At 46.7% G+C, this 57,671-nt stretch carries 37 protein-coding genes, 1 tRNA gene and 1 pseudogene (1 of these 39 running past the window's edge); 18 read left to right on the forward strand and 21 right to left on the reverse strand.

The window, feature by feature from the left end; translation table 11 throughout:
* Positions 1-163 precede the first annotated feature (163 nt).
* On the forward strand, positions 164-382 hold the full coding sequence (locus QUA54_RS08545; protein ID WP_333414162.1) for a hypothetical protein: 219 nt from the start codon (positions 164-166) through the stop codon (positions 380-382).
* Here the strand turns inward: QUA54_RS08545 and dpdE are convergent.
* The 5 genes from dpdE to QUA54_RS08570 form a co-directional block, all read right to left on the reverse strand.
* A complete protein-coding gene (gene dpdE, locus QUA54_RS08550) occupies positions 333-3,668 on the reverse strand; it encodes a protein DpdE (protein ID WP_333414163.1) in 3,336 nt (1,111 codons plus the stop codon). The genes QUA54_RS08545 and dpdE overlap by 50 nt on opposite strands.
* 197 nt (positions 3,669-3,865) lie before the next feature.
* Positions 3,866-4,522: a glutathione S-transferase gene (locus tag QUA54_RS08555; RefSeq protein WP_333414164.1), complete on the reverse strand. Its 657-nt coding sequence runs from the start codon at positions 4,520-4,522 to the stop codon at positions 3,866-3,868.
* A gap of 173 nt (positions 4,523-4,695) precedes the next feature.
* Positions 4,696-5,643, reverse strand: a complete 948-nt coding sequence (gene trhO, locus QUA54_RS08560; RefSeq protein WP_333414165.1) for an oxygen-dependent tRNA uridine(34) hydroxylase TrhO — start codon at positions 5,641-5,643, stop codon at positions 4,696-4,698.
* Between the two features lie 54 nt (positions 5,644-5,697).
* A tRNA-Gly gene (locus QUA54_RS08565) sits at positions 5,698-5,769 on the reverse strand.
* A gap of 280 nt (positions 5,770-6,049) precedes the next feature.
* A complete protein-coding gene (locus tag QUA54_RS08570) occupies positions 6,050-8,575 on the reverse strand; it encodes a calcium-binding protein (protein WP_333414166.1) in 2,526 nt (841 codons plus the stop codon).
* A 325-nt stretch (positions 8,576-8,900) separates the two neighbouring features.
* Here QUA54_RS08570 and QUA54_RS08575 point away from each other — a divergent pair, with 325 nt between their 5' ends.
* Complete coding sequence (locus QUA54_RS08575; protein WP_333414167.1) at positions 8,901-11,627, forward strand: O-linked N-acetylglucosamine transferase family protein; 2,727 nt, start codon at positions 8,901-8,903, stop codon at positions 11,625-11,627.
* Positions 11,628-11,711: 84 nt separating this feature from the next.
* Here the strand turns inward: QUA54_RS08575 and QUA54_RS08580 are convergent, their stop codons facing one another.
* Positions 11,712-14,819, reverse strand: a complete 3,108-nt coding sequence (locus QUA54_RS08580) for an efflux RND transporter permease subunit (RefSeq protein ID WP_333414168.1) — start codon at positions 14,817-14,819, stop codon at positions 11,712-11,714.
* A 133-nt stretch (positions 14,820-14,952) separates the two neighbouring features.
* A complete protein-coding gene (locus tag QUA54_RS08585; protein ID WP_333414169.1) occupies positions 14,953-16,749 on the reverse strand; it encodes an efflux RND transporter periplasmic adaptor subunit in 1,797 nt (598 codons plus the stop codon).
* A 409-nt stretch (positions 16,750-17,158) separates the two neighbouring features.
* On the opposite strand from QUA54_RS08585, the gene QUA54_RS08590 reads away from it, so the two are divergent.
* Both QUA54_RS08590 and QUA54_RS08595 read left to right on the forward strand, forming a co-directional pair.
* On the forward strand, positions 17,159-18,292 hold the full coding sequence (locus QUA54_RS08590; RefSeq protein WP_172186842.1) for an AI-2E family transporter: 1,134 nt from the start codon (positions 17,159-17,161) through the stop codon (positions 18,290-18,292).
* Positions 18,293-18,454: 162 nt separating this feature from the next.
* Positions 18,455-19,522 carry an ABC transporter permease gene (locus QUA54_RS08595; protein WP_333300100.1) on the forward strand — a complete coding sequence of 356 codons (1,068 nt, stop codon included), beginning with the start codon at positions 18,455-18,457 and terminating at the stop codon, positions 19,520-19,522.
* 61 nt (positions 19,523-19,583) lie between these two features.
* Here QUA54_RS08595 and QUA54_RS08600 read toward each other — a convergent pair whose 3' ends face one another.
* Positions 19,584-23,303: a PAS domain S-box protein gene (locus QUA54_RS08600; protein WP_445301539.1), complete on the reverse strand. Its 3,720-nt coding sequence runs from the start codon at positions 23,301-23,303 to the stop codon at positions 19,584-19,586.
* 314 nt (positions 23,304-23,617) lie between these two features.
* Between QUA54_RS08600 and QUA54_RS08605 the strand changes: the two genes are divergently transcribed.
* The 7 genes from QUA54_RS08605 to QUA54_RS08635 all read left to right on the forward strand — a co-directional run bounded on the left by QUA54_RS08605 (position 23,618) and on the right by QUA54_RS08635 (position 31,585).
* Positions 23,618-23,962, forward strand: a complete 345-nt coding sequence (locus tag QUA54_RS08605) for a hypothetical protein (RefSeq protein WP_172186840.1) — start codon at positions 23,618-23,620, stop codon at positions 23,960-23,962.
* 212 nt (positions 23,963-24,174) lie between these two features.
* A complete protein-coding gene (locus QUA54_RS08610) occupies positions 24,175-25,200 on the forward strand; it encodes an ABC transporter permease (RefSeq protein WP_333185281.1) in 1,026 nt (341 codons plus the stop codon).
* 588 nt (positions 25,201-25,788) lie between these two features.
* Positions 25,789-27,399 (forward strand): ribosomal protection-like ABC-F family protein, encoded by a 1,611-nt coding sequence (abc-f, locus tag QUA54_RS08615; protein ID WP_333414170.1) that lies wholly within the window; start codon positions 25,789-25,791, stop codon positions 27,397-27,399.
* Positions 27,400-27,525: 126 nt separating this feature from the next.
* A complete protein-coding gene (locus QUA54_RS08620; protein WP_333414171.1) occupies positions 27,526-28,296 on the forward strand; it encodes a hypothetical protein in 771 nt (256 codons plus the stop codon).
* 62 nt (positions 28,297-28,358) lie between these two features.
* Positions 28,359-29,402, forward strand: a complete 1,044-nt coding sequence (locus QUA54_RS08625) for a hypothetical protein (RefSeq protein WP_333414172.1) — start codon at positions 28,359-28,361, stop codon at positions 29,400-29,402.
* A 384-nt stretch (positions 29,403-29,786) separates the two neighbouring features.
* Positions 29,787-30,560, forward strand: coding sequence for an ABC transporter permease (locus tag QUA54_RS08630; protein WP_172186836.1), 774 nt, complete (start codon positions 29,787-29,789; stop codon positions 30,558-30,560).
* Between the two features lie 125 nt (positions 30,561-30,685).
* Positions 30,686-31,585: an ABC transporter ATP-binding protein gene (locus QUA54_RS08635; RefSeq protein ID WP_333414173.1), complete on the forward strand. Its 900-nt coding sequence runs from the start codon at positions 30,686-30,688 to the stop codon at positions 31,583-31,585.
* A gap of 176 nt (positions 31,586-31,761) precedes the next feature.
* On the opposite strand, the pseudogene QUA54_RS08640 reads toward QUA54_RS08635, so the two are convergent.
* Positions 31,762-32,882 (reverse strand): annotated as a pseudogene (locus QUA54_RS08640) (IS630 family transposase).
* Positions 32,883-32,970: 88 nt separating this feature from the next.
* Here QUA54_RS08640 and QUA54_RS08645 point away from each other — a divergent pair.
* Positions 32,971-33,129 carry a hypothetical protein gene (locus tag QUA54_RS08645; protein ID WP_333414174.1) on the forward strand — a complete coding sequence of 53 codons (159 nt, stop codon included), beginning with the start codon at positions 32,971-32,973 and terminating at the stop codon, positions 33,127-33,129.
* A 124-nt stretch (positions 33,130-33,253) separates the two neighbouring features.
* Here the strand turns inward: QUA54_RS08645 and QUA54_RS08650 are convergent, their stop codons facing one another.
* On the reverse strand, positions 33,254-34,213 hold the full coding sequence (locus tag QUA54_RS08650; protein WP_333414175.1) for a GNAT family N-acetyltransferase: 960 nt from the start codon (positions 34,211-34,213) through the stop codon (positions 33,254-33,256).
* 708 nt (positions 34,214-34,921) lie between these two features.
* On the opposite strand from QUA54_RS08650, the gene pap reads away from it, so the two are divergent.
* Positions 34,922-36,409, forward strand: a complete 1,488-nt coding sequence (pap, locus tag QUA54_RS08655) for a polyphosphate:AMP phosphotransferase (protein WP_333414176.1) — start codon at positions 34,922-34,924, stop codon at positions 36,407-36,409.
* A gap of 352 nt (positions 36,410-36,761) precedes the next feature.
* Positions 36,762-37,748 carry a YdcF family protein gene (locus QUA54_RS08660; RefSeq protein ID WP_333185296.1) on the forward strand — a complete coding sequence of 329 codons (987 nt, stop codon included), beginning with the start codon at positions 36,762-36,764 and terminating at the stop codon, positions 37,746-37,748.
* On the opposite strand, the gene QUA54_RS08665 is transcribed toward QUA54_RS08660, so the two are convergent.
* Positions 37,745-38,107 (reverse strand): hypothetical protein, encoded by a 363-nt coding sequence (locus tag QUA54_RS08665; protein WP_333185298.1) that lies wholly within the window; start codon positions 38,105-38,107, stop codon positions 37,745-37,747. The two genes, QUA54_RS08660 and QUA54_RS08665, sit on opposite strands and share 4 nt — an antisense overlap.
* 347 nt (positions 38,108-38,454) lie before the next feature.
* Here QUA54_RS08665 and glsA point away from each other — a divergent pair, with 347 nt between their 5' ends.
* A complete protein-coding gene (glsA, locus tag QUA54_RS08670; RefSeq protein WP_333414177.1) occupies positions 38,455-39,381 on the forward strand; it encodes a glutaminase A in 927 nt (308 codons plus the stop codon).
* A gap of 106 nt (positions 39,382-39,487) precedes the next feature.
* Here glsA and QUA54_RS08675 read toward each other — a convergent pair whose 3' ends face one another.
* Both QUA54_RS08675 and QUA54_RS08680 read right to left on the reverse strand, forming a co-directional pair.
* Complete coding sequence (locus QUA54_RS08675) at positions 39,488-41,305, reverse strand: adenylate/guanylate cyclase domain-containing protein (protein WP_333414178.1); 1,818 nt, start codon at positions 41,303-41,305, stop codon at positions 39,488-39,490.
* A gap of 438 nt (positions 41,306-41,743) precedes the next feature.
* On the reverse strand, positions 41,744-42,853 hold the full coding sequence (locus QUA54_RS08680; protein ID WP_333414179.1) for a FecR domain-containing protein: 1,110 nt from the start codon (positions 42,851-42,853) through the stop codon (positions 41,744-41,746).
* Positions 42,854-43,523: 670 nt separating this feature from the next.
* On the opposite strand from QUA54_RS08680, the gene petP reads away from it, so the two are divergent.
* Together petP and QUA54_RS08690 are read left to right on the forward strand one after the other, a co-directional pair.
* Positions 43,524-43,724, forward strand: coding sequence for a cytochrome b6f subunit PetP (gene petP / locus QUA54_RS08685; RefSeq protein ID WP_333414180.1), 201 nt, complete (start codon positions 43,524-43,526; stop codon positions 43,722-43,724).
* A 237-nt stretch (positions 43,725-43,961) separates the two neighbouring features.
* Positions 43,962-45,056 carry a Get3/ArsA fold putative tail anchor-mediating ATPase NosAFP gene (locus QUA54_RS08690; protein ID WP_333414181.1) on the forward strand — a complete coding sequence of 365 codons (1,095 nt, stop codon included), beginning with the start codon at positions 43,962-43,964 and terminating at the stop codon, positions 45,054-45,056.
* Here the strand turns inward: QUA54_RS08690 and QUA54_RS08695 are convergent.
* The 3 genes from QUA54_RS08695 to QUA54_RS08705 form a co-directional block, all read right to left on the reverse strand.
* Positions 45,053-45,250, reverse strand: coding sequence for a hypothetical protein (locus QUA54_RS08695; protein WP_333414182.1), 198 nt, complete (start codon positions 45,248-45,250; stop codon positions 45,053-45,055). The two genes, QUA54_RS08690 and QUA54_RS08695, sit on opposite strands and share 4 nt — an antisense overlap.
* An 82-nt stretch (positions 45,251-45,332) precedes the next feature.
* Positions 45,333-47,393: an elongation factor G gene (locus tag QUA54_RS08700; protein ID WP_333414183.1), complete on the reverse strand. Its 2,061-nt coding sequence runs from the start codon at positions 47,391-47,393 to the stop codon at positions 45,333-45,335.
* A gap of 318 nt (positions 47,394-47,711) precedes the next feature.
* Positions 47,712-49,625, reverse strand: coding sequence for a heavy metal translocating P-type ATPase (locus QUA54_RS08705; RefSeq protein WP_333414184.1), 1,914 nt, complete (start codon positions 49,623-49,625; stop codon positions 47,712-47,714).
* A gap of 161 nt (positions 49,626-49,786) precedes the next feature.
* On the opposite strand from QUA54_RS08705, the gene QUA54_RS08710 reads away from it, so the two are divergent.
* Positions 49,787-50,887: a precorrin-8X methylmutase gene (locus QUA54_RS08710; protein ID WP_333414185.1), complete on the forward strand. Its 1,101-nt coding sequence runs from the start codon at positions 49,787-49,789 to the stop codon at positions 50,885-50,887.
* Positions 50,888-51,357: 470 nt separating this feature from the next.
* Here the strand turns inward: QUA54_RS08710 and QUA54_RS08715 are convergent, their stop codons facing one another.
* From QUA54_RS08715 to QUA54_RS08735, 5 genes are all read right to left on the reverse strand, one after another.
* Positions 51,358-51,897, reverse strand: a complete 540-nt coding sequence (locus QUA54_RS08715; protein WP_333414186.1) for an MgtC/SapB family protein — start codon at positions 51,895-51,897, stop codon at positions 51,358-51,360.
* A 268-nt stretch (positions 51,898-52,165) separates the two neighbouring features.
* A complete protein-coding gene (locus tag QUA54_RS08720; protein WP_333414187.1) occupies positions 52,166-54,283 on the reverse strand; it encodes a DNA-binding protein in 2,118 nt (705 codons plus the stop codon).
* Positions 54,284-54,547: 264 nt separating this feature from the next.
* Complete coding sequence (locus tag QUA54_RS08725) at positions 54,548-56,314, reverse strand: ribonuclease III domain-containing protein (protein ID WP_333414188.1); 1,767 nt, start codon at positions 56,312-56,314, stop codon at positions 54,548-54,550.
* Positions 56,315-56,671: 357 nt separating this feature from the next.
* Positions 56,672-57,364 carry a hypothetical protein gene (locus QUA54_RS08730; protein WP_333185320.1) on the reverse strand — a complete coding sequence of 231 codons (693 nt, stop codon included), beginning with the start codon at positions 57,362-57,364 and terminating at the stop codon, positions 56,672-56,674.
* A gap of 191 nt (positions 57,365-57,555) precedes the next feature.
* Positions 57,556-57,671, reverse strand: the final stretch of a protein-coding gene (locus QUA54_RS08735) for a PP2C family serine/threonine-protein phosphatase (RefSeq protein ID WP_333185322.1). The gene runs 670 nt beyond the window's last position; 116 of the gene's 786 nt are visible here — the last part of the coding sequence; the start codon falls outside the window, past its right edge; its stop codon occupies positions 57,556-57,558.

Below are 57,671 nucleotides of genomic sequence, written 5' to 3' on the forward strand. Positions count from 1 at the left end.
CTTTTATCAACAAGGTATGCGGGCAGCAACTCTTATACAGTCTATCTCGTAGACCTCTTTGTCACCCCCCCAGATCCGCAACATAACTTTTTCGGCGTTGCTGATCCGAAGTATGAAAACACAAACCCGATCCCCGACTTCTTTCTTGCCACTCGGATTTTCAGTGACTGAATTTGATTCAAAAGTGGCGGATCTGCCGGAAATGATACCGTTATTCAGCAACGCCGTCTACAGCGCGATCGCCCTTTTATCCATATCCGTCCATCGTGGCACGGGCGTCTCGCCTGTGCTTCCGAATCGGGTCAAAAAGAGCGATCGAACTTCCAAACAAATTATCCTTCATCCTCCGACTTTACAGGAGCACGCCCAGAAATTACAATAAATCCCACAGACTCAAGAGTCATGTGCGGGTGGCGAATTCCAGCTAAAACCGCTTGACTCAACAAACTTTCCGTACTGATTTCATCAGCCAAAACCGATTCTAAAGCTTGTTCGGATTTAGAAAGTCGATTCAAGCGCAATTGCAATTGATTTACCCGGTTTTCGAGTTGGATTGCAGCACTGACAGCGGAACTATTGCACATTTCCACAAAAGCCGATCGCCCGCGCAGCAATTCCTCCGATACCACCCGTCCCTTTTGACAAAAATCATCCCAATCTAGCGGATCGACAAAACTGTCAATCAGCGACGTGCGATTTTTTGACAAATTGTAATCCCGATTCGGCCCGCCTTTCCCCTTATAACCCCGCTGCAAAATCGCTAGAATTTCCCCATCTTCCACCAGAGAAATCTGCTCGCTGCGAGCATCTACAAACACAGTTTCAAAAGTTGGGATAAACAGAGCATCAGCGCGGCGCTGCAAAGCTTTCAAGTTGTAATTTTCGATGTTTTGTGCTTGCAAAACTTGCTCTGCCGGCTGCACATCAGTCTGGATTGAATAATTAAACTGAAAGCCGAACCACTCCTTCCCAGGCGCAGCATCCCAACTTTCATCATGCCGCCACATGGCAAAAGCTTGACCCCGATCGTCCCAGCGAATATAAGAGCCAAGTGCATCGATCAATCCCTCACCAATGCGGTAAAGAGCGACATCCGCATTCTGATAAGCAATACGGCGATTGTAACTGCCATATTGCTGGCAATAAGGAATCAATCTGGTTCTCAAATCGTTCGACGGAATCAACGTTTTTTGAGTAGGTTGATAGCGCAGCAACCCCGATACACTCGGATGTTCGATTTGTTTGAAGTGAAGAGCTTGACACAACCAACCTTCAGTAGCCCGCTGCATTTCTTTATGCTTAGCATCGCAGTTGTCGAGAGATTCAAAATACTGAGATGCACTGTCATCAAGAGTATCAATTTCATCGAGAACGTACTGTTCGTCAATTTTGATTTTCTCTTGTTCGATTTCAGTTTTAATCGCTTCAATTTCGCTGGATAAGCCCTTGCCTCCCTCAGCAAACAACTTTTCTTCAAGTTTGAAAAGTTTTTGCTCAGCATAAAACTGAAGGCTGGCAATAGATTTGTTGAAGATATCAAACCCATCTTTTAAAACTTGAAACCAAGCTTCGTGGGGACTCTCCGGCAAATCCGGGCCTGCAAACAAACAAAATTGCACTCCCATTTTGCTGCCAATGCGATCGACTCTGCCCAGTCTTTGTTCTAACTGGTTGGGAAACCACGGCAAATCGAAGTGAATTAACCAATCTGTCAATTGCAGGTTTACCCCTACTTCCGCCGATCGATCGCACACTAAGATAAAACAATGCGGCTCAGTCTTAAACCGCTTGAGACTAGCCTCAACATCATCAGCCGATTTGCTCGTGTCATGGCTGGCGATCGCATTTTTACCAAAGATTTTCGCTAAATTTTCCGCAATCTCTTTACAAGTTGCCGTAAAACTGGTAAAAATCACAATTTTCGGGAAACGCTCGCCTGGAATCGGTCGTTTAATTTGCTGTTGAATTCTCGACAGCAAATCGCGAGGATTGCTGTGATACTCGCGCGGCACCTTCAAAGCAACTGCCAAAAATCTGAGAATAGCGATTCTTAACAAACTCAGTCTGTCGGCACCTTCCTGGGGCTTTTCCAGCGTGTTGAGCAAGGTTTCCAGCATTTCCCTTTCTTCGAGAAACAGCGCAGTTTTGCTCAAAATCGCCGTGTCGTTTTGTCCAAATTCGCGATCGAGTTCTGGAGTCGATTTTTTCTGCAAGCGAGCTTTGACAACCCGTTCTAAAACATTCAGCCAAGTACCAGAAGCGCGGAAAAACAGCAGAAAAATTCTCTGATATTCGCTCGACTTGGGAGCGACTGTGCGCCATTTATCGAGTACGGTTTGAATTTCCGACCACTGTTCATCATTAAGATCGTACTCGGCTTTGGGGACAGCATCTCGGTCGAAAATCACATCCTCAACCGCATCCCGGCGGTTGCGAAGGATGCGACGATGCAGGCGGTAGGTATCGCTAACGTGAGTGCGAATAGTTCGGACAAGGCGGGCTTGTTCTGCGTTTTTTTCTGTTTTCAAACAACTTTCTAACTCTGTTGCTAATCCGATTAAATAATCATCTTTTGCAAAAAGAGTGCGGAGTTGAGCGAGTTTTGTTTGCAAAACAGCAGGCTTGGCATTTTCTCGGAAATCCAGCAAAGCGCGGCCGATTTCTTGACGGTTTTGCACCTGTTCTTTGAAGCTTTCCAGATCGTCTTGACGGTAAGTTGTGGGATCGAGCAAGTGCAGCATCGTTAGAAAATCTTGCTCGCTGCCGAGAACTGGCGTTGCAGATAATAACAATAAATTTTTGCTTTTGTGAGCGAGTTTCTGACAAAGTTCAAAGGACTGCTGCTGAGCGCGATCGCTCGAATTTGCCATTGCCGCCACATCATGCGCTTCATCAACAATCAGAAAATCCAGGTTAGCATTGCGGCTAATTTGATTGATTTCGCTAACAGCAACAAGCTGCACTCGGTCAGCAAAATGAGACAAATAGAATTTATTTTCCAACTCCTGCCGCCACTGTTCGAGCAAATATTTCGGAACCAGTACCACAGCGCGTCCGTTGGGTTCATCTAGCAGAAATTGGCGGAGAATTGTCCCGGCTTCTACTGTTTTTCCCAGTCCTGGTTCGTCGGCCAATAAATAGCGCACGATTGGGTCTTCTAGGACGCGCCGGACGACTTCAACTTGGTGCGGATAGAGGTCTATGTTAGCAGAAATTAAACCGGTCATGCCGCGGCTGACGGCCCGCTGTTCGATCGCAGATTGAACAAATGCCAATCGGCGATCGTGAAAATACGGCGTTTCTTGGCCTTTGACTGCTAAAATGTCGATCGGATCGGCGATCGGGATATTGCAGCGAACGTAAAGTTCGGTTTCGACAGCTTGCAAACTTTGGCTGTCGGGCAGGTCAATTTCGTACTCTAATTTATCTTCATCCCAGTCATAAACTCGCCCAATTATCCATCTTTCCTGAGTTGTACTCCAGAGGTAGCAGCGGGTTTGGCGCTGAAGTCTAGCTTCTTGCAGTAGACTTAAGAGCACAGTTTTGCGGATGCGGTTTTTAACTGAGCAAAAATATTCAACTACGGCATCGGTACGCGATACCTCGACAACTTTTCCGACTCCCAAATCGTTTCTGGGCGATCGAACTAACGAACCAACATCAATCATAGTTTTAGCCTGATAACATTTACTAGAATACAGCAAATCCTTTCACGTTTAAAAAATTAGCAAAAGGCGATTTTTGCATCCGTCACTTTTCTAGTCAAATGACAGTAAATCTAGTATTCTCAAAACAATAATTTTAGCATGGTAAATAACATTTTGGGAAGTTAATAAATCTGCTAGCAGCGAATAAGAATAAGTAATTACGAGGAAGGAAAAATAACGCCTGCATTTCCGGATTCCCATTTCGGATATTTCTGCATAACACTGCTATAAATTTCCGACTCTGTAAACCCTGCTAACCAAGCTTGTAACTGCGGCCAAGGCTGTTGGTTGAACCAATTTCGATCGGTATGAGCGAATTGACGAACAAAAGGTGCGATCGCCATATCGGCTAATGCTACATTGTTACCAAACAAATATTTAGTGGCGCTTAACTTTGCATTTAGTTTGTCCAGGAATAAAGAACCTTCATAGCGATGTACTTGAGCATCAACATCTGCATAACGATCGGGGTACTTATAACGGTCAAGATGATATTTAAACCTATCATCAAATACAGCGATTAGTTCCAGCATTTCTGCAACAGAACCTTGCTGTGGCATCAACCATTTTTCAGGATCGTGTTGTCTCAATCCCCACAACATGATATCGATACTTTGATCGAGTACGCGCCCGTCAACATCAATCAATATTGGTACCGTACCTTTGGCAGATACTTCCAACATCTCTGGTGGTTTGTCTCGCAAAACAACTTCCCGCAACTCACACACCCGATTGCTAACCATCAAGGCCAAGCGCGCGCGCATAGCATAGGGACAGCGGCGAAAGGAATACAAAATCGGATATGTTGCTGGCATATAATTAGTCGATCGCACGATCGGGTTTTTCGGGTCTCAAACCCGGTTTCTTTCTCTATTTCTCGTCGCCAAACAAGATTTTTCGCAGAAACCCGGTTTCTTGGTATATTTCTCGTCGCCAAACAAGATTTTTCGCAGAAACCCGGTTTCTTTGAGCTTAGTGAATAATCATATTAGTCGATCGCACCATCTACTTTTTCCTTCGCATCGTAGCGCGCGCCTATATGTACTTGGTTGCGACGCTTAGCAAGCTCAATCTGACGTTGACGTTCAGATAAGGCTTGTTTTTTGGTTTCAGTTTTTGAGTCATGACAATGAGGACAACTCACACCAAGTACAAATAATTCAGAAGCCTTATCTTCCTGACTAATCGGGTGACGACAACCGCGACAAAGTTCATAATTACCCGACTTTAACCCCTGACCAACTGAAACCCGTTCATCAAAGACAAAACATTCACCTTCCCAACGACTTTCTGCTTCCGGCACCGTTTCCAAATATTTTAAAATTCCGCCTTGGAGATGATAGACTTCATCAAAACCTTGACTGCGCAAAAAAGCAGTAGATTTTTCGCAGCGAATACCACCCGTGCAAAACATTGCCACCTTGGGTTTATTGCGTAAAGCAGTTTCCCGCAGCACCCATTCAGGTAATTCGGAAAAGCTTTTTGTTTTGGGATTAATAGCGCCTTCAAAAGTACCCATAGATACCTCGAAGTCGTTACGAACATCAACCACGACAACATCGGGATCGTCAAGCAGCTTATTCCACTCATCAGGCTTAACATATTTGCCAGCCATGAGGCGGGGATTAATGTCCGGTACTCCCATGGTGACGATTTCGCGCTTCAAGCGTATTTTCAAGCGATAAAAAGGTGCTTTTTCCGAGAAAGATTCCTTGTGCACTAGATCGGCAAAACGCGGGTCACTACGCAAGAATGCCAGCACTGCGTGTACGCCCTCGGACGAACCGGCAATAGTGCCATTGATGCCTTCTTGGGCCAGCAAGATAGTGCCTTTGACGTTGTTGTTGTTGCAACAATCGAGTAGCGGTGCTTTCAGCTCAGCAAAATCAGGTAGTTCAACGAACTTATATAAAGCAGCGGTTAAGAAATAAGCCATAGATTGAATTGATAGCACTAATTAATTTTCATAATTATATGAAAATTCAGTCAAAGCGGACGGTGGGACTCGAACCCACGACGTTCAGCATGGGAAGCTGACATTCTACCACTGAATTACGCCCGCGCTTAGTGTTTTTTACCTGCTTTCACCTTGTTTGATTTTTGAGGCGGATCGGTAAAAAACGACTAGAAAAACATTGTACAACTATTTTCTGATTTTGAGTATAACATTTTGACGGTCAATATTGGGCGGCAGCCGATCGCCCCTCCACCTAACAAAAAAAGCCCTGCACCAAAGGCAGGACTTAATCTAACTTAAATTTCTTAGTCTCTTAGAGAGGGACTTTGTTTGAGTCTTAAGCGGTTTCAACCGCCGATCGAGGGCGATCGTCGAGACTTTGCCGTTAGACGAAGCGCAAAGAGGTGCTGTCAATAGCCAGGAAAGAAACTGATTGGACGATCGCAATCAATTCCTCCGAGCTCCCAGTCTTCTTGAAAATAGCGGTACCAGCAGGCAACCCTGTCGGAGAAGCACCTAACTGGTAAGTGCTAGGAGCACCTTGAAGTTGGAGGATATCTTCACTCGGGTTGAAACCGACAATCAAAGCGTAGTCGCCTGCGCCAGTGCCGGTATCGACACCATCGTTGTAATACAACTTGGTGGCATCTCCCAGCAAGAAAGTATCATTGCCTTCAGCGCCAATCAGCGTATCGATTTCGCCTAGCCCTGGGTTAGCAGCAGTGCCGTCAACGCCACTCAGAATGTCGTTGCCTTCTTTGGCATAGAGGAAATCGTTGCCAGTACCGCCGAGCAAAGCATCATTATCTTTACCGCCGTAGAGGTTGTCGTTACCAGCGTCGCCGACTAAAGTATTGTTGCCTAGATCGCCGCTGATGGCATCGTTACCGTCGCCGCCATACAAAGCGTCGTCACCTTTTCCTCCTAACTCGGTATCGTTACCGTCGCCTCCAATCACGGTGTCATTGCCGTCGTTGCCAAATAGCAGATCGTTGCCGTCGTCGCCAAATAGCAGATCGTCACCTTTGCCTCCGAAGAATGTGTTGTTTTCGCTGTTGCCGATTAATGTGTCGTTGCCTTTGTTGCCGTAGACGGGACTGTTAGCGTCGATAGCAATAATCACGTCATTGCTGTTGCTGCCGATATTCCCTGACGCTGAGCCTGTCGGTGCGGGTGCGTTTGTGAGTGTCAGTGCGATCGGAAGTGCGATCGTTTGAGCCGGCGCGGGAGTGAAAACGGGTGTTGGTGTCGTAGCTGGTGTTGGTGTCGTAGCTGGTGTTGGTGTCGTAACTGGTGCTGTGACAGGTGTTGCCACAGGTGCTGTCACAGGTGTTGGTGTTGTGACAACAGGCGTTGGTGTTGTTACCGCAGGCGTTGGTGTTGTGACAACAGGCGTTGGTGTTGTTACCGCAGGCGTTGGTGTTGTTACCGCAGGCGTTGGTGCCTCTGGTAAATTGGCTGCGAGGATCGCGGTACCGGAGAGGTTGTTGATGGTTTCGATTAAGCCAGCACCTCCGACAGTGGGCGATGCACCGAAGAAGTCTAAAATCACCAAGTCATCAGCAGGGTTGGCGATTCCGTCTTTGTTGATGTCAACTACCAGACTGGTACCTTGCCGCCCCAGCCCCACAGTGTCCGCGGCCAAGGACAGGGACAGGTTTGTGCTGCCGCCGCCTACATTTATGCTCAGGTCATCGATACCCTCGGTATCCTGAATCTGAATAGCTTTGAGTGGTGAGAAGATTCCGTAGTTATCGTTAGCTGTACCGCCTCGCAGCACGTTGCCGGAATTTCCATACTGGGTAGTAAGAGTATCCTCACCCGTACCGCCTTCTAAGGTTTGATTATTGCCGTCTCCCCTGATGTAGTCATTGCCATCTCCCCCGATGAGAAGACCGTTGAGGGTGCTAAGCGAGAGCCTGTCATTTCCCGCACCGCCATTCAAAGTTGTAGAGTCGCCGCCGCCTCTGAGGGTGTCATCTCCATCGCCACCAGCCAGACTATCGCTGCCACTGACACCGAAAAGGTTATCCCCCAAAACGTCATTGCCTGCACCGCCATCGAGCGTGTCATTGCCGTCGCCGCCAAGGAGGGAGTCATTTCCTACACCCCCACTGACACTGTTGTTTCCTGTTCCACCAAGCAAAGTATCATTGCCATCTAACCCACTGATGGTGTCATTGCCATCAAGGCCTGAGATGTTGTCACTGCCAGGAGTGCCTGTAAGGTTATCGTTGCCTGCTGTGCCGATGAGTGCAGTGAGTCCGCCTGCTACGGTAGCCTCAGTGAGATTAGCAGCGAGGATTGCTGTACCGGAGAGGTTGTTGACGGTTTCGATTAAGCCAGCACCTCCGACAGTCGGCGATGCACCGAAAAAGTCTAAAACTACAACGTCATCGGCTGGCTTTGCTACCCCGTCTCCGTTAATGTCAATCAGCAGGCTCGTACCTTGTCGGGCAAATCCCACCTTTCCAGGCGACAAAGATAGAGAAACGTCTGTGCCCGCGAGCTGGAAATTCGCAACAAAGAGCTGATCTGTGCCACCGGTATCCTGAATCTGACTTGCTTTCCCCGCAGGGGCAGAATAGCGATCATTGCCCGTTCCCCCTCGCAGCACGTTGCCAGCATTCGCATACTGGGCATTGATCGTATCATCGCCAGCACCCCCATCTAAAGTGCTATTTGGGGAGCCATAAAAACCGCCATAAAGTAAGTCATTCCCATCGCCACCAAAGAGGCTATCGTTGCCGCTAACGCCTGGTGCGAGAGTATCATTGCCCGCACCGCCATCTAAGGTGTTACTGGAGCCAGAACCACTAAGAGAGTCATTGCCGTCTGCCCCAAAAAGGCTGTCGTTGCCTAATCCGCCCTTGAGAGTGTCATCTAAGGATGTACCGAGAAATATTGCCACGTTTTTTTCCTGCTTGCTATCAACAGGCAAGGGCGATTTTTACATCAGCACCAAGCCTTAATTAACTATCAGGTCTTTTTTCGCAAAATTATGCAAATTTCCCTAAAAAAAAAAATTAGGAAAATTTTGTTTTATTGGCAACCAAAAATGCTATGATTACCATCTCAAAACATCTGGCATTTAAAACCGATCCTACTACCCCTCAAAACCAAAGAAACCGGGTTTTTTCCCCGTTTCTGTGGGCTGTAACGCGTCTTCTCAGCAAAAAAACCCGGTTTCTGAGTTCCCATCCGTAAGTCCTATTTAATCCTAAATGAGGCAACAAATGCTAAATAGCGGCACAAATTCTCCCGTGCTAATTCTTACTGGAATGCACCGATCGGGAACTTCTCTCACTGCGGCATTCCTACAGAAAATAGGTCTTGACTTGGGAAATAATCTCCTGAAAGGCAACTATTGGAATCCCAAAGGTTACTTTGAAGACATTGATTTTGTAGAATTTCAACGAACAGTTTTGCAAACTTGCTCTCCGTCTGACGAAACAGGTTTTCCCGATTGGGGTTGGACAGAAAGCGAACGGCTAGACCTGCAAAAACTTAACACCAATATAGAGCCTGCGAAGCAATTAGTCAAATCTCGATCCAACCACTCAGAACTTTGGGGTTGGAAAGATCCGCGCACCAGTTTAATGTTAGATTTCTGGAATCAAATCATCCCGAATGCTCGCTATCTATTTGTCTACCGCTATCCTTGGGATGTCACTGATTCAATCTTGCGGTTGAACATCCCATTTTTCTCACAAAACCCAGAATCTTGCTTAAAGATATGGAAATTTTATAATAGCCACATTTTACAATTCTATAAACGGCATGACAATCAATGCCTACTCGTAAATTTGAATACCTTGCTAACATCTCCCGGCAAAGTGTTAGAATTATTAAAATCCAAGCTCAATCTGCCTCTGAAATTTCCAGATAACCAAGAATCAGATATCAAAAATACTTTGATGTCAGTTTATAACCCTCAACTGCTGAGCAGCTTGCAGCTCAACCATCCCCTAATTCAAGTGCTCAATCTGACATCGGGCGGATGTTTTCAAATGCTACATCAGCTAGATTTAGCAGCAGACTTGCCGAGTCCTTTTTCCAGATTATCCTTGCCGCGAAATGGCGGAACTCTAGAGCGTTTATCCCTCCGACTGCATCAGGAAACTATCAAAGTTCAGCTTAACCCAGAGTCGCCTCAATTTCTCACTTGGCTGTCCGGTTGTATCGATCGCTATCATAGCACATCCCATGAATCTGTCTTAACAGATTTGCGTCAAGCCCGGCAGAAACTAGCAGAATTTTGGCTGTCTGCACCACCTGATAAACTCCAAAATAGCTACTCTGGCATTGCGGGAAAAGCGCATAAAATGCTATTAGCAAGCGGCATGAGAGACGAGCCCCTGACTGATTCCGAACAGCGGGAAGTAGACAAGTTATCTCAATACGTGGCTAAAGGATTTGAAGCCCCAGAAGCCATCCAATATTTGCTAGCAGCGATGCTGTATCGGCGCGCCGATCGGTTGCCGTTGCAGTATGGCAGAACTGCTGTTCCCCAGTGGTTTTTTAATGATTTGCTGGAGTTTATGCTTTACTTCCCCAGTTATTTTCAAGAAGTTGGAGAAGTCGAGAACTATTGCAGCTATATGCAGCAATTAGTAGATTTAGTTCACAGTCGGGTTTTCGGCAATCCCAACTCCGAGATTTGGCAAAATCTGGCGCTGATCTTTGCAGACACCGTTAACTTTGTCCCCCTCTATTTTAGCACAAATAACTTAAAAGATGTCTATACCAAGCGCTCGGATATTCTCGAATTTATCCTGAAATCCAGGGGACATGAAATTGATTTCAGCTTTGACAAGCGCCCCGCTAACAGAGGCAAAATTCGCCTCGGCATTCTCAAAGCAAGTTTCGCGCCCATTTCAGAAACTTTTACGACTATCCCGGCTTTTGAGCATTTAGACAGAGAGAAATTTGAGATTATTTTATATGTTCTCAACGCGAGCGATCGCCCTTTGGATGTATACTGTCAAAGTCGGGCAGACAAACTGGTGAAGTTGCCGCAGGAATTGCACAGTCAAGTCGAGATAATTCGCGCCGATGACCTGGATATTTTGTTTGTAGGGTCGATCGTCACCAATGCCGCTCAAAACATCATTTTACTAGCTTTGCACCGCCTAGCGCGGTTGCAGACCACGTATTTTGCCTCTCCCGTCACTACAGGCATCCGCAACATCGATTACTACATTTCCGGCACTTTGACGGAACCTTTGCAAGAAGCGCAAGCACAATATCGCGAACGGTTAGTAATGTTAGATGGGACAGGATTTTGCTTCAATTATAGCATCCAAAAAGCAGAAGCAAGTATTAAGTTTGATAGAAAAAGCTTGGGGATTTCCGATCAAGCAGTTGTATTTATCTCCGGCGCTAATACATTCAAGATTATTCCCGAACTCAGGGAAACTTGGGCAAAGATTATCGCAACCCTGCCTACTTCAGTCCTGGTTTTATATCCCTTCGGCAATACCTGGTCTGGTGATTACGTCAAACAGCCGTTTATCAATAAAATGTCTGCTATTTTTGATAAATACAGTATCGATCGCACTCGTTTAATTTTATTAAATACCCTGGCGAACCGCGAAGATGTGAAAGCAGTGTTAAAACTGGCTGATGTCTATCTCGACTCTTATCCCTACGCAGGTGCAAATTCGACAGTCGATCCGTTAGAGGTGGGGTTGCCAACGGTGGTGATAGAGGGCAATAATTTGCGTTCCAGACAAGGGGCGGCAATTCTGCGAGACATCCAATTGTTTGATTTAATTGCTGACAGCGAAGAGGCTTATATTAACTTGAGTATCGCACTCGGAACTAATGCCCAATTGCGAAAGCAAAAGCGCGAAAAAATTGAGCAAAAAATGCAGCAAAAACCGAGGTTTATGGATAGTCGCGCTTATTCGGTAGCTTTGGGAGAGGTATTTGAAAAAATGCTAATAGTCAATGGGCTTTAGATCCTTCTGCGGTTGAAACCGGGTCAACCGCAGGGGGATTCCCCCTACTATACTTACTACAATTGATTTCGATCGCCCAATTATCTACAACCGAATCGATCGCCCTTCCCCTCTTTTCTTCCCCCGCATCAGATTAAAAATCCAGATTTGCAAACCGTCCATATAAGTAAAAACCACCGGAATCACCACCAGAGTCAGCAGCGTAGAAGTCATCAAACCGCCAATTACCGCCATTGCCATCGGGCTGCGAGTTTGCGAACCAGCGCCAATTCCCAGAGCAATTGGCACCATCCCAGCGATCATCGCGATCGTCGTCATCAAAATCGGCCGCAACCGCGCCACCCCCGAATCCAGCGTCGCCTCGTACATCGGTTTGCCTTCCTGCTGATTCATAATCGCGTAATCCACCAGCAAAATCGAATTTTTCGTCACAATTCCCATCAGCAAAACCACGCCAATCAAAGCGTACAGCCCCAAAGACTTTTGTCCCACCAGCAGTCCCAGCAGCGCCCCACCCAGAGACAAAGGCAAGGCGGCCATAATTGTCACCGGATGCAGGAAATTGGCAAACAGCAGCACCAACACAGCATAAATAAACAGTACCGCCGTTCCCAGAGCCCCCGCAAAACCGCTAAACACATCCTGCATCACCTTCGCATCACCCGAAGATTCCTGTTCCACGCCGGGGGGCAAAGGATTCATTGCAGGCAGTTTCTTCACCGCCACTGAAGCTTCTCCCAAAGTCGTACCCTGCAACAAATTCCCCTCTACAGATACTTGACGGGCTCTGTCGTAGCGATCGATCTGAGAAGGCCCGCTGCCCAAACCAATATCCGCCACCGCCCTCAACGGCACCAAAGTATTATTTTTCGCCGGTACTTGCAGATTCTTAATTGTTTCGATATCGCTGCGAAACTGCGGAGCCAACATTACATGAATCGGAATTTGTCTGTCCGGCAAATCAAATTTAGCAAGATTCGAGTCAATATCTCCAATCGTTGCCAGAGATGCAGTTCGAGCAATTTGCTGCACCGATACACCCTGATCCGCCGCCCGATTCGGGTCAGGTTTAACCAAAATTTCTGGCTTTACCAAACTCGCGCTAGACTGTACCTCAATCAGTCCCGGAACTTGCCTCATTTGTAGCGTGAGAGCTTCAGCAGTTTTAGTTAAAGCTTCGGCATTTTCGCTTTTTAGAACGATCGACATTTGCTTCCTACCGCCGACACGCCCTTGAGCAAAACTCAACCGCACACCGGGAACATCGCGAAGTTTCGGCCGCATTTCCTCTTCAAATCGCTGTTGTCCGATCCGCTTGTCGGCGGGTTTCAATTTCACGTAAAGACTGGCTGTATTCACCCCGCTAGCGCCGCCGCTGCCGCCTCCCGCACCCCCGGAAACTGTCGGAGCACCTTCAGTCTCCAAAACGCTATCTACGGCTGGATGAGCGAGCAATAATTGAGTTGCTTGCTGCACTGCTGAATCTGTCTGCTGTAAAGTCGAGCCCGGAGGCAATTCAATAGAGACAGTCGAAAGTCCGGTATCATCGCGATCGATAAACCCAGTCGGAATGTAAGGTATTAATTGAACGCTGCCGAAAAACAAAGCTACACTTAAAATTAAGACGATCGCCCGATGCTTCAGCGCCCAAGTCAAAAGCCTGCGGTACTGATAAGAAAGTTGGTCTTTTTTGAGTTCCTGATGGTGTCCTTTCTCCTTAAACAAATAAGCCGCCATCATCGGAGTAACGGTTCGGGCTACTAACAGCGAAAATAACACCGACGCCGAAACCGTCACCCCAAAAGGCCGAAAAAACTGACCGGGAATTCCCGGCATAAAAGCCACAGGCGCAAATACTGCAACAATCGTCATCGTAGTAGCAACAACAGCCAAACCAATTTCAGCCGAAGCATCCAAAGAAGCTTGATAGGGAGTTTTCCCCATCCCGACGTGACGTTCGATATTCTCAATTTCGACGATCGCATCATCTACTAATATTCCCACCACCAGCGACAGCGCCAACAAAGTCATACTGTTGAGGGTGTAGCCCAAAAGCCGGAGCACAGCAAAAGTAGGAATTGCCGACAGCGGTAAGGCAACAGAAGCAATTAAAGTTGCGCGCCAATCCCGCAAAAAGATTAAAATAGTTATTACCGCTAAAGCCGCTCCCAAAATTAAAGCATCTACAGAAGCTTCATAAGAATCTCGAATGTGGTCGGCTAAAGTATAAATAAGTTCCAGCTTGACATCAGGCGGCAAAGTTTTTTCCAGTTTTTTAACAGTTTCCCGCACCGCTTCTTCTACTGTTACCAGAGTGCTGCCGGTACTGCGGAGGATGGAAAAAGCCACTACAGGTTTGTTGTTGAGCCGTGCCGCCTGACGCGCTTCTGCATAGCCTTCACCAACTTCTCCCAAAGTCGAAAGCGGCACAAAACCGCCTTTAGGCAAGGTAATTTGATAAGTTTTCAACTGTTCGATTGTTTTGGCACTGCCGAGGGTGCGGACTGTTTGCTCGGAATTGCCAATTTCAGTTCTGCCGCCCGGTAAATTGATGTTAAAATTGCGAATTTGGTCGTTAACTTGAGTAGCTGTAATGCCGAGACTTTGCAGTTGTTCGGGGTTTAAATCGACTCGAATATCCCTGTCTCTGCCTCCGATTCGCTGCACTTGAGCGACACCTTTGACGGAGAGGAGGACGCGGCTGATGTTTTGGTCGATTAATTCGCTTAACTGTTCTACGGTTTGGCGATCGGAAACAACCGCGTAAGACATAATTGAACTGCCGGCAAATTCGACTCGCTTGACAACCGGGTCGTTAATGTCTTGGGGCAAGCTTTGGCGGATTTGGGCGATCGCGTTGCGGACATCGTTAGTAGCGCGATCGCTATTTGTTCCCAATAAAAAGTTAACTGTTGTATTAGAAGAACCATCATTAACTGTAGAGATAATGTGGTCGATATTGCCCAAACCAGCCACAGCATCTTCTACTTTTTTCGTAACTTGAGATTCAAGTTCTGCTGGATCTGCCCCCGGTTGGCTGACGGATATCGAAACTGAAGGCACATCAATATTCGGTGAATCATCAATGCCTAAAAGCGGAAATGATAGTAAACCCCCGATTGTCAGAACTAAGAATAAAACAATCGTGGGTACTGGCTGTTTTATCGACCAAGCCGAAATGTTGAAAGACATAATTTAGAATTGGGAACTCGTACTGAGCTTAGTCGAAGTATGAGGAATTGGTTATCTGCGTTCGTCGGCGTTTATCTGCTTTCATCTGCGGTAAAAAACACAAAAAAATCTAACAATAACCCATAACCAATAACTATTTAACAACCTTAACCCGATCGCCATCCTTCAGATAACCAGCTCCAGCAATAACCACCCGATCGCCCGCCTTCAAACCCTTTTTAACCTCCACCTTAGCAGCAGTCAAATCCCCTACAGCACCCCCGGAAATTTCCCCAACTTCCACTGGTTGAGCCTGTACCTTGTCCTCGCCGACAAGTTTGTAAACAATAGAACTGCCGTCAGATTGCGGCAAAATAGCTTTAGCGGGGACTTTCAAACCTTGAGCCGTTGCCGTCGAAAGGGATGCGCGCAAAAACATTCCCGATCGCAAAAACGCGCTTGCCGGCAAATCAATCTTCACCGTAGCTTGCCGATTTTGCGGGTCAACTAGCGGCGAAATATCTCGCACAGTTCCTGACAACTTAATCCGCTTGTCAGAGTCAGAAGTAATCTGCACCGCTGTTCCCGGTCGCACTTGCGCAACCTGAGTTTCCGGCACTTTCAATTGTAGTTCCAGCTTGTTTCCCCGAATAATTGAAAAGAGTTTTTGACTCCCCGAAGAAACATCCCCAACTCGACCAATTCTTTCAGCCACAGTGCCGCTATCCGGTGCTCGCACTATAGTTTGTTCTAGTTGAGTTTGTAACTGTTGGACTCGCGCATCATTGCTGCGGACAGTTGCTGCGTTATTTCCGACATTTGCTCTGGCACTGCTGACACTCGCTCCGGCCGTATTCACTTTAGCGCGAGCGCTGCTGAGGGCCGCTCTAGCCGTACTGATATTAGCTTCAGCAGTAGCTACTTTAGCAATAGCCGATCGCACTTCTTCCGCTGCTTTATTCTGTTCTTCCAAAGCTGTATTCAAGTCAGCTTTAGTTTTGTTCAAGTCTTGAACTGCCGTGTCTCGCTCCGTCTTGCGCTTTTCTAAATCTTGCTGACTAATTACTCCCTGAGTAGCCAAATTTTGGCTGCGGTTTACTTCTCTTTGAGCTTGAGCTAATTTAGCCTGGGCGGAAGCAATTCCCGCTCTAGCTTGAGTGACACCGGCTTTAGCTTGCTCCACACCGGCCCTGGCCTGGCCGACGCCTGTTTGGGCTTGCGCTGCGTCAGCGATGGCTTTTTCAACGCCAGCTTGAGCTTGAGCGACGCCGGCTTGGGCTTCTTGTTGGGCTGACTGAGCTTGCTGTACCTGAGCTTCGGCTTGTTCTACCGTAGAATTAGCCGATTGTACTCCAGCAAGCGCTTCGGCAATTTGCGATCGCAGCACCGAATCGTCCAAAACCGCCATCGTCTGACCTTTTTCTACCGCATCTCCCTCCGCCACCAAAACCTGCTTGATTTGCAAACCGTTAGCCTGCGGCAGCACCGGCAGCAAGTCGTAGGCCACCACGGTGCCCGTCGCTTCCAGAGTTTCACCCACCTCGGCAGATTCCACAGGCGCCACTGTCACAGTCTGAGCCGTCGCCTGCTGATTTGCCGGTGGAATTGGAACTGCGGGACGCGCGCTCTGCTTGCCCCCACCAGTCAACTCTACTGCTAGCAGCGTTGCAGCCACGCCAATGCCTGCGCCCGCCAACATGGTAGGCCACCTGAGTCCTTTGCTGGGCGAGGCTTCTGGCTCTTCTGGTTCCAAAACTTCAGATTCTTCCCCCTCCATTTCTGGAGGTTCTAGGGCAACTTCTCGTTCATCTTCCTCAGGAGAAAATTGCCAGCGAGAGCGGTCTGAGAGTCCACTTTCAGGTATGTCCACTGCTGAGTTGTTGTCGCGTCCGCTCTGCACGGGGGGAATGGGTTTCTTTTCTTCCGCTTCTGAAAAAACTTGATTGGTCACGGTAATTCCTCTCGCCGCTATTAGCCTGTGGTTTTTTTATTGTAAAGAAAGATTGCGGTTTTTATATCTGATTCATTTTAACGAAGGGCCTGAGCAGTTGCGCGTCCTCCTTTTGGGTGAGTGTAGCGCCATTTCACCTTACAATGGCGAATTGAGCCTTTGTACGATCGACATTTAATTCGATCTGGCTCCCGGGCATACTGAATATTAGGGTGATTTTGCAGCGTGGGGTCGATCGGGCTGGCATTGTCTGTCCCGGAGCGGTTTTGCCATCACCTAACGGATCGATGCTGAGAGAATTCAGTCTAATCTTGAACTGATTATTGCTAATCTATACTCTAATGTGTTTATTGTAGAATACGGCACATCGGCTAAAAAAGTTGTGCCAGTTTATTTAAAAAAAATCAAAATGAATAGTCTCTTTTCTCCCCTCCAACAGTTTCTAATTACTTGGCTGCTAGTGCTAGTGACGGGATGGTTTACCCTGACTGCTGTCAGTTATGTTGGGGAACTCGTCAGCATTTTAGTAACAGCGGGACTCATTGCATTTTTATTAAATTATGCAGTAAAAAGACTGCAAGTATTTTTGCCTCGGGGAGTAGCTGCGGGGCTGGTTTATTTAACTGCGGGTGTGATAGTAGTAGTAATCGGTTTAACTATTGTGCCGCCGGTGTTCAGCCAAGCTAGGCAGTTGGGGGTGAGGTTCCCGGAATTGCTGGAGTCGGGGCGGCTGCAGCTAGGTGAATTTCAAGCCTGGAGTGCCGAGCGCAATTTACCGTTTGACGTGCAAATATTGGAGCAGCAACTGTCAGCTAGAGTCCAGGGACAAGTACAGGCGATCGCCGGTACGGGTTTAGGCTTAGTTGTAGGTACTTTTAACTGGTTTTTGGACTTAATTTTTATTGTGGTGATTTCCTTTTATATGCTCCTAGACGGGAAAAGAGTGTGGCAGGGTTTGACCAGCATTTTTTCCCCAGACATTCGCTATGTTTTAACAGAGACTTTGGAGCGAAACCTCCAGCGATTTGTGTCGGGACAGTTATTGCTGGGACTATTTATGGCAATCTCGCTAACTCTGGCTTTTTGGTGGCTGCAAGTTCCGTTTTTTCTCTTGTTTGCCGTCTTTATAGGATTGACAGAAATAATTCCGTTCATCGGAGCAACGCTGGGGATTGGCACTGTTAGTATAATTGTAGCGTTTATTGATTGGTGGCTGGCGCTGCAAGTCTTGGTAGTGGCGATCGGTCTCCAGCAAATCAAGGATAATTTAGTAGCGCCCCGAATCATGGGCAATCTCACCGGATTGAGCCCGGTAATTATTTTCACAGCTTTGCTGTTAGGAGGTAGAGTGGGAGGGTTGTTAGGAGTTATCCTGGCAATTCCGCTAACAGGGGTAGTAAAAAGTATAGTAGAAATTGTACTCAATCCCAAATTGCCACCGCAAACAGGCTCGTTTTTCTACAATCCTTTTAGCGGCGAGGAATTGGGTAAAATATCCGAAGATGAAAGTAGAATCATTTTGGTTTCAGATGAACAAAAATAGTCTAATTTTTGTAGTAAGTATTTCAGTCATGAAAACTTGTCTAAGCCAGAAATTAACTTTTGGCTGCTGAGTCCATTAAGAAAAGGCTAAAGTCTTTACTAAGAACTTTAAGCACTTTAGTCTTTATTACTAACCCACTTAAAATCTCAAACCTAAAAACTTATGAATTGGTGGCAAAATCTTAGAAAAAATCCTCTAGCTCGGTTGGGAGCAGTGCTGCTGTTAATTTTTTATACAGTCGCACTTTTTGCCGAATTTGTGGCACCTTACGACCCCTACGACTCTCAATTAAACGGTTCATTGCTGCCGCCGACCCAGATTTATTTAAGCACCAAAGACGGGCGATTTATCGGGCCCCACGTTTATCCGACTACTCAGGGCCCGGTGGATGCGAATACGGGCGATCGCGAGGTAATTGTAGACTGGCAAAAACCCTCTGCTTTAGGTTTATTTGTCAAAGGTTCTCCCTATAAGTTTTTAGGAGTTTTGCCATTAGACAGGCACTTGTTTGGTACTACAGGAGAAGGCCAAATTAACATTTTAGGAACGGACGAACAAGCTCGCGATCAATTCAGTCGCTTAGTACAGGGCAGCAGAATTAGCCTCTGCATCGGTTTAGTAGGAATAGCAATTTCATTTCCCTTGGGATTGTTAATCGGAGGAATCTCGGGTTATTTCGGCAGTTGGATTGACAGTATTTTAATGCGCTTCGCCGAAGTATTGATGACGATTCCCGGTCTTTATTTATTAGTAGCGCTAGCAGCAGTGCTGCCCCCGGGATTGACAAGCGCTCAGCGATTTATATTGATTGTGCTGATTACTTCATTTATTAGTTGGGCGAGTTTAGCGCGGGTAATTCGCGGCCAGGTACTGTCAATTAAACAGCTAGAATTCGTGCAAGCGGCGCGGGCAATGGGCGCTAATCCAATTTATATTATTGTCCGCCACGTGTTGCCACAAACGGCAACTTACGTAATTATTTCTGCCACTTTGTCGGTTCCTGGTTTTATTGTGGCGGAGTCGGTTTTGAGTTTAATTGGGTTGGGAATTCAACAGCCAGATCCTTCTTGGGGAAATTTGCTATCCCTGTCTACCAATGCTTCCATTTTAGTGTTGCAGCCTTGGTTGGTTTGGCCTCCGGCGATACTGATTATTTTGACTGTTTTGGCGTTTAATTTATTGGGGGATGGGTTGCGGGATGCTCTCGATCCGAGAAGCATTCAAAGGTAATTGCAACTTAGTAATTTATCGTTCCCAGGCACAGCCGGGGCAGCAGTGACGCACCCTACTTTTAATTGTTAACAGGTAAGCGGATCGTAAAAGTAGAACCAACACCCTCCTGACTTGTTACTGAAATATTACCGCCCATCATTAGGCAAAAACGCTGGCTGATTGCTAATCCCAAACCGGTGCCGCCGTACTTGCGGGTGGTGGAAGCGTCTGCTTGGGTAAAGGGTTGGAAAATATGCTGCAACTGATCCGGATTCATCCCAATTCCTGTATCTGTACAATTAAAAACTAAAAATTCTTTACTGGCAATGGAAGATAGAGAATTTACCGCAGGTTCAGAAGTGTTTTCTTGTCTGGCTTCGCTGCTGTCGCCCGCGATTTTTTCTCGGGTGGCGGTGAGGGTAATTGTACCGTTTTGAGTGAATTTGGCGGCATTGCTCAGCAAATTTAATAAAATCTGCTGCACTTTGGTAATGTCACCGTGCATAGTGCCGATATTCGTAATTTTATCCAAGTTTAGAGTGTTGCCGTTTTTCTCAATTAGCGGCGCGGCGGTAGATGCAACTTCTTCAATCAAGGCGGCGATGTCGAAGGTTTCTAAGTAAAGATCCATGCGGCCGGCTTCGATTTTAGAAATGTCGAGAATGTCGTTAATTAGTGACAGCAAGTGTCTGCCGGAAGTGCGGATTTTGTCTAAATCTGGGGTGAGTTCATTGTAGCCCAATTCTTCGGTTTCTTCTTGGAGCATTTCGCTGTAGCCGATGATGGCATTCAGAGGTGTTCGCAGTTCGTGGCTCATGTTTGCCAAAAATGCGCTTTTTGCGGTGGAAGCGGCTTCGGCTGCTTCTGCGGCGAGTTGCAAGGCGGATTCAAAGACTTTTCGATCGCTAATATCCTCGACGCTGCCTTCATAGTAGAGTACCTCGCCGTCGGCGTCGCACACTGCACGCGCGCTTTCGGAAATCCAAATTATGCTGCCGTCAACGCGGTAAACTTCTGACTCAAACCCCGAAATTTCTCCGAATTCTTCCATCACCTGCATAAACTTGTCGCGCCGCTGAGGATCGACGTAAGCTTGCTGTCTGATATTTGTAAGGTTTGATATCAATTCTTCGGGAGTGGCGTAGCCGTAGATGCGGGCTAAAGCTGGATTTACACTCAAGAAGTGGCCTTCGGGGGTTCTTTGAAAAATGCCTTCGACGGCATTTTCAAAGATACTGCGGTATTTTTGTTCTGCTTGACGCAGAGCGATTTGTGTGCGCTCGCGCTCGCTAGCTTCTATGGCTAGGGACACTAAATCTGCCAGAGAAGCTGCAAAATTTTGTTCTTCTAATGTCCAGTTGCGATGAGTTCCCACTTGTTCGATAGAGATAACTCCGACTGTTTGTCCGCCAAGTCGAATCGGCGCACCTAGGATTGATTTGATGCCGGTGAGTCCAAAGTAAGATGCCACAAATTCTCTGGTTCTAATATCTGAGAAAGCATCGTCGGCTGCGATCGTCCGGTGTTCTTCCAAAGCTTTAAAATAAGCTGGATAGTCTGCTGCTGCGAGTTCTGCCCCTGCTTCATGCTGTTCGCTGCTGCGGTGAAATTGGTCGAGACATTGCAATTTCGAGCGAGTCTCATCATACAGCCACGCGCCGACTTTTTCTGTCTGTAGGGTATGAGCTGCTGCTTCGGTGATTTGCCTCAAAGCTACTTGCAAATCGCCTCGATACAGCGCTTTATTTCTTGCCAATTCTACCAAAACCGTATTTTGTGTGAGCAATTGTTTTTGCCTTTGGCGCCGCCCGGATTCCGCTCGCTTCTGTTCGGTAATGTCGCGGGCTACAAAAATGACGGATTCTTCTGAAAGTGGCGAAATGCTGGCGGCAAAACAAACTTCGCGGTCGTCAATAGTTAAATCGTACTCGATGCTGACAGTTTGCTTAGTATCTAAAGCTGCTCGGATGTGGTTGAGAAAATTGTCGGCTGTAGCTTGCGGAAACACCTCTCCGACTTTTTTGCCAACTAATTCTTCGGCTGGTTTGTAGAGTAGGGAAAGATTGGTGGGCGCAATTTTTAAATAGCGACCGCTGGCGTCCAAAACTAGAATTAATTCGTTCATGGCTGCAAACAAAGCCCGCAATTCTGCTTCGGCGGCTTCGAGTTCTGCCGTCCGCTCTGCTACTCGCTGTTCTAAACTAGAGTTGGTTTGTTCTAGGGCAACAAAAGACGATCGCAATTGTCGGGCCATTTCATTAAAAGACTGAGCTAGGAGGCCGAGTTCTTTGACGCCTTGGACTTCGACTTCGCCGTTTAATTCTGCGGAGGTGAAGTCGGATGACTCAGACATTTTTCTTAAAGCTTTGGAAGCTTCCAGCAATCGGGTAATCGGTTTGACAACCCAGCGAGTGGTAAAAATTCCGAGTCCGATCGCCAGTACGAAGGCAAAAAAGCACAATAAGATAGTTGTGCGAGTGTTGGCGTTAATTTGCCCCATGAAGTCTGCTTCTGGGATAGCGACTACAATCAGCCAATCAAGACCGCGGCCGTCTTGCAGGGGAGCAACTGTAATGAATTGACGTTTGCCGTCAATATCGAAGGTAAACTGTCCTTGGCTGTCAATTTGTTCAAAATTGCCAAATCGTTTTTGCAAGTATGTAGAGGCCGATCGAATTAGCAAATTTTTGCTCTGTGTCGCTAACAGCCGTTTTTGTCCGTCTTGGCCAGTGACAAAGGGCAGTTCGTCTGTGGAACTGGCGACTATTTCTCCGCTGCGTTCGATCGCAAAAACTTGTCCCGACGGGCTAATTTTGATGCTTTTGAGAAAATCACTGATTTGAGAAAGAGTTAGGTCAATTGCCAGTACCCCCTGCAGGCTACCCGTTTGGCTGTAGATGGGCCTCACCGGCGTAATCCCCAGAACTGGCGGGGCTGCGAAAACGTAGATAGGAGACCAAGTGGCTTTTCCTGACTGTTTGGCAGCTTTGTACCACGGTCTAGTACGGGGGTCATAAGCGACGGTTTTGATTAGCTCAGTGCGATTTCCTTGGCTGTCGAGGCGATAAATTTGGCGGTTTGGAGCGGTTGATTCGTCTCTGATGTATACTAAGCTTTCTGCTTCTCGCTTGAGCAAGAGGAATTTGCCCTGTTCGTCGCCGTAGTAGATGGTTGTAGTTCGATCGCTCAGCTTGGTCTGGTTCCACAAATAGCGCTCTAAATTGGAGAAGTCTTCCGGGTCTAAGTTTCCAGAGGCGATCGCAGCAGTATTCATTTGCAGGAATAAATGAGACACATCCCCAAAACTGCGGAAATTTTCTTTCGTCCTCGCTGCAACTTCCAAACTTAACCTAGTAGCAAGGTCATTGACGGCTTTCTGGCCGTTGCGAAACGACAGCCATCCAGTCACGCCGACTGCTACGGAGATTTGCACCACCAGCGGTATCAACAAAACTAGGCTCAGTGACATCTTGGGCGAGCTTTTCATCAGATAACTGCTCAGATTTTTCAATAACATCAATATTCTGACACCTACCGAGTTTGCGTATCGTTTGTCGTTTAAAAGATGCCCTTGATATAAGTTACAAAGTTGTACAGCAAGAGTGAAGTGCGGTGACCGGCCGCTCAAAACTTGGCGGAGGTTTCCACCGCTACTGTAAAAACTTGTAATATTAATGATGGCACTACTTGCCTGAATGTGGCGATCGCTCTGCGGACTCGCGGTCAAAACGTCACACCCAGTAAAAGAAGCAACTTTAGGCCCGTGCTCCACACCCTGGTTGTCATCAGTCCTTCCCAATTATTTAATTCTTTAATCTAAAATTGTTCATTTAAAATGGGATCGCTTTCTCCGGGTACGGAGGGTCTCCTTTACGGCTGCTTAATAAAAATTAGATTTAAATTTTTTCTACTGTGGCAGGACAAATGTAAATTATTTGACAATCGGGTATTAAATAATTTGCTATTAATAAGATAAGCGGCCTACATTCCGATCGACTGACTACAAAGAGGATAATTGAAGCATCTGCATTTCATCAAGGGCAGCAAAGTAAAGCGTTTTTGGCTTTTTTGGACGATCGATCTTTTGGCAAAATAATACTTCTGGAGGATGACATGAACTATACATTTGAAATCCTGGGCGTATCTCCAACTTTAACATTTTTTAACCAGCAGCAGGAATTGCTGCAACAACAGCAGCCGTCGGGTGTAGAATACTTGGCAAACCGGAAGTGTACTCTCGATGCGTTTGTGGCATCCGTGGAGACAGTTTCTCCCGATCGCGGCTGGGATGTCGATCGAGTTGTAGACACCGTGATTAGTTTCTGGATGAACAACTCGGATAGCATCCAGTATTGGAAGCACAGGCTGCAGGATGCAGGCAGCGAAAACTTGTTAGTAGCGAGAGTAGGCGATATCAAGTCTTTGCAAGCTGCATTTGAATCGCTGCTGGGCGAATAGGAAAATCGGGAAATGCGAAAAAGTCGATCGGCTTTTTCGCAAAAATCAACTTAACTGTCTATTCGCAATTCTCAATTCCCCTGATTCGCGGCACGGAAGTCGCAGATATAAAATATCTGTTTCTTTCTTTCAGCTTCTACCTTCCATCTGCCTGATGCCTTCCACATCTGGCTAATGATTAATGATTTCGCAATTGGCAATTCCCAAATATTATGTCTCGTTCCAAAGCCCTGCAATCTTATATTTTTCTCCGCTTGCTTCTCGCACCGCTAATGTTGTGGACAATCACCACAGCAGTATTTTTGTTGCTGCGGGCCACTCCGGGCGACCCCATAGATGCCATTCTCGGCTCGCGAGCTCCGGCAGCCACCAAAGCAGCAATGCGAACCCAACTCGGCCTCGACGCACCCCTGTGGGAGCAATATTTTAAGTACATGAAAGACTTATTCAGTCTGGACTTGGGAACCTCTATCACCACTCGCGGACAAACCGTGTGGCAAATTATCGGAGACTATTTCCCCGCTACAGTGGAATTAGCAGTTTGTAGCATGGCCATAGCTTTAATTGTCGGCATCAGTATCGGTTCCCTGGCAGCATCCCGCCCCAACACTATTTTCGATGCTGTCGGCCGTTTGTTTGGCATTATCACTTACTCGCTGCCCGCTTTTTGGGCCGGCATGGTTTTGCAGTTGATTTTCGCGGTGCAGTTGGGCTGGTTTCCCTTGGGAACTCGCTTTCCCGTGACATTCCCAGCCCCCCAAGGCTACACAGGACTGTACACGATTGACAGTCTCCTGAGCGCTAACCCCGGTCAGTTTCTCACATCTTTGCATTATTTGGCACTTCCGAGTTTGACGTTGGGGATTCTTTTGAGCGGCATTTTCGAGCGCATTGTCAGAGTGAATCTCAAGCAAACTTTGCAAGCAGATTATGTCGAAGCAGCTAGAGCTAGAGGCATTCCCGAATTGCAGATTTTATGGGCTCACGCTCTGAAAAATGCGCTAATTCCGGTGATTACTGTCTTAGGATTGACTTTTGCTGCACTGTTAGGCGGTGCTATTTTAACAGAGGTTACTTTTTCTTGGCCGGGGTTGGCAAATCGCCTTTACGAAGCGATTAGCTTGCGGGATTATCCAACTGTTCAAGGTATTGTGGTGTTTTTTGCAGCAATTGTTGTAATTGCCAGCATTGTAATTGATATTTTGAATGCTTACGTTGACCCGCGAATTCGGTACTAAAAAAAGTTAGTTGTTATGATATGATGTCCGGTAAATTACCCGTAATCAACAGGGTAATTTACCGGACATCATACACCATACTGGCTATTGCTTACTTGCTCTGCCAAACTATTAGTTTAAGTAGTTGAAAATTAACATATTTCTGAATAATAAAAACGGCTAAAATAAACTAAAACCAGACCATAAATCTTTGCTATATAAGAATTTGTGCCATTATTTTTAGATAAATTAGCACAGTAAGTAAGGAAGAGCCAGTATGGTGTACAGCGCGCGCCTTACAACTACAGATGGTGTCCAAATAGATTCCTTGCGTCCAAGACTGTATCCGTTGTACCGCAGAATTCAAAACATCTGTGGCTTGACAACGTAAAATTTGTGTATTATAGTGTAATTTATTGTAGTTTATTAATTCTTACTGCCATGAAGCTAACTGCTGGTTGCTAACCCATCCCGATCGATTTCCAACGCTCTGTGCTTTAAAAACTACGAAAGCCAAAGATTTGAATTGGGTAGCGACCTCTCGATCGTACTGCGATCGAGCGTCCAGCACTACGAGGACGGCTCAGCAAACCAAGATGGAGCAGAAATATGCAAAAGAAAGCAATACTCAACGCAGCTAATTTGACCTGCGAAGTCGCACCCACACGGACTTTGTTCGCAGATATCACTGTTGCGATTCATGAAGGCTCGCGCATTGGCTTAGTCGGCCGCAACGGCAGCGGTAAATCGACCTTGCTCAAGCTACTTGCCGGACAACTAATCCCGCAGAGTGGCACAGTCGCGAGGACAGGTAGTGTTTACTATCTGCCTCAAGTCAGTACCCTGAATCTGTCTGCATCGAATGAATTGGTACTGGACTGGATCGCTTCTCATTCGGATGAATGGTGGACGGTGACGACGTTGCTAGAGGAGAAGTTTCCCTCGGAAGTCTCGCTATCTCAGCCTCTGAGCACAGTGAGCGGCGGAGAACTGACGAAACTTTGGTTGGCGATCGCTCTATCGAAGCAGCCTGATATTCTGTTGTTAGATGAGCCAACAAATCATTTAGACCTGTTAACCCTGGAACAGTTGCAGACAGCACTGCAAGAATTTTCTGGTGCTTTCGTTATTGTCTCGCACAAGCCGTTTTTTCTCGATCGCACCGTCGATACGATTTGGGAATTAACGCCAGCGGAGTTAAAGATTTACGGTGGCAACTACTCCTTCTATCGATCGCAAAAAGAAACCGAACATCAAGCCGCATTACGCGCCCACGAAGTAGCGCGAAAAGAACTAAAGCGAGTGAAAACATCAGCAGCTCACGAACAACAACGAGCCGCCCAATCTCGCCAACAAGGTCGCAAACGTGCCGACAGCATTCCGAAAATTCTCGCTGGTGCGTTGAAGCGACAAGCTGAAGTAACGGCAGGAATAGCTAAGAAAAAACATGAACTAGCCGTAGAACAAGCAACTAATCAAGTTACCGCAACCAAAATCAGAACGACGAAAACAACCAGGGTTAAATTAGAAGAATGCAGTCACAAACATAAAAATTTAATCGATATCCAAGGTGCTGATTTGAGATTAGGAGCGCGCCGATTAATCAAAAACATTCAGCTTCATGTATCGTCAGAATCGCGCATTGCTATTGCTGGAAAGAACGGCTCAGGAAAATCCTGTTTAGCTCAAGCCATTCTAGGAATGGAGCGAACTCCAGCAATTTTAGAATCCGGTGAAATTGCCATAAAATCTGCCATAAAAGGGGTATATCTCGATCAAAGCTATGAAATGGTCGATCGCTCTCGGACAGTCCTCGAAAATATGCAAATGGCCAACCCAAACTTAGACTATCAATTGCTGCGACAGCAATTAGGAAATTTTCTATTTTTTAATGATGAGGTGAACAAGCCTGCATCTGCCTTAAGCGGCGGTGAGTTAGCGAGATTAGGGCTGGCTGCGATCGGCATTTCTCAAATTGATTGGCTCATTTTAGATGAACCAACAAATAATTTGGATTTGGAAACAGTGAATCAGATTGTTGATGGAGTCAATGAGTTTCAGAGCGCCCTCTGGGTCATTTCCCACGACCTCGACTTTCTCAGCCGCATTGGAATCACACAAGCCTACCAACTCCACAACGGCCAACTTCAGCCGCTGATCCATCAACCGCATGAGTTGGAACGTTATCATCAGGAATTACTTGAGATGCAAATGTCTTAATTCAGAAGCTCAGTGGCGCAGTCTACATCAGCAGGAGTAGCAAAAGCTCCTATTTTGGGAAGAAGACAATTTCTAGTTTCTGGGCAATACTGGATCAAACACAGTTCAATATTTGAGGAAACGCTGATGAGATTATTGCGAACAATCGCCGCTCTATCGGCGGCATTGACCCCACTGATGGCTGAAGCTGCCTTTAGCCGTCCCATGCCGGGAACAGCCGATTTTCCCAGAGCCTCAAACCCCCAAGTAAATGTGCCGGTTTGCTTCCTCGAAACTCCAGGCGGCACAACTTTTGATTTAGTAAGCTTGTGCGGCAGCAATGCAGCTCCCCAAAACACTGCTCCGGTTGCGGGCAACCCCGCCAATGCTCCTGCAAATAACCCCAATGGGGGCACTCCGGCTGCTGCCCCGAACCCCAACCCCATCACCAGAGATGCTGTCGGCACCCCGATAACTACTCCAACAGGCACGCCAAATCCCAACAATCAGAATAATCAGAATCCGGGAACTTCGCCCAATACCGATCAGAATAATCAGAATCCGGGAACTTCGCCCGCAGGTACTCCCAATAATGCCAATCCGGGAAGTTCGCCCTATACCAATCCCAATAATCTCAATCCGGGAAGTTCGCCCTATACCACTCCCAATAATGCCAATCCGGGAACTTCGCCGAGTACCACTCCGAATAATACCAATCCGGGAACTTCGCCGAATACCAATCAGAATAATCTCAATCCGGGAAGTTCGCCCTATACCACTCCGAATAATGCCAATCCGGGAACTTCGCCGAATACCACCAATCAGAATAATCTCAATCCGGGAACTTCGCCGAATACCACTCCCAGCAACAATTTGTCTCCGAATAATGGAACAGGCAACGGCACGGGCACTCTTTGAACTGCCGGGGATGAGTTATGCTAAGACATTGAAGTGGCGATCGCACTTGAGGAGGACATCTCGTGTCAAACTTAGTTCAACGCTTAGAAATAACCGCTCATCCGCAACTAGAAAAATCCCTCGGCTATCGAGGAGATAGTCGCTGGGTAGCTTGGCGCTGGGAACCGGATATCGACCAACTTATTTCCAGCGACGGCAAAACAGTCGGCACTGGCAATAATATGGCTTGGCTGGTGTTTTTGCAGCACGATTTAGTCGATCCTGCAGTACAAGAGTACAACCTCGGCGAGGGCGATCGCTACTGGCTGCTTTTAGACACTGAAACTAGAAATCTCTACGTCGGCGAAGGGAAAACTGTTCAAAGTCTGCTCGAACAGCCGGAAAGTTTAGCTTTATTGGCCTGTCTCGATGGCGGTAATGCCGATCGACAAACTGGTGAAACTTGGCAGGAAACGCTATCTCAACTAACAGCCAAACCAGTTGTTCGCCACCTTACAAATGCCCTTCCTTTCGGTATAGCGGCCGCTTTGATAGGTGCTTTAGGAGTGGGAACCGGATTGTGGGTAGTGCCGGCGGTGCAGCAGAAACTAGCCGAAAAAACAGCTTTTATTTCCCCAATTAGTTCTGCGGCCAACTGCGGGCTTGGCGGTTCAGACGATTTTTCAGCTTATATCGGTTCCTCAAGCGGAAATAAAGAACTTCATTTAATAGGCGTTTACGAAGCCAATGCGGATCACAAGAACCGAGATTTATCAAAAAGTGCGATCCAAATCAAAGTAGAACGCCGAAACAAGCCAATAATTCTCGCACTTTCAGCTTATGAACCGGTGCAATGGAACATTACCGCAGAACCGGGCGCAGTTATCGAAAAAATAATTGTTAACGGATACAACAACCAAACTGTTTCAGGAGTTTCGGGAATTCCAATTGAAGAGCACAGCTACGAAGAAACCGGAAACTATATCGGCGACTTTATCTACAAGTGGGGTGCTACGGCTGAAAGTACCAATACTTCTTCCCTCGTGACTAAATTGGAACAGATAAACCGCACCAGTTTAACTTCTTTTCAAGGATGTTACCGAGGTACGAATTTTGCGATTAAGTAAGAATTATTGATTATTTTGGGGTGGGGAAACGGCATTGCCGTCTCCTCAAGAGCGGTGTTGTCGATCGTTATATCGGAGAGTAATTTCATCATCCCATCCGTCCGATTGATTTTACCCATTAGCGGAAATCAGGAAACGGCACTGCAGTTTCCTACAATTAATCGGGCTATGGTTACATCTTCAATAAGGCGATTATTTTGGGCTAGGAAAACGACAGTGCCGTTTCCTCCTTTGCCTGCTGATTCTGTTTTTCACCAATCCGTTGATGTTAATTGAAGGGTGTACATTTTAAACAGTTATTTGACAAGCTTATGTCATGACTGTATCATAAAATATTAACTTTAATTTTTGATTTCAGACAATAACAATGCTAACAAACTTAAAATGAAATACTGGTATGAAACCCTCGCTGTAGCGCAGCGAATTTTAATAGAATTGGGAAGGCGAAGACGCAGTTTAATTTTTTGGGCTATCTTTCCGATTTCTATCTTGATTATTAACGCTTTAATTTTAGCAGAACGCGCGCAACTGACAACAGCAAAAGCTTTTGAAACAGCCGCCCCTGCAAGCTTAGTAGGAGCTGCTTTATTTTTTAGCTGTCTCGGCGGTAGCGTAGCAACCGTAGTAGCAGAGCGAGAACAGCATACTCTCAAACGCTTGTTTATTTCCCCCCTGAGCGGCACTTCCTACTTTTTAGGGATTTTTATTGCTCACAGTTGCATCGGTATCGGTCAGGTAATTTTAGTATACACGATCGCCTCTTTTTTAGGAGCACAATTTCAAGGCTCTATCCTGTTAGGATGCGCGATTATTCTGCTCAGTATTGTATCTTATGTAGGTGTAGGCTTTATTCTCGGCACCCAGTTTGCAAGGCGCACTGAAGATGTCAATTCGCTTGTAGCGGCTTTCGGCGTTCCTTTGTTGATTTTAGGAGGCGCATTTTTGCCAACTTCGCTGTTTCCCAAAAGTCTGCTGGAACTCGCCCAGTACAATCCAATTTATCACATGAACGAAGCCCTGATGGGCGTGTGGGCTGACGGCAAAGATTTGGCTGATATTTCGTCGCACTTCGAGTTTTTGTGTATTTTTGCTGTTTTAATGATAGTAGCCGGATGGCTCTCTTACCGACGGATGTTGAGAGTAGAAAGAAGACTTTAAAACTATCTCATTATGTCGTAAATATTTATCTTTCTCTTCTCTGACTCAGCGCCCTCTGCGCTCTCGGCGGTTTAATCGTTCAGAAACAACCGTAAATATATAAAATAATACGGAGAATTAAAGCAGTGCTGCAAATAGAAAAGCTAAATAAGTCCTATGGCGAGCGTTCAGTGCTTAAAGATTTAACACTGCACATTCAATCTGGAGAAGTTTACGGTTTGCTGGGACCAAACGGGGCGGGTAAAACTACAACTATCAATATTGTATGCAATTTGCTAAATGCCGACAGCGGCAAAGTTTCTATCAATGGTGAACCTGTTTCCGAAGCTACAAAATCCTTAATCGGTGTAGCGCCCCAAGAAAATTTGCTTTACAAAAGCCTTAGCTGCGAAGAAAATCTCAACTTTTTTGCTCAAATTTACGGCTTAGAGCGCAAACAGCGGCGCTATCAAGTAAGACACTGTTTGAAAGCAGTAAATTTGACAGATAGAGCTACAAGCCCGGTGGAAACTTTGAGCGGAGGAATGCAGCGCCGTTTGAATATTGCGGTGGCTTTAGTACACCAGCCTAAATTAGTAATTTTAGATGAACCGACAACGGGTTTAGATATTGAGGCTCGCTACGAAATTTGGGATTTAATTCAGCGCTTGCAATCCGAAGGAACTACAATTTTGCTGACAACTCACTTGTTGGATGAAGCTGAACGGCTGTGTCAGAGAATCGGGATTTTGAAAAATGGCAGTATTGTGGCTGAGGGCAGTTTGGAGGAGTTGCAAACACTGATTCCTGCTCAAGAAATTATCGTGGTAAAAACCGATGAAGAAGCTGAAGTCATCGCCCGCGCTAAACAATACAGTTTTATCCCCCGTCGCTACGGTAGCGATTTAGCTTTTTGGCTGCCGGAACGTTTAGAATTAAAAGAGATTATTTTGCTGTTCGATGGAATTTCTATTGATTCAATCGCTCGGTATCCGGTGCGATTAGAACATATTTATGTCGAAGTGACTAAACAAACTGTATCCTAAGCTGCGTTCATCCGCGTATATCCGCCACCATCTGCGGTTAAAGTTCCACAGTAATTAACTGATAAACAAAGTGCTAACAAAAAGGATTTGATTATTTTTAGCGACAGGGATATCATGAATGTCGATATCTCCTGTAGTATAGCCGATGCGCGGTATGTAGAGTATTTGATAAGCTGCTACGCAGCTAAACCGGATAAAATAGCATTGCCTTTATTTTTGATTTTTCGATCCCATTTAATAACCATTTCTCCTTCATTTAATAATCTATGTAGTAATTCTGACAATTCTTCTACTGACTTAAACAGTCGATGTGCTATATATTCTTTCGCTGAATGCCAGACCAATTCAATCAAATTATAATCGGGGCTGTAAGGTGGCAAAAATTCTAAAATAATATGAGGCATTTCGGCTGATATTTGGCTCCGAATATCTTTCTTTTTATGAAAACTAGCATTGTCTAAAATAATTACAATCTTCATTCCAGATTCGGCAAATTTTTCAGCTTGATTACCCATTTCTCTCCATTCTTGAACTATCGAATCATTTAAGGCATTAATTTGCTCGTAAAAGGTATTCGAGTCTCCTCTTTTTATCACAAAATTTAACCTTTTTTTGTCATGATATCTCAACCCACCCATGATATTTACTCTGCCTCTTTTTCTTTGACCTGTGATTTTTTTTCGACTGCCTTTTTTACCCCAACTTTTTCTTCTTATCACTCGTAAACTGAATCCACTTTCATCCCAAAACCATACTTGTAAAAGCTCTGGGGTTTCTTTTGTTATTCTTAAATACTCAGAGAGCTTCTGTTTAAATACTTCTCTTTCAATTGGATTTTGTTTGTCCTCTAAACTATATTTAGCCCAAATATAAACGTATTTTTTTTTATGTAGTATTCTGGATATTTGGGAACTACTCAATTTAATTCCTGTGACTTTTTCTAAATATGTTGCTAGTCGGGCTGCTGTCCATCTCCCAAATTCATATCCATATTCTTCCGGATTTTTGTCGATTGTATCTATCAATATTTTTTCATACTCTGGAGTGACTTTGCGAAAATTTCCTGGGCTTCTTTTATCTAAAAAACTATCCAAATTATCCGGTCGCCATGAACTGACCAATAAGCTACTGTTGTGTAAGCAATCTCCATAAATTCACTAATTTCTTGATAAGTTTTTCCGTCATTTATTAGCAATAAAATTAGAACTTTTTCCCTCACATAATTATCGTCCGACTCTTTTAGTATTTTAATGAGTCTCTGTTTTTGATTTTGAGATAGATGATTTTTGGCTGGCATACACTATAACTAATGATTGCTTATTTTTTTATATTATACAATCTAGCTGCGTCTCAGCTTATCATCGCTGATTTTACAGGGCAAAGATTTGATTGGATTAAGCGGATGTTTAAGATTTGGTCAGTTAGAAATAACTCAAAATACTCAGGGAACTCTCATCAAGAATCTCTTGACAGGGGAAGAATTAGGTGTGATGATTGGAGTGAGTGCCAATGCGATTACATCGGCTAATTTCCGGTTGATTTAGGAAATCAAGAAAAGCGCGATCGCCCATTCAATCCAAAAGGGATCTCGCACTTGACCCAAAATAGCACTTGAGAACCCCGACTTCTTTAAGCAGTCGGGATTCTCGCCTTCAGGGCCAACCTTTTCTACACAGTCTTAGCCCACTCGATCCAAGTTTCCATCGGGCGGAAACCGACTGATTTGTAAAGCTTTGTCGCCCCCGTCAAACTGTCAGCATCAACGCTGAGTTTAGCTGTGTTTGCACCCGCCGCTTTTAAGGAGTGCAAACCCGCCAGCAGCATCGCTTTTCCTAAACCCATTTTCCGAAAGTCGCGCCGTGTACCCAACAATTCAATCCAACCGTCTTTTGTGCCGCTGCGGGCGTTTTTTTGAGGTTTGATTTGACAGTCGCAGAAAGCAGCAAATTTGCGATCGCCCGAAACAGCAATCAAGTCTAATTCCGGCTGATAATTCGGATCTTGCATCCAGTAGCGCACGGTTTCCGCAGTTAAATCGTGGTGGTTCCAGTGATCGATAAATGACTGGTTGAACATTTCTACCCAAGGTTGGATGTCTTGTTCTCCCGATACGTGGGTTAGCGCAAAATCTGCGGGAAATTCCGGTGTGGGAATGGGTTCAGCAAGGGATCGGGCCATTGTCCAAAAATAGCGATCGACCTCAAAGCCCTGTTTCTCTAACAGTCGCATCTCATCTGTTTTATCCTCGCGGCTGTAGGTACGCAATTTCGCGGGCAAATTCCGTTCTTTTGCGACTTCGCGCAACCGCTTTTCGCCCCACTTAATTATCTCTTTTTCTAAACCTTCGCTACGCAGATTTGGATGCACGTAAAACCACAGACAAGCGTCTATTTCATCCTGGGAATCGGGCATATCTAGGAGTGACAAACCGATTAGTTTGTAATTACCATCTTCCCACAACTGCACGTCGCGGGCTTTGTCGAGTTTGGGTGCATCAAGTATTAGCTTGAGTTCAGTTGCTGAGACTTCTTCGCCGAGGCGATCGACTGCTTCGCAAGCATCGATTAAATTGGCGATCGCGCACCAGTCAGTTTGGCCCTTGTAGGAGCGTGTTGTTAAGATATTCATAGAAAACTTGCAATCCGTAATTTCGGACTGTTCCTCTTAATTGGTATTGGCAAACAAGTACAGTGAATTTCTGGCAAAAATCCGAGTTTTTGATTTTTAACCGCTTCGGAATGCGGATAAACGCGGATGTAATGCAGATTTATTGTGGTGTCGATAAAACTTAGAAACCTGTTTATATCACCCAGGCTTTCAGGTTTTATCTAATTAGGCAATCATAAAAATTGGTTTGCCCTTCCGGGCTAGTTTTATATGTGAGTTTATGGCTGGATGTCGATGAGTCGCGCTCTCTTTCGTTACCGAGCTTGGTGCTTAAGTAACTATTGTTTGAATAAAGTTTATACAGCTAAGTAAAGAAGTTGTCACCCCCACCGGGTAGTTGATTTTTACTTTTGCTCTCTTTTACACTAAATCCTTTTTCAGGGATTTTTGCCTCCTCCTGTTAACTCGCCCGATCGGGGGAGGGGAGAAGTTGAACTTATTTAAAAGTTACCTATTTCAACTATAACCTGAGCCGTTTTTTTTGGCAAGTTTGAAATTGAGGGAATCTTGCTAGTATTAACGAGGCTGCCATTTGAGGGCAGGAGCGATCGTGCTTTTAACCAGCCGTAACTGTAATTTTTATAACGTTTTTCCCGGAGTTGGGGATTTAATTTTATCCAAACGTTAAACTAACGTTAAACAGTTTTCTCAGATTTATATGAGGTAAATATGCTCGACAACCTCGATTTAGATATCTCCCTCGATAAAGAAACCTACGATGCCAAGATAGAAGTTTTAATGAAACAGTTGCGATCGCTCCAACTGGCCTGCTGGGAAAAAAAATTGCCCGCAATTATCGTCCTCGAAGGCTGGGCAGCCGCGGGCAAAGGCGCTTTAGTCAAACAAATGGTAGGGTACATGGACCCGCGGGGGTTTGCCGTCCACCCGATTTGGCCGCCGTCAGCCGCAGAAAAGGGCTATCCTTTTCTGTGGCGATTTTGGCAGCAACTCCCCGCCCGCGGCAAAATTGGTTTTTTCTACCACAGTTGGTACACTCATGTTTTAGAAGACCGATTGTTCGATCGAGTCTCCGACGCCCAAGTACCCACAGTCATCCGACAAATCAACGCCTTCGAGCGGCAGATGGTTGATGACGGCGCCGCAATTGCCAAATTTTGGATTCACCTGAGCAAAAAAGAACTCAAGCACCGGCTCAAAAAACTAGAAGACGATACCTTACAAGCTTGGCGAGTGCGGCCCGAAGATTGGAAACAAGCCAAAAAATACCAAGAATACACAACTTTAGCAGAAGAAATGGTAGCCCAAACCGGCACGGGCTCCGCACCTTGGACGCTAGTAGAAGGCGATTGTCAGCGGTGGGCGAGAGTCAAAGTTTTAACGCAAATGGCAGCGACAATTACAGAAGCCTTAGACAGACTGCCGATGCAATCTGCACCCGTGAAATTGCCACCTCAAGAAAGGTTGGAACCCACCGAACCCGACTTACTGGCCCAAGTAGATTTAACTCAATCGCTGTCGCCCGACGAATACAAAGAGCAACTTCGCGAGGAACAAACCCGTTTTGGTAAACTGCAACAAAGCATTTACGAAGATAAAATCCCCGTGTTAGTGATGTTTGAAGGTTGGGACGCCGCCGGTAAAGGAGGAGCGATCAAACGCTTGACGGACGTATTAGACCCCCGCAGTTACACTGTTAATGCCTTTGGGGCCCCGACAGACGAAGAAAAAGCGCATCACTACCTCTGGCGGTTCTGGCAGCGGCTGCCAACGGCTGGTAAAATCAGCATTTACGATCGCAGTTGGTATGGTAGAGTGCTGGTCGAGCGAGTCGAAGGATTTGCCGCCGAACCCGAATGGCGTCGAGCTTACCAGGAAATCAACGAATTTGAGGAGCAACTCACCAGTTTCGGTTGTGTGTTAGTTAAATTCTGGCTGCACATCAGTCCTGACGAAGAACTAAAGCGGTTTACAGAGCGGCAAAACAATCCATTTAAACAATACAAACTCACCGAGGAAGATTGGCGAAATCGGGAAAAGTGGAATTATTATGAAGTGGCGGTGAATCAAATGATTCAGCGCACCAGTGCCCCTGCTGCTCCCTGGACGCTAATTGCGGCCAATAACAAGTATTATGCTCGTGTTAAAGTAATTCAAACGGTAACGCAGGCAATTCGGAATCAACTGAAGCGCCGATAAATTGGGATTGGTAAATCGGTAACAGGTAATGGGGAAAAAAGTAGGCAGAAGAAAGCAGGCTTGAATTGTCTATTCAACCTGCCTGTGCTCGCTCCATTACCAATTACCAATCAACCATTACCAGTTATCAATTACCAATTAACTGTCAGCAATCTGTGACTGGAAGTAGCGGGCTTCACCCTGCAACCAATAGTTGATAGCTGACCGGAATCGAGCATTAGGATAAATGCGATCGGACTGCGTGATTCGCGAAAGTTAAAAACCCACCGATGCCCGTATTTCCTCCCGCAGCTAAATTCGCGCTCGTTTCCAAACTTCTGTACTAATTTATGAAGACACAGAATATTGCAAGATGCCAGAACTGTTAGCTCGCATTCTATTTCTATTCCTCCTGTTCTCACTGCTCAAATCGTGGTGGGATCAATCAGGAGGCAAAGACAATCCGTTATTAGACCGGCTGCGCGTTTTGCTGCTGATCAGCCTTTTGTTCCTGGCTTTTTTTGCGCCAGACACGCCAGTCGGAGCAGCGATTTTCGGCATAATAGCCTTCTTCTTTACGCCGTTAGGTTTTTCGATCACGCTGCTGGTGATTGCATCGGCGCTGATCACGAACGGGGGCATCCGCAACCCGGCGCCGAGAATGATCCTGGCAGCGCTGTTAGTTTTGATCCTTTCGAGTATGCCAGTTGTAGCTTACTGGTTCGCCGACCAAGCAGAACGGGACGCTGCTGCTCGCACAGTTTGCTGCGACGAAACAGCAGCGGCGATCGTCCTCCTCGGCAAGGGAACGACTAACAACCACACCGCCAACCGAGAAGCGATTCAACTGACAGATGCAGGCAATCGCCTGCCCTATGCTGCAGTTTTGTACAAAAAACAACTAGCACCTATGGTCATCGTTACCGCTGGCCCGAGACCCGAGTGGGAGGGTTATGTTGGCGAAGGTAAGGATATCGAAACGTTGCTGGCAAACAACATGGGCGTCCCGCGCAGCAGTATCGTTCTCGACAATAACGGCAGCAACATACGCACCAGTGCTGAAGAGGTGAGAAAGATACTCGACGGCCGCGGTGTCGGGCGCAAAGTAATTCTGGTAACATCTGCGATTCAGATGCGCCGAGCCAGCCTAGCATTTGCGAATATGGGAATTCAGGTGATTCCTAGAGCTACCGACTTCTACACTTATCAACCCACCGCAGGAGGGAAATCCAGACTCCGCTTAGACGCGGGAGATTTTTTGCCTCGTGCAGAAGCTTTGGTAACTACGACACGAGTATTCGAGGAATATTTCGGGTCTTTTTATTACTATTTGCGCGGCTGGCAGTCTCCCAGGGCCTAAAGCGGCGAGTTGTTGGTGTTTTTCTTAGGCAACAGCGACTGCTCCCCAGATTGGTTTAACATCTGATGAGAATCCGACCTTTGTGGGGAGTTGTATTTTTTTCTCATTCCGGCGGGGTCGCCGACAATCAAGTTTGCCATGAAAGCAAACAATACCCAAAAGATCACTGGCTCCCACTCGGATTTTTTGGGTGCCGGCGCCTCTTTAGCTTTGACGGACTCGACGTTGATTTTGATGTCTAGTTTGCCTTCAATTTCTTTGCCTTTTAGAACTCCGTCGCTGCACACACCCTTAAAAGTCAGCGGAGCTGGTTTTGGTGCTTCTGCTTTTGGTGCTTCTGCTTTTGGTGCTTCTGGCATTTTTTTATCCTGATTTTGGTAGATTCGGTTGCATGGTAAATTCTCAGAGGTTGGGGGGTATCCGGAAAGGATTGCGAATTTCTCCCTTGAGAATTAAGTTAGAGAAGCACCCTGCCCTGACAGCGGGGCAGGGAAATCACCATCGGTCGCCCTTTTGAGCTAGTGCTGGTTGTTGTCGGGAAACAACTTTGCCTTGAAGCTGCTACTTATTTATCTGGGCAAATAGCAGGTTTTTATGCAAAGTAATTTTCTTGGTCAGATTTATTTTAAAATCGGGCATGGAAAAGTTTGTGATCTCGATCGGGCGATCGCACTTTATTTTAGATTAAACCAATAAGTTATCTAATTTGACAATATCCACCAGCAAACTATCTTCCCTGCAACCAGAACAACTGACCGCATGGGCAAAAGAGGCAATAAATCGCAGTAAATCCGGTCAAATTCCCGCGTACATACCTCTCCTTGCACAAGCAGACAGACAAAGGTTTGCCGTGCAAATTCGGGCAACGGACGGTCAAATTTTGAGCTGGGGCAGCATCGATCAAACATTCCCGCTGATGAGTGCAGTCAAGCCCTTCGTCCTGCTTTATTTGCTGTGCGAATTGGGCGAAAAAATGGTATTTGACTGCGTTGGCTGGAAGCCTTCGGAACTGCCTTTCAATTCCTTAACTCAACTCGAAATAGACCAAGGAAAGCCGAGAAACCCGATGATTAATAGCGGCGCGATCGCCCTAGCGTCTTTGATTCCCGGTCAAAATGCTGTGGCGCGCTGTCAAAACTTGCGAACTTGGCTGAATCAACAGGCAAACAGTCAGTTATTTGTTGACGAGTTAATGCTCGATTCAGTGAATGCAATGCCGAATCAAAACAATTGGAATCTCGCCTTAAAAATCGTAGAATCGGGTTATATTCAAAATGCAGAAATTGCTTTAGAAACTTACAATCGCGTCTGCTGTTTGTCGGGAACTGTGGAGGATTTAGCTAAGCTGGGGATGGTTTTGGTAAATAGTGGCGATCGAGCAATGCGGGAAAACTGCCGCACTGTCAAAGCACTGATGGCAACTTGCGGTTTGTATGAAGCATCGGGCCGCTTTGCGCTGCAGGTGGGACTGCCGGCAAAGTCGGGAGTTAGCGGGGCTTTGCTGTCGGTAATTCCGGGTCAAGGTGCGATCGGCTTTTACAGTCCGCCCCTCGATAAAGAGGGAAATTCTGTCGGCGGCTTATTTCTGTTAGAACAAATAGCTAAAACTCTGCGGCTGAGCGTATTTGATTAGATTGGTCAGTAGTCAGTAGTCATTAGGAATTGGGAATGGGGAATTGGGAAAAAGGTAATTTTCCCTACTGACAACTGACAACTGACAACTGACAACTGACAACTGACTAATGCTTTTCGCCCATAATAGCATAAACCACAGTCAGTTCTTTTTTTCCGCGCAATTGAATCGATCCTACTTTTTGGCCTTCGTAGCGATCGCGCACGTAAGCAAAAGTCCTCCCCGTCACCAACAAATTAAAAGGACTGTCAGAAACAATTTCCTTATTCATCGCCTCCAATCTAGCAGCAACGTTGACAGCATCACCGATCACAGAATAATTCAAACGCCGGGAACCGCCCACGCTGCCAGCAACTAACTGTCCGGTATGCAAACCGATGCCAAACTTAATTAAAGGTTTGTGTTCGCTTCTAAGCTGCTGATTAAGTTGGTGTAGCCGTTCGTGCATCGCAATGCAAGCCGCAACTGCATTCAAAGCATCTTGTTGAATTTCTCTATATTCGGTATGGCAAAAAGGCACCCCAAAAACTGCCATAATTGCATCACCGATGTATTTATCTACAACGCCGCCGTGATCCATAATACAGTTAGTCATCGCTTCCAAATAATTGTTCAACCAGGTGAGTAAATCTCGCGGTCGCATTTTTTCTGAAATCGAAGTAAAACTACGAATATCCATAAATAGCACCGTTGCTGTAAGTTCTTGAGGTTCAAGTTCTCCCTGTTCAAATATCTCCGCTTTGCGTTGCCAAATAAGCTGAGCAGTCTCTGGATCGACGTGCTTTTCAAATAACCTCATCAACTGCTGCTTTTCGTACTGTTCCCGGAGTTGCAAAGCAGTGCCAGATAAAATGAGAGTGCCGATAGGTGCGGCAATCGGAACCCACCAAAAAAATAAGCCAAATAACAAAGCAGCAGCCGCAATCCAAACTATAGGCAAACCGAGAGCGATCGCAATTCTCTCTGTAACACCTCGGTTGCCCAGAACCAAAGCGGTAAGAGGGCCAATCCCCAACAATAACAAAATTTCTAGGAGTACCGGCAGCCGCCGCAGCAAGCGTTGATTGAGCAAATTGTCAACCAACGCTGCATATAAATAAACCCCAGCCGTAGTCTTATTGAGAGGTGAAGATATCGGGTCTAAACCGGTAGCAACTATGCCCACTAAAACTAACTTATTGGTCAGAGCATCTGCGGGAATTTTACCTTCTACGACATCAACAAAAGCATAGGTAGGTAGATTTTCAGTTTTCCCCGGCCAGTTAACCCAGACTTTTTTTTCCTGCTTATTTTTGGAATGTGGGAGCAATACTGGATCTTGGGGATTAGCAGCATTGTACCTGTGAGTCATTGCTAAACCGAAATTAGGAATCCCGTTGAGAAAGATTTTTGAGTTGCGGCTAATACCGTCACTATCGGCTTCCTGGCTGATGTGGCCGACACCTGCGGCGACTTCTTTTAAAGATGCTACTGGTTCTTCTTTAAGGGTTCTAGGGAGTACAACTTTGCCGTTGGCGGCGATCGCAGCAGCTAAAATATCATCTTTCGGACTCGGATCGAGGAAAAGAATGTCAAAACCAACGGCTGTGGGGGGAGATTTTTTCAGCGCTTCTAGCAGTTCGGCGTAGCGGTTTCGAGGCCAAGGAAATTGACCGTATTCCTGCAAGGAATGCCGTTCGATCGCAATTACGGCAATTCTAGAATCCCATCCGGGATTTGGCAAAATTCCTGCTTCTCGAATTTGAAATAGCGTTTTGTATCCCAAATATTCAAGGGGTTTCCACATTCCCAATTGCAGCATGGCTACAGACATTATACCTGCTATGGCACCTGTTATCCAGGGAGGATTTGTGATTATATATTGCCGCAGGCCGATCAGTTGATTGTCTTTGAGATGCTCGTCGATCCATTTTTTGAACTTCATGCAATTAATTTGACGCAAAAAGTAACATTCGAGTCCGATTTTCGAGAGGAGTGCGAGTCATTCGATTTTAGATTTTAGATTTTAGATTTTAGATTTTAGATTTTAGATTTTGGATTGATTCCACGAATAAATCCGAGGGCTTGTACCATCAAAAAATTTTTGGTCATGAAGTTTTACAATACCGTAAGGGCGAAGGGTAGCCGCAAAATTTATTGATTTTGACTAATCTGTTGGGAATCTAAATTGTATTTTGCGACTGGCGGGACACCCCCACAATAATTGCATCAAACTTAACTGTAAGATTTAGATGCACCTGGGCTGAGGGAGTTTCACCGCGAAATGCTTCGCACTTACACATGATAATCAACCCAGATAGGACTTACAATCTAACTCAGATCCTCAGAGACTGCCCGCGCACTTTACTCTTAAATAGGTTGTTTAGGGAACAGCGATGCTGTAATGCCGTTCTGTGGTTGACGGGCCTCGCACTACGATTTTGAGGCGGCGACTTGGAGGTAAAATTCCTTGGATTTTGAAGTTGCCATTTCGATCGATCTTAATCGCTTCGTTGTTGACATAAATTATGTTTATCGGGTTAATTTGACCGCTGAGGCGATAGATATTGCCGCTGAGTCTCCCCAAACTGCGGACTTTGAGTTGAGCTAGGCGAGGACTCGCTGAGGGCGCCACGGGCGAGGTTTGAGGGAAAATTGTCGTGGCGTTGCCGCCGTTGACAACTACTTCTGAGTCGCTGCTGCTGCCGGATACTGCGACTGCACCTTCAATAGTTTCGACTGCGGTTTTGCCTTCGCCGACGCTGACGCCAAAGGACGTGCCGCGAACTCCGGCAACGCCTTCTGGGGTTTCAACCCTGACTGGGGCGGTTTTGGCAGAACTTTTTTGTTGGGCAATTTGACTGGATTTGCCGAGTCCGCTGAAGGTATTTAGGGCGGCTATTTGGTTCGGCGGGATAATTGTTGAGGTGTTGGCTGCAGGAGTTGTCGCGGCAGTTTTGCCGATCGACAACCTGACTCGCCCCCTGCTGACAAAAATCGCTGTGTCTTTTTCGCCCCCTGCACGGCTTGACAAATCAGATATTCTGACTGTGGTTTTTTCGGCAACTTCCACGATGCCGGTGTAGTTGTCGATCGCTAAACGGGCTGTGGAATCGGGGCCGGTGATGATTTCGTCTCCGGGGGCAAGCAGCCGATCGCCCACAACCGCTGGCCGCCCTTTAAAGCTGACTGTACCGCGAATTTCTTGGATTTCGAGCGATCGTCCGACGGCTGTTCCCTGAGCCTTTATTGTCTCTGCTGGGGATGAATTCGCCGCCACTGTTGCCGGATTTTTTGGAGATTGTGAGTTTGTTGGCAATGCTGGCGGTCGATCGACCGAGACAATTTTAGTAGCGTGTGAGGGCTGTTTGGGGGATGGAGAGAGCGGACTGGCGATCGCCCCACGACCGAGCGGCAGACAGGCGAACACAGCTAACGATAAACTTAGGAGCGGAATTTGGGTCGATCGCCAGCACGTAAAAATTTTATTCATTATTTCAATTTTGTGATCTTGAAGTTCCTTGACTTCATTTGCTCTCTTGGACACCCTAAATCCGGCAAGCGTTCCATTTTTTATGCGGTAAGACAACAGCAAAAATAGACTTTCTCAACCTGAAATTTTAGCATTAAATCTTTTTTTTATTTTCAGATTTTAGTAAACTGTTACAAGATGGCAGTTTACTAAAATCTGACCTTCGGGAAATTTAGCCGACCAGACTCAAAGTGCTTTGCAGTATGGATTTTAGCCGAGGTCAACTTTAGAGAGCGCAGATTTATATATAGCAAACATAAAATTAATTAATGCTTCTGAATGCTTTTTGGCTTCTGCCGGAAGGATGACTAATTGGGGAGAAATTCTGTAGTTGTGGCAATTAATAAAAAGATTGTTTTTGCAAAGGGATAAAAAATAATTATCTTCGCGGTGCGCGAGAGTCTGGGAGTTGAGCTTGCTGCTGTGGAACCTGATGAGGCAAACCCAAGCGAATCAAGGTACACGATCGACCAACCCCGACTAGAAGAGGGTTTTTTAGGGAAAGTTGGTCGAAATTTCGATGGAAAATCCTAGCGAGCGATCGCCTGCTGGTGTTGCTGTTCCGAAGTAGACGCCAAACTGTAAAATGGACGGTTGTATATAGGTTATATAGAGCAGGAGAACAATTTCAGTGGCAATAGAAGTAGGTCAGAGAGTGAAGGTGCGCCGTCTCAGAGATCGGATACCTCCAAATATAGTGGGCAAGATAAAGCAGAATCCAGTAGGCACTGTTGACGGATTCAAAATGGTTGACGGTAGCGGAGTAGGTGTGGTTGTCAAGTTTGACGGTTTTGCGACTTGGTTCTTTGAAGATGAGCTAGAACCCGTTTAACAGATGTAGAAGGAAGAAGGAAGAAGGAAGTTCGGCAACGGATTCTGTAACGGATGTAACGGATGTAACGGATGTCAGTCCGATGGAAGAAGGAAGAGGAAAAATTTTCCCAATTCTTCCCCTCTCCCACTCTCCCACTCGCCGACTCTCCTCTTCCTCCACTCTCCCGCCTCCCCCACTCTGGCTGAAGGTTGCGCTTAAATGTTAAAGAGTAAGCTTTGGCAGTGAGAACAGAAAATGGCTTTGATTTTGACATTTTTGGGCAAAGGCGGCACTGGCCGCAGCACGATCGCGATCGCAACAGCTAAAAAATACGCGGCTCAAGGCAAGCGAGTTCTGCTGCTCGGCCAAGATCCGGGCCCTGCATTGGGTATCCTGCTAGGGACTCCCCTGACTCTCAACCCCCTGGAAATCGCCCCCAACCTCAAAGCAGTTCAGGTGCAAAGCGCGCCGCTGCTAGAACGCAGGTGGGACGAAGTTAAACAACTAGAAGCTCAATATGTCCGCACTCCGTTTTTCAAGCAGATTTACGGTCAAGAATTAGGAGTGTTACCGGGAATGGACAGCGCGCTGGCGTTGAACGAACTTCGGGAATACGAGGACAGCAAACAATACGATGTAATCGTTTATGACGGCAATGGCGGCATGGATACGCTGCGGATGCTGGGAATGCCGGAAATTCTGAGTTGGTACATCCGCAGGTTCCGTCAAGCTTTGGTAGATTCGGATTTGGGTAAAGCTTTGTCGCCTTTTATTCAACCGGTTGTCAGTACCGTGTTGACTGTCGATTTGTCGGGAGACAATGCTTTTCAATCTACTAAGCAAGTCGATAATCTTTTGGATAAGGGTAAGGAAGCGCTGGCAGATCCGAACCGCACGGCGGCTTTTTTGGTGACGACTGGAGATGCAAGCGCGATCGCAACTGCCCGCTATCTTTGGGGAAGTTCTCAACAAGTTGGTTTGACTGTGGGCGGTGTCATTGTTAATCAAGCACCGGTTACAGAAGCTATTACTGCCGATTTTGAGCCTTTGACGGCTGTTTCGGTTCCGGCGCACAGTGACAGTAACTGGCAGCCGCTAATTGATGCTTTGCCCGATTTTTCTGAGGCCGCAAAAGCTCCTAAACCGATTAACATAAACATTGCACAGCGTCAAGTTAGTTTGTTTTTGCCTGGGTTTGACAAAAAAGAAATTAAATTGATTCAATCGGGGCCGGAAGTGACGATCGAAGCGGGCGATCAGCGGCGCAATATTTTGCTGCCTCCGGCGCTAACTGGAAAGTCTGTTACTGGTGCTAAGTTCCTAAACGGTTACTTGATTATTTCTTTTTAGGGTAAGGAAGAAGGCACGACACGGATTTTGACACGGATACACGGATGAATTATCGAGTTCTCTAATATCATGTCTCGCTGATTCGCGATCGTATAATTTGTGCGATCGTAGTGGCGGGTTTCACAAACCAGAATCGCCGAAAAAAAACAATCTCGAAAACCCGCACCCACCCAACGAACAATCGAAATGTACATTCAGATTGGCCGTGGGGCGGGGGCGGGTTTATTTATCCTTTGAATTCTTCCCAAGAGGGTTGATGAAACCCGCCCTTACAGCTTAACTTTTACCGTTGCCGTTTCCATTGCCGCCAGTCGTTAGCAAAACCCGCTTAGCTAAAGGTTCCGGCACTTCTTGCAATCGATCGAACTCCCAATTAAAAAATCCGACTCCCATTGTCTGCGATCGCAATTCTACGATCAAATTCTGCATTTCTGCGATCGGCAAATAAGCAGAAACTGCATCCCATCCCTTCCAGTCTGGTTTACCTTCGTAGCCGAGAATTTGGCCGCGGTGTCCGCTGACCAACTGCAACACCTTTGATGTACACTCGTTCGGAGCACAAATTTCAACTTTGGCGATCGGCTCCAGCAATGCCGGTTCGCACTTCGCCATTCCCTCCTGCATCGCCAAACGCGCCGCTTGCTTGAAAGCTTGTTCGGAACTGTCCACAGAATGGTAGGAACCGTTCGTCAGCGTCACCGCTACGTCTACCACCGGGAAACCCAGCGGGCCGCGATCCAAATACTCGCGCACTCCCACTTCCACGCCGGGAATATACTGTTTTGGGACGACGCCGCCGACTATTTTGTCGGTGAAATTGAAGCCTTCTCCTCGTGGCTGCGGTTGAATGTCGAGGTACACGTCGCCGAATTGTCCGTGTCCGCCGCTTTGATGTTTGTAGCGCCCGTGGATGGAAGATGCAGGTTTGCGGATGGTTTCTTTGTACGGCACTTGCGGTAAGTGAGTTACCATCGGCAAATTATACTTGCGGCGCAACCTGTCTAAAGCTACTTTCAGGTGGATTTCGCCTTGACCCCAAAGTATAATTTCGTGAGTGTCGCCGTGCTGTTCCCAGACTAAAGATGGGTCTTCTTCTAGCAATTTAGCTAAAGCGGAGCTCAGCTTAACTTCATCGTTGCGCTTTTCTGGGACGATCGCCAGTGCGTAGACAGGGGAGATGATTTCGGCTTTTGGCAATAATTCCTCCGATCCCAACACATCGCCTGTTTTCAAGCCTTCTAGCCTTCCCAAAGCCACAATTTCCCCGGCGCTGACAGACTGCAAACTTTGCGTTTGCTGGCCGGTCAAGCGGTACAAACCGTTAACTCGAACGCCGTTCAAAATTGCTCCGTCTGCCAGCGTCCCCCGCCACATTCTCACTAACGATAGTTTGCCTCCCTGCGGCGTGTAATAGGTTTTGAGGATTTGAGCCAGAACTTTGTTTTCACTTTGTATAATACCGCGGCGATCGGCTGTAGTTTCCGGTGTCGGCGCTTCCCTCAGCAAAGCTTCCAGCAGAGGCCGCACGCCGAAATCTTGTTCGGCGATGCCGATGAATACTGGCACAATTAAATCTGCGCCTAATTCCATCTTTAAATCGCGGGTAATTTCCTCCGCGTCGGGATTGATTTCTTCGAGCAATTCTTCGAGTAAATGGTCGTCAAAATTCGCCAATTCTTCGAGCATTTCCTGCCGCGCTGCGCTTTCTTGTGATTTGAGGTGTTCTGGAAGCGGGACTGGATCTGCGGCGGCCCCCGGATGGTAGTGGTAAGCTTGTTCGGTTACTAAGTCAATAAAACCGATGATTTGTTCGTTTTTGCCGATCGGATATTGGTGAGGTACGATCGGTCTGCTGGAAACGGATTTGAGCGCGTCGAGCACGTCGGTGAAGTTGCTGCCGCAAGTAGTTTCGTCTGTGCAAGCGCGATCGATCTTGTTGATGAAAACTAAGTGGGGAATTTCCCAATCATCGAGAAATTTAAACAGGGGTGCGAGGGTTAAAGTGCGATCGGCTTGGGGTTCGCAAACAATTACCGCCGCATCCACACCAATCAGCGCATTGTAAGTTTCTTGGGCAAATTCTACCGAGCCCGGACAGTCGAGAAATGTGAAGCGGACGCCTTCATATTCAGCGGTGGCGGCGTTTACTTCTACGCTCATGTGGCGATCGCGCGCTTCCGGCGAACTATCACCTATTGTGTTGCCATCTTTGACATTTCCTTTGCGGGTAATTGTCCCTGTCACCGACAGCAAACTTTCGAGCAGTGCGGTTTTACCGCTTAAATAAGGGCCAACAATTGCAACGTTCCGCGTGGCCCCAATGACTTTTTCGTTCATAATAGCCTCCAACAGAAAACTTGTTTTCCATTGCTCTTGGTGCAATAAGTTCTATACCATTTTCTAGACTTTTTCTAGGTTAATTTTTATTGCAGTTTCGAGCAATTTCTGATTTTGGTATGATTCTATACTTTTGACGCTAGCGTATTTTGAGTGACGCAAACACAAATTGTAGTTTTTCTTAATATTTTTTTTTATTTTTAACCGCAGATGAAGGCAGATTGACGCAGATGAACGCAGATAAAATTTTGGTTCCCAGGAAGAGTCTGGGAACGCATTTTACTCTTGCTCTGCTTCGATTCTAGCGGTTTTTCGTGTCTAATTTCTCAGCAGTCGCAAACCGCTTAAGGTTACTATTACTGTAGAGCCTTCGTGACCGATGACGCCGAAAGGCATGGTGATATTTCCGAAAAAATTAGCCGCCAATAACAGCACAATGCAACTGAGTGCAAAAACAATGTTTTGTTTGACAACTTTTTGAGCGCGGCGGCCTAAACTAATTGCTTTAGCTAGTTGCTCTAACTTATCTGCCATTAATACTATATCAGCAGTTTCTAAAGCAACATCGCTGCCGGAAATTCCCATCGCAATGCCTACGGAAGCTTGAGCGAGGGCGGGGGCGTCGTTGATGCCGTCTCCTACCATTGCTACAGTTTGATACTGGGTTTGCAGTTGTTTAATTGCCTGCACTTTGTCTTCTGGCAAAAGTTCGGCGTACACTTCATTGATGCCTAATTGACGGGCGATGTGTTGAGCTGTTTGCTCATTGTCGCCGGTTAGCATAATTATATGTTCTACGCCTAATTTTTGCAAGCGTTTTACCGTTATTGCTGCTTCGGGGCGGAGGGTATCTGCTACTGCAATTATTCCCAAAAGTTGCTCGCCATTTGCCACCCAAACAACGGTTTTACCCTCTGCTTGTAACTGCTGGCTGATTTGAGCTAATTCGGAAGTTGCTTGGACAAAATTGGCTTTACCAATGGCAATGATTTGATTGTTGACTTTGCCGACAATTCCTTGACCGATTTTTGCTTGTACATCGGTAGCGGTTGACAATTGTAACTGTTGCTGCTGGGCGGCGCTGACAATTGAAGAGGCGATCGCGTGTTCGGAATGAGCTTCTAGGGCTGCTGCCAATTGCAGAACTTCTGTTTCAGTATATCCGGCTGCTGGTACAATTTGGATAACTTCAGGTTTTCCGGTAGTGAGAGTTCCGGTTTTGTCAAAGGCGATCGCCCTGACTTTACCAATCATCTCTAATTGCGCGCCACTTTTAAACAAAATCCCCTGTCTCGCCCCGTTAGCAATTCCCGAAAGCAGCGCGGGCATAATCGAAGCCATCAGCGCGCAGGGGGATGCGACTACTAGGAAAATCAGCGCCCGATAGATTGTCTCTTCCCAATTCCAGCCCAAAACAAAGGGCGGCAAAGTTGCCAGCAGCAAGCCTAAACCGACAATTAATTTGGCATAACCGCGCTCGAATTTTTCCACAAACATTTGAGAAGGCGGCGCTGCTGTTTGCGCTTCTTGAACTAGCCGAATCACTCGCTGAATCAAGCTGCTTTCTGGAGTTTTATGCACTTCGAGTTTCAGCGCGCCGACACCGTTAATTGTACCTGCATAGACTTCATCGCCGCTGGTTTTCTCCACGGGCATCGACTCGCCGGTAATCGAGGCTTGATCGATCGCGCTGTAGCCTTCAATAATTATCGCATCTGTGGGGATGATTTCTCCGGGCTTGACTAAAATGTAATCGCCAATTTCCAATTTGTCGATCGCAACTTCCCGTTCCCCGCCGTACATTACCACCCTAGCAGTATCCGCAGTCAAACTCATCAAACTGCGGATGCTGCGTTCAGTCCGCTGCATAGCATAACCTTCAAGCGCGCCGCTAATTGCAAAGATTAAAATCAGCACCGCACCGTCAACAATTAAATGATATTCTTGCCGCCACAGCCCCAAACCGGCCGCGCCCAAAGCAGCGACAATCATTAACAAATCTACATCTAATTCGCGTTCTTGAAAAAGCGTAGTTAATCCTTCGCGGGTGCTGGAATAGCCGCCGATAACATAAGCTGCGGGCAAGATTAACACAGCTAAACCCAGCCAGCCGAATTGCAGGGCTAGCGAACCCAAGATTACTAGAATTCCGCACAGGGCGGCAGTCACAGCATCTGGATGTTCTTCGGCTAACTGGGAGATGCGAGAAAGTGACAAAAAATTAGAAGTCATTTGTAAAGCTTGATTTAGTAGAATGACTCCTGTAGCCTAAACATTGACATTAATGTCAATGTCAAGAGTAAAACCAAACAAAATTACAAAACTCAATAACCATCCATACCCATCTGCGTCCATCCGCGTTTATCCGCCCATATCTGCGGTTAAAAAATCCAATGCAAGAATACCTGACAATCAAACAACTTACAGAAGCGGTAAAAGGCACAATTACCCCTCGGATGGTGCGACATTATCACGCTTTGGGGCTGCTATCTCCGGCCGTGCGATCGACCTCTAACTACAGACTGTACACCCGCAGCGACGTGCAAAGACTCCAAAGAATAGTCGCACTCAAGCAGCAAGGCTTTCAACTGTCTCACATCCGCAAACTGTTAGAAACAGATGCGGATGCTTCGCCTAACGCGCTGATGGCGACTCTGCAACGGCAATATCTGTCGGTAATTCAGCAAATTGTTCGCCTCAGAGAAACGGCATCAGCCCTCGAAGGATTGCTGGGGCGGGATATTTCCTGTCAAGCGGTGCAAGCGGACGCCCTGGCGCAATTAAGGCTGTTGCAGACCGAAACTGAGGGGGGGTTGGAGGAGTTGGAACAACTTTGGGAGGGTTGGGATGCGGGGGCGCACACTCACCCGGAGGATTTTGGGGAGTCGTTGCAGCATTTGTTGCCGGATTTGGCCGATCGCTCGGAAATTGAGGTAGACTTGCTTTCTAAACTGGTGTTAGCTTGCGGAGATTGTTCGCTGCTGCCGTTTGTGAAGTTGAGCGAAACGGCGATTAAATCGGCGCGGGAAGCTTTGAAAAATCAGTGTCAAATTGTGGCTGATGTGCCGCCTGTTTTTGCTGCTTTGGATCGGACAAGATTGGCGCATTTGGGAACAAGTATTGCAACTTTAATTGATGACCCGCACATCAATGCTGCGGCGGAAGCGGAACAGGAATTCTGGCAGCAGCGTGAGTGGTTTAAGAAGTTGTTGAAAATGGAAAAAGGATGTATATTGGCGATCGGATATGCGCCTTCTGTGCTGATGGCGGTTTGCGAGGCGATCGAGAGCGGGCAACTGCAACCGGCTTTGGTAGTTGGAATGCCGATCGGTTTTAGTCATTCTCCGGTGGCGAAACGGCGGTTAGTGCGATCGGGCGTTGCTTATATTACGACTGTGGGAACTTTTGGCGGCGGGTTGTTGGCGGCGGTTGCTTTGAATGCTTTGGTTGAGTCTTTGATTGAAAAGCCGAATTGTCACTGTCATCTCAAGTAAAGATTGGCTTGAGAAAAGCGTACTAATCAAATTCTCCTGTATCGAGATTTCTTTGACAGCGCAATTCTGGCTTGAAACCCAGTTCAAAGAGTATGGCAAAAAGAAGTGTTTATATTCTAAGTATTACTCCGATTTTCGGGATTTTAAACAGCAATATCTGATATCAAATCTGGTAACACCGGAATGATATAAACGCAGGACACGGCAGTGCCGTTTCCCAACCCCAATTAATTGTAGGGAAACGGCACTGCCGTGTCCTTATTGTGGGTAATATAATTCCGATGCTACCGGATGTGATATAACTGACTTACTCAGGCTCCTATCACCCATAAACAATATTTGGATTCTCTTTTAACCTAAAAATTTCCTAGCTTCAAGCCAGAGCAATTAACCGCAAAAGGTACTCAGCTACTCACCATTGTCTTTGACCGTGCTGAGTAGATCTTGTACTTTTTGAAAGGGAAACTCAGTTATTCTGGCTGCCGATCGCGCGCTGAGGCTGCATCTTTGAGTAGTCTTTGTGGTTGGCTGTTAGCATAAGCACGAATTAAAGCAGACTTCTTAAGCCGTTTGACGCCACTCAAAACCAAGAGTGCAAACAGCGTTCCTATCAAACTCATCACCCACAAACCGCAGCCTGCCGCTGCACCTAATCCGGCAGCCAACCAAATAGTTGCTGCGGAAGTTAATCCTTTAACTTCAGCTTTACCCACTGGGTATTTAGTTTGTTGCAGAATGATTCCGCCTCCGAGAAAGCCTACCCCTGTGGCAACTCCTTGGATAGTTCGGCTCAAAGCATTGGAAGAGGAAAAGGTGCTGTCGCCATCCATCTGCAAAGGAATCATTACAAATATAGCTGCGCCTAGACTCACAATCATAAAGGTTCTTAAACCTGCTGGTCTACCTGGCTGCTGGCGGTTCATGCCGATCGCGAAGCCTACCAGTAGTGCAGCCGTCAGCCTAAAGGTGACTGTTTGCCAATCGTTGGGGCTGAAAAAGATAGAACTCATTGCCTGTACTCCTACTAGAACTCGCTCTTCACGCGCACGCATTCCCAGGCGCGGCAGGCTGACTTAATGTAACTCCAGTTAGTCGCTAGATTTACTAGGTAATAAGGTTAAGTTTAAGTTAAGACTAAGTTAAATTCAAGTAGAGGTTCGGCTCGATGTGCGGCCCCGAAACGTCAAACGCTGAAACTCGCACGCTTTGTTGAGGCGCTTGGCTAATAGCTTGCAGAGAAATATCTGGGGTTGCAAATTTACATCGTTGCTTCTTTCTTCACCACTTCCCCAAAGCCCCCCAAACAGTACCCGAAACTACCCCCCAAATCGCCCCCAAACCAGCCCCGACGATCGCCCCCGCCACAGGCCCCAACTCCACCGGCACCCCAGCGCTAACAGCCGGAAACATCGCAGACACCCCCGCCCCCAACACAGCACCCGCAAAAGTCCCCAAAAAACTGCCCCAAATCGCCCCCAAAGTCCCACCATTTACACCCGAAGGCTGAAACGAAATCGGCAGCTTCGGCGCAAACCCGCAAAAACCCAACAAACCCCCAGAAACCACACCCCCAACAGAACCCACACCAGCCGCCACGATCGCCACACCCAGCAGCAAACCAGCAAACTCATTCACCGGCCGCATCTGGACATTGTATTGCTGCCAAACCACCAGCCCAGCCCCCAAAAAAACACCAGCCAGAGTCCCCACAAACGAACCCCAGACCGCCCCCAAATACCCTCCCCGCCGGCCCCAGACCCTGCCCACAGGCAGCGCCAGAGGAGGCCTAAAACTCGCCCAAACACAGCCCCAGACAGCACCAACCCCCGCCCCAGCCAAAATCCTCTCCCCGATCCCCGGAGTGCTATTAATCGCGCCAAACACCGCACCGCCGATCGCCGCCAACAAAAAAGCCCCCCAAGCGGCCCCCACAAAAACTCCGCCCCACTTCCGCCAAATCTGGTTCGGCGCCAAAGTAAAAACGCCCCACATCATCCCAAAAAAACAGCCCCAAATCGTACCAACAAAAATAGCCCCCAAAATAGCCCCACCGCCCTCAGCTATTACCGAATAAATCCCCCCGATCGCCGCCAAACACAAACTCCCCCAAACACCTCCCCAAGCAGCATCCTGAAAAATGCGCTCAAACTTGCCCGCGGGAACCCGAGGCGCCGGAGTCCGACTCCGAGAAGACATCGGCAGCGGTAGCAACGGCACTGCGTACTGGCCGAGTTGACGCGGCAGCCCCGTGGCGGGCTGTAGCCTGCGCGCTGCAGGCTCCCTCACGACGGGCGGTGGTTGGGGCTTTTTACGCTTGATTTTCGCCGGCTGCAAGTGCAATCCGTTGCTGACTGCTTGCCGCGAAGGAAACGGATCGCGGCCTTTGAGGAGTTTTGCCCGATCGCACCAAGGGCAGCGATTCAGATGATTTCCGTATTTATGCTGACTGTTTTTGCTGCAAGTAATTAAAGAATCTTCCGCTTCCCGAATCGCATTCACCCAAGTTTTCGCATCCGGGCGCGCCGAAGGATTGGCGTGCCCTTCCTCAAAACAGCGGACAAACATCTGCCGCAGTCGGGGATGCAGCATCTCGAAAGGAGGCGCAGCCGGCATCGGGCGGTAGGGAATCCGCTTCGTACCTGTAGGGAAATGTCCCGATCGAATTCTCGCTTCCAAAGCCGGCGGTTCGTCGCTACCGAGATAAACTCCCGAAAACGGGTGCGTACCTTCCATCAGCAATTGAAAAATTAATACAGCTAAACCGAACAAATCGTGCTCTGGAGCTCGATCGATATCGCGGAAAGTCTGGCCCTGCAACTCCGGCGGCGTAAACTCGGGTTTCCCCACGGGACACCGATAAACGTAACCCGTATAAGGATCGCGCACTTGAAACGAATCCGTATCTACCAGCGTTACCAAGGCCGTATCCGTGACGAGAATGTTCGACTCGTTTACGTCGCCGATGACGTAACCCCTGACGTGGAGGGCGTTTACAGCCGAGGCGAGATTTCTGGCGGTACGGTGGAGGTAAAGATAGTTAAACAGCGGTTTTTGTTCGCGCCTGGTTTTGGGAGTGTAAAAAGTGTGTACCGGCATCACTTTGTTAACGCGCGGCATCACAAAACCGACAATTTTTTCTCGCCCGCCGACAGTATGCAGCAAATCGATCGGCCAAGCAATTGAAGCGTGTCCCGGTTCCGCGATCGGCGCATCCGGCGGCATACTGAACATGACTGTGAGTTTGTCGCCGTCTTCGTCTGTCGGTTTGTGGTAGATTTTTGCTACAAGGGACGAGTCTTGGGCGATCGGGTAGATGCGACCTTCACCGCCACTGGCGATCGCGGTTTTGGTGTCGATCGCAATCAGTTGTCCGCTAAATTGGCGCTGCAACTGCATAGAATTCCGTTATGGGATAGAGGATTTGGAAGCCATCACTCAATAAACTTGACTTGCACATTAAATCTTACCTTTGTTCTGACTTAGGCACGGGTGCGTCGAAACCGGGTTTTTCACCAAAAGAGGGGTTGCAGCCCGCAGATTCGGTAAAAAACCCGGTTTCTTGGGTCGGAGTGCGTCAGCCCTGTTTCTGTTGGTGGGATGGGCGTCCCGCCCGTCCGTCCATTGGTGGGATGGGCGTCCCGCCCGTCCGCGCTATCAAAATTAAATGTGAACCAGCTTCAAATCCACCGACAATAACAACATTTTATCCTCAATTTTTTGCCTGACGGCCGGTGTCACCTGACAATTATCGCTGTTGAGGCATTCCACCAGCAAGTTGTGGGCATAGTAATACTGTTTCAGCAAAGTTTTCTGTTGGGGGCAAAAGTTTCGATTGTAGCCGATCGCACTTTTTAATTTTGCCAGCCAACAGCGACCGCAATCTTTGCGCCACTTTTTCCAGTCTTGCAAATCAGGCATTTGAGTCTGAAATTGTCCCAGCAGTTGTTTAAGTTCTGGTTCAATATCCAGCGTCAAAATGCCAACCAAGATATCCACCGCATCATTATCAAAAGCCAATTTCAGAGACTCGTTAACCTCCGCCAATTCTACATTTTTTCGCGCCTTGGCCAAACAATTCCGAAACTTGCGAACTTTCGATCTATCAAACTTCAGACTCGGATCGAGGACGCGAGTCAAAGCCAAATCGAGCACGCAAACTAAGGCAACATAAAAAGCGCGAATTTCTGCCGGTTTGAACTTCCTTTGCACTAACTGAGACTTGTGATTTGCCCAGATTAGCAACTGCTGCAAAGTTTCATCTTTAGCGGCCATACTGTCTAATTTTTGTTGCATCAGCAGCAAAAGTTCGTCAGCAGGTTGCAAAATGCTGACAACTCTCACAAATTCATTTTTCCACTTTTTGTCTGTAATCCGGGTGACCAATTCTGGCAGCGATTCTGGGTTGGCACTGTCAATCAGATATTCTGGTTGAGTGTCGGTTTCCTCTAGCAGTTCGTCAACTGCGCTTTTGATAAAGTTATCCACCAACCAGTCGCGGGTACGCGAGAAATTGCTCTCCAATTCCAGGTAATGACTGCCTAATTTTGCCTTAAAGTCTTTGGGAAAAATCTCTTTAGCTACCAACATATTTTTCCACCGACTTAGCTGGCTGGCGTTGCGTTCGGGAAAGCGGTTGTACAGATAGTCGATCGCGATCGCATCTAGAATATCCGCACCCAGGATTTCCCGCCGTTTCACCTCGTTTTCTGGTCCTATTTGTCGCCGCTGAGTTAGACCCCGACGCTGGCTAACAGTTGGTTCAATCAAGTGCTGAATCAGCCAGTTTCCCCCACGGAAAAAATCGCGATCGAACTCCAAGTAAATCGCGCCAAACAAAGCCTCAAAAGTCTTCGCCAAAATTCTATTGTACTGACTTTCTTCTGTTTCTTTTCGATTCCAGACGCGCCAAGATAGTTCCTTTAATTTCAAATTTTGTGCAAATTCCGCAATTTTTTTCTGGTCTGCTAAACGAGCTTTTAAGGTTGAGATAGCATCTGGATCGAGTTCTGGATATTCGCGGTACAGGTAATCGGTAACAACAGCACCGAAAATCGCTCCGCCTAAGAGTGACAGCCGTTTGTACTTAACCTCTTGCCAAGCGGGAGACTCTTCGGGGCGATCGGGGTAATCGCTGGTATAGTAACGGCAGTTCAAGGCGATTTCCAGCAGTTTTGTCTGCTGAAAGCTGCAAAGGTCGATCGCTGCTTTAACTGCGTCAATATCTACCTTTTTACTTTTTATTAGCTCTAATTCTTCTTCACATTTTCCCCACTTTTCCAACCAATCACCGCCAGCATCTTCAACATACCGATCCACAAAATCTACGCCGTAATTCATCCATTCATCCTGCATTTTTCTGGCGGCTTCCAGTTCTTCCCTGACTTTCTGCAAGTTATTTTCAACAGTGTTCGTACCTTGTACTGTCATAGTATTGATTTTGATGTTGTATTTTGATTTTATTTCCAACAATTTCACCGCGATTAAATCAAATCTCAATTGAATTTAGGCCGTGTTGCTAGTTATTTTACAAGATTGATTTGTGCCGTAAATCTTCCCGTCGCTTAACCTTCGTATCAAACACCTGTTGCCACCGTCTGGCAGACCCCTCCCGGAACTCGAAAAGGGGGAGGAATAATCTTGGTCTGTTTTCCCTTTTGCGGGAAGCTGGCTGGGGGCTAGCTTTGTTGCATTGTCGAGAATTGTGCAATATGTGAGTTAGTCAAAATTTCTTTATTCACCGAGTTGGGAGCAGTCGAACTATTCTCAGCAGCATATCTGCTTGATTTACGGGAACTTGAGGTAACGACCTGCGGGCAAATTATCGCTATTATATAATGCTATGTTAACTAACTGGTTCAGGAAATTTTCATCGTTTCTATCATAACTTAAAAATAATCCTCTGTCAATCCCCCAACCTTGAAGAGTTTGTTGCCAATTTTGATATTTTTGTTCAGAGAACTCATCCGAAAGAGTAGTCACTTGGATGCAGAGGGGCTGCTGTTGGCGGTTGCTAACGATCGAATCGGTTGCCATAGAAAGATCGGCAACATATCGATACAAAACAGTGCCTTGGCGATCGACAATTCGGGCTGCGATCGCTCGAATGACGAGATCGTCAGCCGGATCGAATTTACCTGCTTTCAGTTTTTGTTTCCAGATGTAAAATTTGCGATCGTTTTCGCTCAGCCATTTAGGAAATAGATAGCTGTACCAATACCTTTCCCCCGGAGTCATTAACTCAAAAGCGGCTTGCTGTTCTATTCCTGAAGGTAGAGATTGAACTGCCAGCCAAACCTGAGAATCTCGGATAAGCTGCAGCAAAAAAGCCATCACAAATTTTTTAGCAGTTAGCGAACCGGGTTTAACATCTTTCACCCAGCGATTGATTTCATCCAATCTTCTCGCCAAACTCGGATCTATTGGATCTGCTTCGCTAATTAGGGAGTTGAGCTTATCCTTAATCTCTTGTGCTTGCAAACGACGACCTACTGTACAGACTAAAGCAGAATTGTTGACACCTCGATTTTATTATAGAACCGCGCAAAATTTTCACCGCTGATTAGGTTGAACGCATTAGACTTGTTGCAAAATTCAGAATCGGAAATTTTTAACCGCAGATCAACGCCAATTTACGCAGATGGGTGTTGGCTTTGGCAAAATGTCTATTTTTAATTGTCCTGTGCCTCCGAACTCGAAAAAGTTGCTAACAATAATGTTAAGTCATCATCGGTGCGTTCGGAAACGCGGGGCGATCGCAAAAATGACTCTAATTGCTGTTTCGCAT

This window comes from Microcoleus sp. MOSTC5, assembly GCF_036701825.1.
Taxonomy (GTDB): Bacteria; Cyanobacteriota; Cyanobacteriia; order Cyanobacteriales; family Microcoleaceae; genus Microcoleus; species Microcoleus asticus.

Excerpts from the sequence above, each read along its gene's own strand:
- dpdE (WP_333414163.1), bottom strand. The coding sequence starts at position 3,668 with ATGATTGATGTTGGTTCGTTAGTTCGATCGCCCAGAAACGATTTGGGA.
- QUA54_RS08555 (WP_333414164.1), bottom strand. The coding sequence starts at position 4,522 with ATGCCAGCAACATATCCGATTTTGTATTCCTTTCGCCGCTGTCCCTAT.
- trhO (WP_333414165.1), bottom strand. The coding sequence starts at position 5,643 with ATGGCTTATTTCTTAACCGCTGCTTTATATAAGTTCGTTGAACTACCT.
- QUA54_RS08575 (WP_333414167.1), top strand. The coding sequence starts at position 8,901 with ATGCTAAATAGCGGCACAAATTCTCCCGTGCTAATTCTTACTGGAATG.
- QUA54_RS08580 (WP_333414168.1), bottom strand. The coding sequence starts at position 14,819 with ATGTCTTTCAACATTTCGGCTTGGTCGATAAAACAGCCAGTACCCACG.
- QUA54_RS08590 (WP_172186842.1), top strand. The coding sequence starts at position 17,159 with ATGAATAGTCTCTTTTCTCCCCTCCAACAGTTTCTAATTACTTGGCTG.
- QUA54_RS08595 (WP_333300100.1), top strand. The coding sequence starts at position 18,455 with ATGAATTGGTGGCAAAATCTTAGAAAAAATCCTCTAGCTCGGTTGGGA.
- QUA54_RS08605 (WP_172186840.1), top strand. The coding sequence starts at position 23,618 with ATGAACTATACATTTGAAATCCTGGGCGTATCTCCAACTTTAACATTT.
- QUA54_RS08610 (WP_333185281.1), top strand. The coding sequence starts at position 24,175 with ATGTCTCGTTCCAAAGCCCTGCAATCTTATATTTTTCTCCGCTTGCTT.
- abc-f (WP_333414170.1), top strand. The coding sequence starts at position 25,789 with ATGCAAAAGAAAGCAATACTCAACGCAGCTAATTTGACCTGCGAAGTC.
- QUA54_RS08620 (WP_333414171.1), top strand. The coding sequence starts at position 27,526 with ATGAGATTATTGCGAACAATCGCCGCTCTATCGGCGGCATTGACCCCA.
- QUA54_RS08630 (WP_172186836.1), top strand. The coding sequence starts at position 29,787 with ATGAAATACTGGTATGAAACCCTCGCTGTAGCGCAGCGAATTTTAATA.
- QUA54_RS08650 (WP_333414175.1), bottom strand. The coding sequence starts at position 34,213 with ATGAATATCTTAACAACACGCTCCTACAAGGGCCAAACTGACTGGTGC.
- pap (WP_333414176.1), top strand. The coding sequence starts at position 34,922 with ATGCTCGACAACCTCGATTTAGATATCTCCCTCGATAAAGAAACCTAC.
- QUA54_RS08660 (WP_333185296.1), top strand. The coding sequence starts at position 36,762 with ATGCCAGAACTGTTAGCTCGCATTCTATTTCTATTCCTCCTGTTCTCA.
- QUA54_RS08665 (WP_333185298.1), bottom strand. The coding sequence starts at position 38,107 with ATGCCAGAAGCACCAAAAGCAGAAGCACCAAAAGCAGAAGCACCAAAA.
- QUA54_RS08675 (WP_333414178.1), bottom strand. The coding sequence starts at position 41,305 with ATGAAGTTCAAAAAATGGATCGACGAGCATCTCAAAGACAATCAACTG.
- QUA54_RS08680 (WP_333414179.1), bottom strand. The coding sequence starts at position 42,853 with ATGAATAAAATTTTTACGTGCTGGCGATCGACCCAAATTCCGCTCCTA.
- QUA54_RS08690 (WP_333414181.1), top strand. The coding sequence starts at position 43,962 with ATGGCTTTGATTTTGACATTTTTGGGCAAAGGCGGCACTGGCCGCAGC.
- QUA54_RS08695 (WP_333414182.1), bottom strand. The coding sequence starts at position 45,250 with ATGTACATTTCGATTGTTCGTTGGGTGGGTGCGGGTTTTCGAGATTGT.
- QUA54_RS08700 (WP_333414183.1), bottom strand. The coding sequence starts at position 47,393 with ATGAACGAAAAAGTCATTGGGGCCACGCGGAACGTTGCAATTGTTGGC.
- QUA54_RS08705 (WP_333414184.1), bottom strand. The coding sequence starts at position 49,625 with ATGACTTCTAATTTTTTGTCACTTTCTCGCATCTCCCAGTTAGCCGAA.
- QUA54_RS08710 (WP_333414185.1), top strand. The coding sequence starts at position 49,787 with ATGCAAGAATACCTGACAATCAAACAACTTACAGAAGCGGTAAAAGGC.
- QUA54_RS08715 (WP_333414186.1), bottom strand. The coding sequence starts at position 51,897 with ATGAGTTCTATCTTTTTCAGCCCCAACGATTGGCAAACAGTCACCTTT.
- QUA54_RS08720 (WP_333414187.1), bottom strand. The coding sequence starts at position 54,283 with ATGCAGTTGCAGCGCCAATTTAGCGGACAACTGATTGCGATCGACACC.
- QUA54_RS08725 (WP_333414188.1), bottom strand. The coding sequence starts at position 56,314 with ATGACAGTACAAGGTACGAACACTGTTGAAAATAACTTGCAGAAAGTC.